General features: G+C 68.0%; 54 protein-coding genes (1 of these 54 running past the window's edge). 33 read left to right on the forward strand and 21 right to left on the reverse strand.

Features of this window, described 5'->3' with window-relative positions:
- On the reverse strand, positions 1–792 hold a 792-nt coding region (locus ACFTWF_RS07195), incomplete at its 3' end, for a crotonase/enoyl-CoA hydratase family protein (RefSeq protein ID WP_378460571.1).
- 110 nt (positions 793–902) lie between these two features.
- Between ACFTWF_RS07195 and ACFTWF_RS07200 the strand changes: the two genes are divergently transcribed.
- From ACFTWF_RS07200 to ACFTWF_RS07215, 4 genes are all read left to right on the forward strand, one after another.
- On the forward strand, positions 903–1517 hold the full coding sequence (locus ACFTWF_RS07200; RefSeq protein WP_378460572.1) for a TetR/AcrR family transcriptional regulator: 615 nt from the start codon (positions 903–905) through the stop codon (positions 1515–1517).
- Positions 1514–2515: a YihY/virulence factor BrkB family protein gene (locus ACFTWF_RS07205; protein ID WP_378460573.1), complete on the forward strand. Its 1002-nt coding sequence runs from the start codon at positions 1514–1516 to the stop codon at positions 2513–2515. The genes ACFTWF_RS07200 and ACFTWF_RS07205 overlap by 4 nt, the downstream gene beginning before the upstream one ends.
- The gene (locus ACFTWF_RS07210) at positions 2512–2874 is read left to right on the forward strand and encodes a PH domain-containing protein (protein WP_378460574.1); all 363 of its coding nucleotides are present in this window, start codon (positions 2512–2514) and stop codon (positions 2872–2874) included. Before ACFTWF_RS07205 ends, ACFTWF_RS07210 begins: the two co-directional genes overlap by 4 nt.
- A gap of 224 nt (positions 2875–3098) precedes the next feature.
- Entirely contained in the window at positions 3099–4355 is a 1257-nt protein-coding gene (locus tag ACFTWF_RS07215) for an MFS transporter (protein ID WP_378460575.1), read from the forward strand.
- Here ACFTWF_RS07215 and ACFTWF_RS07220 read toward each other — a convergent pair.
- Positions 4331–5875 (reverse strand): acyl-CoA synthetase, encoded by a 1545-nt coding sequence (locus ACFTWF_RS07220; protein WP_378460576.1) that lies wholly within the window; start codon positions 5873–5875, stop codon positions 4331–4333. The genes ACFTWF_RS07215 and ACFTWF_RS07220 overlap by 25 nt on opposite strands.
- A 41-nt stretch (positions 5876–5916) precedes the next feature.
- Complete coding sequence (locus ACFTWF_RS07225) at positions 5917–7230, reverse strand: MFS transporter (protein ID WP_378460577.1); 1314 nt, start codon at positions 7228–7230, stop codon at positions 5917–5919.
- A 225-nt stretch (positions 7231–7455) separates the two neighbouring features.
- Between ACFTWF_RS07225 and ACFTWF_RS07230 the strand changes: the two genes are divergently transcribed.
- The 4 genes from ACFTWF_RS07230 to ACFTWF_RS07245 all read left to right on the forward strand — a co-directional run bounded on the left by ACFTWF_RS07230 (position 7456) and on the right by ACFTWF_RS07245 (position 12281).
- Positions 7456–8541 (forward strand): phosphotransferase family protein, encoded by a 1086-nt coding sequence (locus ACFTWF_RS07230; RefSeq protein ID WP_378460578.1) that lies wholly within the window; start codon positions 7456–7458, stop codon positions 8539–8541.
- 35 nt (positions 8542–8576) lie between these two features.
- The gene (locus ACFTWF_RS07235; protein WP_378460579.1) at positions 8577–9806 is read left to right on the forward strand and encodes an acyl-CoA dehydrogenase family protein; all 1230 of its coding nucleotides are present in this window, start codon (positions 8577–8579) and stop codon (positions 9804–9806) included.
- Positions 9803–11377 (forward strand): acyl-CoA synthetase, encoded by a 1575-nt coding sequence (locus ACFTWF_RS07240; RefSeq protein WP_378460580.1) that lies wholly within the window; start codon positions 9803–9805, stop codon positions 11375–11377. Before ACFTWF_RS07235 ends, ACFTWF_RS07240 begins: the two co-directional genes overlap by 4 nt.
- Before the next feature lie 124 nt (positions 11378–11501).
- The gene (locus ACFTWF_RS07245; protein WP_378460581.1) at positions 11502–12281 is read left to right on the forward strand and encodes a response regulator transcription factor; all 780 of its coding nucleotides are present in this window, start codon (positions 11502–11504) and stop codon (positions 12279–12281) included.
- Here ACFTWF_RS07245 and ACFTWF_RS07250 read toward each other — a convergent pair.
- The 8 genes from ACFTWF_RS07250 to ACFTWF_RS07285 form a co-directional block, all read right to left on the reverse strand.
- Positions 12271–12627, reverse strand: a complete 357-nt coding sequence (locus ACFTWF_RS07250; RefSeq protein ID WP_378460582.1) for a hypothetical protein — start codon at positions 12625–12627, stop codon at positions 12271–12273. The genes ACFTWF_RS07245 and ACFTWF_RS07250 overlap by 11 nt on opposite strands.
- Entirely contained in the window at positions 12609–13250 is a 642-nt protein-coding gene (locus ACFTWF_RS07255) for a GTP cyclohydrolase II (RefSeq protein ID WP_378460583.1), read from the reverse strand. Before ACFTWF_RS07255 ends, ACFTWF_RS07250 begins: the two co-directional genes overlap by 19 nt.
- Positions 13247–13777, reverse strand: a complete 531-nt coding sequence (locus ACFTWF_RS07260; protein ID WP_378460584.1) for a flavin reductase family protein — start codon at positions 13775–13777, stop codon at positions 13247–13249. Before ACFTWF_RS07260 ends, ACFTWF_RS07255 begins: the two co-directional genes overlap by 4 nt.
- A 63-nt stretch (positions 13778–13840) precedes the next feature.
- A complete protein-coding gene (locus tag ACFTWF_RS07265; RefSeq protein WP_378460585.1) occupies positions 13841–14266 on the reverse strand; it encodes an SRPBCC family protein in 426 nt (141 codons plus the stop codon).
- Positions 14267–14270: 4 nt separating this feature from the next.
- Positions 14271–15440 carry an LLM class flavin-dependent oxidoreductase gene (locus ACFTWF_RS07270; protein WP_378460586.1) on the reverse strand — a complete coding sequence of 390 codons (1170 nt, stop codon included), beginning with the start codon at positions 15438–15440 and terminating at the stop codon, positions 14271–14273.
- A gap of 101 nt (positions 15441–15541) precedes the next feature.
- Entirely contained in the window at positions 15542–17026 is a 1485-nt protein-coding gene (locus ACFTWF_RS07275; protein WP_378460587.1) for an adenylate/guanylate cyclase domain-containing protein, read from the reverse strand.
- A gap of 55 nt (positions 17027–17081) precedes the next feature.
- Entirely contained in the window at positions 17082–17705 is a 624-nt protein-coding gene (locus tag ACFTWF_RS07280) for a response regulator (protein ID WP_378460588.1), read from the reverse strand.
- A complete protein-coding gene (locus ACFTWF_RS07285; RefSeq protein ID WP_378460589.1) occupies positions 17702–18892 on the reverse strand; it encodes a histidine kinase in 1191 nt (396 codons plus the stop codon). Before ACFTWF_RS07285 ends, ACFTWF_RS07280 begins: the two co-directional genes overlap by 4 nt.
- A gap of 126 nt (positions 18893–19018) precedes the next feature.
- Between ACFTWF_RS07285 and ACFTWF_RS07290 the strand changes: the two genes are divergently transcribed.
- The 13 genes from ACFTWF_RS07290 (at position 19019) to ACFTWF_RS07350 (ending at position 32476) form a co-directional block, all read left to right on the forward strand.
- Positions 19019–20059 (forward strand): ABC transporter permease, encoded by a 1041-nt coding sequence (locus tag ACFTWF_RS07290; protein ID WP_378460590.1) that lies wholly within the window; start codon positions 19019–19021, stop codon positions 20057–20059.
- Positions 20056–20766 carry an ABC transporter ATP-binding protein gene (locus ACFTWF_RS07295; RefSeq protein ID WP_378460591.1) on the forward strand — a complete coding sequence of 237 codons (711 nt, stop codon included), beginning with the start codon at positions 20056–20058 and terminating at the stop codon, positions 20764–20766. Before ACFTWF_RS07290 ends, ACFTWF_RS07295 begins: the two co-directional genes overlap by 4 nt.
- Before the next feature lie 116 nt (positions 20767–20882).
- A complete protein-coding gene (locus ACFTWF_RS07300; protein ID WP_378460592.1) occupies positions 20883–22265 on the forward strand; it encodes an MFS transporter in 1383 nt (460 codons plus the stop codon).
- Complete coding sequence (locus ACFTWF_RS07305) at positions 22262–23770, forward strand: aldehyde dehydrogenase (RefSeq protein ID WP_378460593.1); 1509 nt, start codon at positions 22262–22264, stop codon at positions 23768–23770. The genes ACFTWF_RS07300 and ACFTWF_RS07305 overlap by 4 nt, the downstream gene beginning before the upstream one ends.
- A 200-nt stretch (positions 23771–23970) precedes the next feature.
- A complete protein-coding gene (locus ACFTWF_RS07310) occupies positions 23971–24900 on the forward strand; it encodes a VOC family protein (RefSeq protein WP_378460594.1) in 930 nt (309 codons plus the stop codon).
- Positions 24897–25679: an alpha/beta fold hydrolase gene (locus ACFTWF_RS07315; RefSeq protein ID WP_378460595.1), complete on the forward strand. Its 783-nt coding sequence runs from the start codon at positions 24897–24899 to the stop codon at positions 25677–25679. Before ACFTWF_RS07310 ends, ACFTWF_RS07315 begins: the two co-directional genes overlap by 4 nt.
- A gap of 14 nt (positions 25680–25693) precedes the next feature.
- Positions 25694–26200: a cupin domain-containing protein gene (locus ACFTWF_RS07320; RefSeq protein WP_072949171.1), complete on the forward strand. Its 507-nt coding sequence runs from the start codon at positions 25694–25696 to the stop codon at positions 26198–26200.
- 2 nt (positions 26201–26202) lie between these two features.
- Positions 26203–26952 carry a 3-oxoacyl-ACP reductase family protein gene (locus tag ACFTWF_RS07325; RefSeq protein ID WP_378460596.1) on the forward strand — a complete coding sequence of 250 codons (750 nt, stop codon included), beginning with the start codon at positions 26203–26205 and terminating at the stop codon, positions 26950–26952.
- A 17-nt stretch (positions 26953–26969) separates the two neighbouring features.
- On the forward strand, positions 26970–27752 hold the full coding sequence (locus ACFTWF_RS07330) for an SDR family oxidoreductase (protein WP_378460597.1): 783 nt from the start codon (positions 26970–26972) through the stop codon (positions 27750–27752).
- Positions 27745–29394: a thiamine pyrophosphate-binding protein gene (locus tag ACFTWF_RS07335; protein ID WP_378460598.1), complete on the forward strand. Its 1650-nt coding sequence runs from the start codon at positions 27745–27747 to the stop codon at positions 29392–29394. Before ACFTWF_RS07330 ends, ACFTWF_RS07335 begins: the two co-directional genes overlap by 8 nt.
- Positions 29391–30521 (forward strand): FAD-dependent monooxygenase, encoded by a 1131-nt coding sequence (locus tag ACFTWF_RS07340; RefSeq protein WP_378460599.1) that lies wholly within the window; start codon positions 29391–29393, stop codon positions 30519–30521. The genes ACFTWF_RS07335 and ACFTWF_RS07340 overlap by 4 nt, the downstream gene beginning before the upstream one ends.
- Positions 30522–31670, forward strand: coding sequence for an MBL fold metallo-hydrolase (locus ACFTWF_RS07345; protein WP_378460600.1), 1149 nt, complete (start codon positions 30522–30524; stop codon positions 31668–31670).
- 71 nt (positions 31671–31741) lie between these two features.
- On the forward strand, positions 31742–32476 hold the full coding sequence (locus tag ACFTWF_RS07350) for an MBL fold metallo-hydrolase (RefSeq protein ID WP_378460601.1): 735 nt from the start codon (positions 31742–31744) through the stop codon (positions 32474–32476).
- Between the two features lie 53 nt (positions 32477–32529).
- Here ACFTWF_RS07350 and ACFTWF_RS07355 read toward each other — a convergent pair whose 3' ends face one another.
- On the reverse strand, positions 32530–33570 hold the full coding sequence (locus tag ACFTWF_RS07355; RefSeq protein ID WP_378460602.1) for an XdhC family protein: 1041 nt from the start codon (positions 33568–33570) through the stop codon (positions 32530–32532).
- An 870-nt stretch (positions 33571–34440) separates the two neighbouring features.
- Between ACFTWF_RS07355 and ACFTWF_RS07360 the strand changes: the two genes are divergently transcribed.
- Genes ACFTWF_RS07360 through ACFTWF_RS07370 form a run of 3 tightly spaced genes read left to right on the forward strand, consistent with a single transcriptional unit; the run spans position 34441 to position 38248 of the window.
- Positions 34441–35310: an FAD binding domain-containing protein gene (locus tag ACFTWF_RS07360; RefSeq protein ID WP_378460603.1), complete on the forward strand. Its 870-nt coding sequence runs from the start codon at positions 34441–34443 to the stop codon at positions 35308–35310.
- Positions 35307–35852, forward strand: a complete 546-nt coding sequence (locus ACFTWF_RS07365; protein WP_378460604.1) for a (2Fe-2S)-binding protein — start codon at positions 35307–35309, stop codon at positions 35850–35852. The genes ACFTWF_RS07360 and ACFTWF_RS07365 overlap by 4 nt, the downstream gene beginning before the upstream one ends.
- Positions 35849–38248, forward strand: coding sequence for a xanthine dehydrogenase family protein molybdopterin-binding subunit (locus tag ACFTWF_RS07370; protein ID WP_378460605.1), 2400 nt, complete (start codon positions 35849–35851; stop codon positions 38246–38248). The genes ACFTWF_RS07365 and ACFTWF_RS07370 overlap by 4 nt, the downstream gene beginning before the upstream one ends.
- A 144-nt stretch (positions 38249–38392) precedes the next feature.
- Here the strand turns inward: ACFTWF_RS07370 and ACFTWF_RS07375 are convergent, their stop codons facing one another.
- A complete protein-coding gene (locus ACFTWF_RS07375; protein WP_378460606.1) occupies positions 38393–39415 on the reverse strand; it encodes an Lrp/AsnC family transcriptional regulator in 1023 nt (340 codons plus the stop codon).
- 676 nt (positions 39416–40091) lie between these two features.
- Between ACFTWF_RS07375 and ACFTWF_RS07380 the strand changes: the two genes are divergently transcribed.
- Positions 40092–41447 carry an MFS transporter gene (locus ACFTWF_RS07380; protein WP_378460607.1) on the forward strand — a complete coding sequence of 452 codons (1356 nt, stop codon included), beginning with the start codon at positions 40092–40094 and terminating at the stop codon, positions 41445–41447.
- 79 nt (positions 41448–41526) lie between these two features.
- A complete protein-coding gene (locus ACFTWF_RS07385) occupies positions 41527–42381 on the forward strand; it encodes a TauD/TfdA dioxygenase family protein (protein WP_378460608.1) in 855 nt (284 codons plus the stop codon).
- A gap of 139 nt (positions 42382–42520) precedes the next feature.
- Here the strand turns inward: ACFTWF_RS07385 and ACFTWF_RS07390 are convergent, their stop codons facing one another.
- Positions 42521–45775, reverse strand: coding sequence for a protein kinase (locus ACFTWF_RS07390; protein WP_378460609.1), 3255 nt, complete (start codon positions 45773–45775; stop codon positions 42521–42523).
- Between the two features lie 241 nt (positions 45776–46016).
- On the opposite strand from ACFTWF_RS07390, the gene ACFTWF_RS07395 reads away from it, so the two are divergent.
- From ACFTWF_RS07395 to ACFTWF_RS07410, 4 genes are read left to right on the forward strand one after another with little or no spacing between them, the layout of a single operon-like run.
- Positions 46017–46976, forward strand: coding sequence for a PDR/VanB family oxidoreductase (locus ACFTWF_RS07395; protein ID WP_378460610.1), 960 nt, complete (start codon positions 46017–46019; stop codon positions 46974–46976).
- Positions 46977–46988: 12 nt separating this feature from the next.
- Entirely contained in the window at positions 46989–47201 is a 213-nt protein-coding gene (locus ACFTWF_RS07400; RefSeq protein WP_005248918.1) for a recombinase-like helix-turn-helix domain-containing protein, read from the forward strand.
- Positions 47202–47203: 2 nt separating this feature from the next.
- Positions 47204–48235: a Rieske 2Fe-2S domain-containing protein gene (locus ACFTWF_RS07405; protein WP_378460611.1), complete on the forward strand. Its 1032-nt coding sequence runs from the start codon at positions 47204–47206 to the stop codon at positions 48233–48235.
- Positions 48236–48255: 20 nt separating this feature from the next.
- On the forward strand, positions 48256–48945 hold the full coding sequence (locus tag ACFTWF_RS07410; RefSeq protein WP_378460612.1) for a TetR/AcrR family transcriptional regulator: 690 nt from the start codon (positions 48256–48258) through the stop codon (positions 48943–48945).
- Between the two features lie 9 nt (positions 48946–48954).
- On the opposite strand, the gene ACFTWF_RS07415 is transcribed toward ACFTWF_RS07410, so the two are convergent.
- Together ACFTWF_RS07415 and ACFTWF_RS07420 are read right to left on the reverse strand one after the other, a co-directional pair.
- Positions 48955–49515 carry a MarR family winged helix-turn-helix transcriptional regulator gene (locus ACFTWF_RS07415; RefSeq protein ID WP_378460613.1) on the reverse strand — a complete coding sequence of 187 codons (561 nt, stop codon included), beginning with the start codon at positions 49513–49515 and terminating at the stop codon, positions 48955–48957.
- A 106-nt stretch (positions 49516–49621) separates the two neighbouring features.
- Positions 49622–49987: a RidA family protein gene (locus ACFTWF_RS07420; protein ID WP_378460614.1), complete on the reverse strand. Its 366-nt coding sequence runs from the start codon at positions 49985–49987 to the stop codon at positions 49622–49624.
- 103 nt (positions 49988–50090) lie between these two features.
- Here ACFTWF_RS07420 and ACFTWF_RS07425 point away from each other — a divergent pair, with 103 nt between their 5' ends.
- Together ACFTWF_RS07425 and ACFTWF_RS07430 are read left to right on the forward strand one after the other, a co-directional pair.
- Complete coding sequence (locus tag ACFTWF_RS07425) at positions 50091–50741, forward strand: UdgX family uracil-DNA binding protein (protein ID WP_378460615.1); 651 nt, start codon at positions 50091–50093, stop codon at positions 50739–50741.
- 54 nt (positions 50742–50795) lie between these two features.
- Positions 50796–51737: an NADP-dependent oxidoreductase gene (locus ACFTWF_RS07430; RefSeq protein ID WP_378460616.1), complete on the forward strand. Its 942-nt coding sequence runs from the start codon at positions 50796–50798 to the stop codon at positions 51735–51737.
- Between the two features lie 39 nt (positions 51738–51776).
- Here ACFTWF_RS07430 and ACFTWF_RS07435 read toward each other — a convergent pair whose 3' ends face one another.
- From ACFTWF_RS07435 to ACFTWF_RS07455, 5 genes are read right to left on the reverse strand one after another with little or no spacing between them, the layout of a single operon-like run.
- Positions 51777–52715 (reverse strand): CopD family protein, encoded by a 939-nt coding sequence (locus tag ACFTWF_RS07435; protein ID WP_378460617.1) that lies wholly within the window; start codon positions 52713–52715, stop codon positions 51777–51779.
- A 5-nt stretch (positions 52716–52720) separates the two neighbouring features.
- Positions 52721–53254 (reverse strand): copper resistance protein CopC, encoded by a 534-nt coding sequence (locus ACFTWF_RS07440; protein WP_378460618.1) that lies wholly within the window; start codon positions 53252–53254, stop codon positions 52721–52723.
- Positions 53251–53919: a YcnI family protein gene (locus ACFTWF_RS07445; protein ID WP_378460619.1), complete on the reverse strand. Its 669-nt coding sequence runs from the start codon at positions 53917–53919 to the stop codon at positions 53251–53253. The genes ACFTWF_RS07440 and ACFTWF_RS07445 overlap by 4 nt, the downstream gene beginning before the upstream one ends.
- A gap of 42 nt (positions 53920–53961) precedes the next feature.
- Positions 53962–54480, reverse strand: coding sequence for a hypothetical protein (locus ACFTWF_RS07450; protein ID WP_378460620.1), 519 nt, complete (start codon positions 54478–54480; stop codon positions 53962–53964).
- An 18-nt stretch (positions 54481–54498) separates the two neighbouring features.
- The gene (locus ACFTWF_RS07455) at positions 54499–55152 is read right to left on the reverse strand and encodes a DUF6474 family protein (protein WP_378460621.1); all 654 of its coding nucleotides are present in this window, start codon (positions 55150–55152) and stop codon (positions 54499–54501) included.
- Positions 55153–55314: 162 nt separating this feature from the next.
- Between ACFTWF_RS07455 and ACFTWF_RS07460 the strand changes: the two genes are divergently transcribed.
- On the forward strand, positions 55315–56585 hold the 5' portion of the coding sequence (locus ACFTWF_RS07460) for a TM0106 family RecB-like putative nuclease (RefSeq protein WP_378460622.1). 286 nt of this gene lie beyond the right edge of the window; 1271 of the gene's 1557 nt are visible here — the first part of the coding sequence; it begins with the start codon at positions 55315–55317; the stop codon falls past the right edge of the window.

Here is a 56585-nt window from a genome sequence, read left to right on the forward strand (position 1 = left end):
GGGCCGCTTCTCGAGGAAAGCGGTGATGCCCTCCTTCGCATCGGGACCGATGCCGCGGATGTTGAGCCCTCGGGTCTCGACGCGGTGCGCGATCATCGGGTGCTCGGCGCCGAGCGCCCGCCACATCATCTGCCGGGACAGCGCCACGGAGACGGGGGCGGAGTGTTCGGTCAGGCTGCGGGCCAGGGCGTAGGCCTCGTCGAGCAGGGACCCGCGGGGATACAGCTTGTACACGAGGCCGGCGTCGAGAGCTTCCGTGGCGGGGAACACCCGGCCGGAGTACACCCAGTCGAGGGCGGTCTGGAGCGGGACGAGGCGCGGCAGGAACCAGGTGGAGCAGGATTCGGGGACGATGCCGCGGCGGTTGAAGACGAATCCGATGCGGGCGTCGTCGGCGGCGAGCCGGAAGTCGGCCGCGAGGGTCATCGTGATGCCGACCCCGACGGCAGGCCCGTTGATGGCGGCGATGATCGGTTTGCGGGATTCGAACATGCGGAGCACCACGCGGCCGCCACCGTCGCGCCGGGCGTCGGCGGACTCGTCCTCGCCCTGCCCCTGCTCGTCCTGCCACTGCCCGAACGTGTCGGCGCCCGCGGACAGGTCTGCGCCCGCGCAGAACGCTCGTCCGGCTCCGGTGACGACGATCGCCCGCACGGCGTCGTCGGCGTCGAACCGGTCGTACGCGGCGATCAGCTCGTTCTCCATGGTGGTGGTGAAGGCGTTGAGCTGGTCGGGGCGGTTGAGGGTGATCGTCGCGATGCCGTCGGCGACGTCGAGTTCGATGTGCTCCACCGACCCAGCATGACATTGTTACCGAACGATCGCTAGAGCAGGTTTTGTGACGGGACGCACTACGCTGGGAGCGATCGTGTGACGGGTGGAACGGGGACGGAGACCGAGGGATGTGCGCTGCAAAGGCGGCCGCGGTGGGCACGGGCACCGGGCGGCAGGTGATCCTCGATTCCGCGGTCGCGAACATGAACGAACGCGGCTATCACGGCACGTCCATGCGTGACATCGCCCGCGGCGCCGACATCACCGTCGCGTCGATCTACCACCACTTCGCGTCGAAGCAGGAGATTCTGCAGGACATCATGGTGCGCGCGCTCCACGACGCCATCGCGATGACCCGCGGTGCCCTGCTGCGGTCGGGGGGCGCCCCCGCCGACCAACTGCAGTCGCTGGTGCGGGCCTGGGTCATGTTCCACACCACCCGGCAGCGGGACGCGATGGTCGGTGCCACCGAGATCCGCAGCCTCGACGACGCCGGCCGCCGGCTCGTCGTCGCCCTTCGCGACGAGCAGGAACACCTGTTCCGCGACGTCATCGAGCGGGGCGTCGAGGAGGGCGACTTCGGGACGGAGTACCCGAGGGACGCCGTCCGCGGCATCATCAACATGGGCCAGTCGGTGTGCACGTGGTGGCACGCCGACGGACCGATGACCCCCGAGGAACTGGCCGAGCGCTACGCCGACCTGGCCCTCGCGATGGTGAAACCGGTCGTCCCGGCACCATGAAGTTCGCCTGGCGGCTCGACGCTCTTCAGCAGAAGTATCCGGCGATGGGATTCCCGATCGCCGTCACGTACAAGTTCCTCGACGATCAGGGCGTGTATCTCGCGGCGCTGATCGCGTACTACGGGTTCATCTCGCTGTTTCCCCTGCTGCTCCTGCTGTCCACGGTGCTCGGCTTCGTGCTGTCCGGGCGTCCCGACCTGCAGCAGGACATCATCGACTCGGCGCTGAGCCAGTTCCCGGTGATCGGAGCCGACCTGGCCGACCCGCACCGGATCGGCGGCGGGGTGACGGGCCTGGTGATCGGGCTGGTCGGCGCCATCTACGGCGGACTCGGTGTGGCGCTGGCCTGTCAGAACGCGATGAACACGGCGTGGTCGGTTCCCCGGAACATGCGGCCCGACCCGATCCGCGGCCGGCTGCGGGGCCTGCTGTTGCTCGGCACGATCGGGCTCGCCGTCCTCGGCACGGCCGCCGTCGCCGCGGTCGGCGCCGCGACGCATCTGTCCGGATCGTTCGCAGTGCTCCTGATGCTCGCCGCGATCACGATCAATTCCGCGATCTTCGTCCTCGCGTTCCGGCTCGCGACCGCCCGCCCGTTGTCGCTCGCCGACGTCGCGCCCGGCGCCGTCGCGGCGGCCGTGTTGTGGCAGGTGCTCCAATCGTTCGGTGCGTACTACGTGAGCAAGGTGGTGAGTACGGCGTCGGTGACGAACGGGGTGTTCGCCGTCGTGCTCGGGCTGCTGGCGTTCCTCTTCCTCGCCGCCGCGGTGATCGTGGTGTGCGTGGAGATCAACGTCGTCCGCGTCGACAGGCTGCACCCGCGGGCGCTGCTCGTGCCGTTCACCGACAAGGCCGAACTCGCGGACGGCGACAAGCGGACGTTCACCGACCAGGCGAAGGCGCAACGCGCGGTCCCACACGAGGGAATCCACGTCACGTTCGACGAACTTTCTGGGACGATGGACGAGACCGCACCGACGTCGAAGGAGGAGCCGTGACCGATCCGATCTTCGACAAGTCGGAACAGCTGAAGCAGGTTCAGCAGGGAATTCTTCCCGGTGAGACGATCATCGCCGTGTACGACTGCATCGGCGCGGGCACCGGCTTTCTCGCGATCACGAATCTGCGCGTCGTCATTCAGGACAAGAGCTTCGTCGGCAAGCGCACCGCGATTACGTCCATTCCGTACAAGAACATCCGGTCGGTCTCGTTCCTCAGCAACAAGTCGTGGGCCGGCCAGTTCTTCTCCTCCAGCAGCATCGCCGTCGATGTCGCCCAGACGACGTACGAGGCCGACTTCCGCGGCATGGACAAGGCCCACCACGTCCACACGGTGATCCTCCAGAACATCACGTGACGTAGATCGCTCCGCTCCGGTGCGTCGGCCCACGTCACGGCGAGGCACCGCGCTCGGGTGCCGGTGAGTGGAATCACGCCCGCCTCGATTGTTAATTCACTTGCGGCCTCACCCATACTGGAACCAGCCGGTTTGCCACGATCTCGGCCCGGTATTTCCTCAGGTGAGTCCAACGACCCGTGCTCGCCGAACCTACGATCAGCCCCGATGGGAGTCCTGCTGCCATGACGCCGCCCTCCGTTGCGCTCACCGAACCCGCGGTCGCCACTCGTCCGTCTCTGCGTCCGCGGATCCCGTCACCGAGTCGGCGGGGCGCGATGCTGGCGCTGGCGCTCGGCGGGTTCGGCATCGGCACAACGGAATTCGCGTCCATGGGACTGTTGCCGGCGATGGCGGCGGGCACCGGGGTGTCGGAGCCGGTGGCCGGGCACTTCGTGTCGGCGTACGCGCTCGGCGTCGTCGTCGGTGCGCCCACGATCGCGGCGCTGGCCGCCCGCGTCGAGCGGCGCACACTGCTCATCGCGTTGATGGCGACGTTCGTTCTCGGCAATCTCGCGACGGCCCTCGCACCGGGATACGAGTCGCTGCTGGCGGCCCGGTTCCTCGCCGGGCTGCCGCACGGCGCGTACTTCGGCGTCGCGGCGCTGGTCGCCGCGCACCTCGCCGAGCCGGGAAAGCGTGCCAAGGCGGTCGCGACCGTGATGATGGGCCTGTCGGTCGCGAACGTGGTCGGGGTGCCGGCGACGGCGTTCTTCGGTCAGATCCTCGGCTGGCGGTCCGCGTTCGTGCTGGTCGTGATCATCGGCATCGTGACGCTGGCGGCGCTGGCCCGCCTGGTCCCGCCGCTGGCCGGGGTGCACGTGAGCAACCCGGTGGCCGAACTCGGGGCGCTGAGCCGGGTGCAGGTGTGGATGACGCTGATCTTCGCGACGGTCGGCTTCGGTGGCTCGTTCGCCGTGTACACCTACATCAGCTCGACGCTCACCGAGGTGTCCGGGTTGCCGCAGACGATGGTTCCCGTCGCGTTGATGCTGTTCGGTTCGGGAATGATCCTCGGCAATGTCATCGGCGGGCGGATCGCGGACAACGCGGTGGTCCCCGGGCTGTTCGGGTGCATGATCGCCCTCATCGCGGTCCTGGCGCTGTTCGTCGTCGCCGCCCGCAATCCGGTGACGGCGCTGATCGTGCTGTTCCTCATCGGTGTGGCCGTGACCGCGATCTTCCCGTCCGTCCAGTCGCGGCTGATGGACGCGGCAGGCGACGCGAAGACGCTCGCGTCGACGCTGATCCACGGGGCGTTCAACCTCGCCAACGCCGGCGGTGCCTGGATCGGCGGCGTCGTGATCGCGGCCGGATACGGCTACACCGCCCCGGCCGCGGTCGGCGCACTCCTCGGCGTCGCCGGGCTGATCGTCCTCACCATCGCGATCGTCCTCGACCGCAGGCGGACGACGGCTCAGGCCGTCACACCCGCGGAGTAACGCTCGCGGAGAATGCCCTTGACCAGCTTTCCGGTGGGGGTGCGGGGCAGGTCGTCGCTGAACACGAGATTCCGCGGCACCTTGAAACGGGCGAGCCGTTCCCGGACGTGACCCAGCAGTTCGGCGGCCAGCGCGTCGTCGCCGGCCACGCCGGGAACCGTCTGGACCACGGCGAGCACCGTTTCGCCCATCTCCTCGTCGGGAACCCCGATCACCGCGACGTCGAGGACGGCCGGGTGCTCGGTGAGGGTGTTCTCAATCTCCTGCGGGTAGATGTTGACGCCGCCGGAGATGATCATGAACGACTTCCGGTCGGTGAGGAACAGGTACCCGTCCTCGTCGAGGTATCCGACGTCGCCGGTCGTGGTCCAGGTCGGGTGCTGCGGGTGCTGTGCGTCCCGGGTCTTCTCCGGAGCGTTGTGGTACTCGAACGGCAGGGTGTCCCGCTCGAAGTACAGGGTGCCGACCTCGCCGGGTGCGAGGTCGGCCCCGTCGTCGCCGCAGATGTGCGCGACCCCGAGGGCGGCCCGCCCGACGGTTCCGGGCTTGCGGAGCCACTCGTCCGAGTTCACCAGGGTCATGCCGTTGAGTTCGGTGGAGGAGTAGTACTCCGACAGGATCGGCCCCCACCAGTCGATCATCTGCCGTTTCACCTCCACCGGGCACGGGGCGGCGGCGTGCACGGCGACGCGGAGGCTGGACACGTCGTACTTCTCCCGCGTCTGCGCGGGAAGTTTCAGCATGCGGACGAACATCGTGGGCACCCACTGGCTGTAGGTGACGCGATACGTCTCGATGTGCGCGAGCGCCGTCTCGGCGTCGAAGCGGTCCATCACGACGACGGTGCCGCCCAGCGCCTGCACCGACGCGCAGGTGCGGAGCGGCGCCGCGTGATACAGCGGCGCAGGTGACAGATAGACGGTGTCCGACGTGACACCCCACACCGTCGCGTTCATCCCGGTCATGGTGTCGCCCGGGTCCTGGATCTGCCGTGCCGGCAACTCCGGTTTGATGCCCTTCGGGCGACCGGTGGTGCCGGAGGAGTACAGCATGTCGGCCCCGCGTGGCTGGTCGGGGAGCGGGACGTCGGACTCCGCGGCCGCGGCGTCGTCGAGCGAGGCGTAGCCGGGAATCGTTCCCCCGAACGCGAGCCGATGCTCGGTGCCGGGGGTGAGGGCGGGGAGTTCAGCCGCGACCGCGTCGAGTGCGGCGTCGACGATCACGGCCCGGGCGCCGCAATCCTCGACGATGTAGGCGATCTCGGGCGGTGTGAGATGCCAGTTCACCATCGTGAGGTAGAGCCCGGAACGCATGGCAGCCCAATAGACGTCGAAGATCGCGGGAGTGTTCGTGGCCAGCACCGCGACGTGGTCGCCGCGACGCAGGCCGAGCGCGTTCAGGTGCCGGGCGATGCGGACCGAGCGGGACTCCAGTTCGGCGAAGGTGACCGTCTGCCCGGTGCCGGCCATGATCACGGCGGGCTTGTCGGGGGTGGTGGCAGCATGCGCGCCGGGATACATGGGTACTCCAATTCGTGATGGATCGCGGGTGTTGAATGTCTTCAGCCGAGTTGTTCCTGCGCGACCTTCGATCTCCGGGCCACGCCGGCCACGGCGATCAGTCCGACGACCGCCGCCACGATCACGAAAATGGCGGGGGATTGGACGTTTCCGGTCTTCTCCACGAGCCAGACGGCGACGAAGGGGGCGGTGCCGCCGGCGATGACGACGCCGAGGTTCCAGCCCATGGCCACGCCGGTGAAGCGGACGTCCTTGTCGAACAGTAGCGGCATGAGCGTGTACGAGCCGACCTGGGCGCCGACGGTGTTGACCATGATCAGCAGGTAGGCGATCGCGGCGATCCACAGGCTGTGGTGCATGACGGCCATCGCCGGGTAGGTGACGATCGCGAATCCGGCGAAGCTGATGACGGTGAACCGCAACCGTCCGACGCGGTCGGCGAGCATCCCGCCGAGTGGCATTGCGAGCGCGACGATTCCGATGACGGCGGTCGCGATCCAGTAGACGGGGGTGCGTTCGTAGCCGAGGCTCTTCATGAGGTGGATGCTCATGTAGGTGAGGCCGATGTAGGCGGTTCCGTTGCACGCCAAACTGATTCCGACCGACTGCAGGAGGGCGAGCGGCTGGCGCCGGAAGACGGCGACGACGGGCGTCTGGGCCGATCCGGACTCGGTGTCGTCGCCGTGGGTCTCCTCGACCCGGGTGCGGGCCCACAGGCAGAGCAGGGTCAGCGGCAACGCGAGCAGGAACGGGACCCGCCACCCCCAGCTCTCGAGTTGCGCGTCGGTGGTGAGCGCGGACACGGTACCCGCGACCGCGGCGGCCATCGCGAATCCCATCGTGGAGCCGAGCGGGGTGAATGCACCGTAGGTGGCCTTGAGGTGCCGCGGCGCGGATTCGGAGATGAACGTGGCGGAACCGCCGACCTCACCGCCGGCCGAGAAACCCTGGACCATCCGGACGAAAACGAGGAGCACGGTGGCCCAGATCCCCGCCTGCGTGTGGGTGGGCAGGAATCCCATCGCCATGCTGCCGAGGCCCATGCAGACGAGCGTCGCGAGGAGGGCCTTCTTCCGCCCGAATCGGTCGCCGATGTGCCCGAACACGATGCCGCCGAGCGGACGCATGAGGTAGGCGGTGCCGAACACGGCGAGCGCGGACAGCAGCGCGGTGGCCGGGTCGCTGCTGGGGAAGAACAGTGGGGCCATCACGATCGCGAGGTAGCCGTACAGGCTGAAGTCGTAGTACTCGATCAGGGTGCCGACTCCGCCCGCGACGGCGGCGCGGCGTGCCCGCACGCGGTCTTCGGTCCGCCATTCGGTGGCGGCTGCAGACCCGGTCAACTGGTCCGTCATAGGTGTCCTGACCTTTCGGAGGCGGATGAGACATGCATCACTTCGGATGGATCATGGCAAGCGAACGATCGATTGGCAAGCGGGTCGATCGGCGATTCTCTCGCCGCAGGGTGTCGCCTTGATCTGCACGGTATCGGGTTATTGACTTCGGGTGCCGTTCGTCCGATGATGGGCAGCAGCCGAACGAGCGTTTGGCTGAAATCAGATTTCGAAAGGACGCAGCGGATGACGACGTCCCACGCCGAAGCGGACACCGACGCGGGCCGGGAGGATTCGGCAGGAGTCGACCTCACCGCCCTCGCCGCCTACCTCGACACCGCTCTCGACGGGGGTGTGCAGGGGGAGTTGTCGGCGGGACTGATCAGCGGTGGTCGCTCGAACCCCACGTACCGGGTCGCCGACGCCGCCCGGACGTGGGTCCTGCGGCGCCCCCCGTACGGGCACGTCCTGCCGAGCGCCCACGACATGAAGCGCGAGTTCACCGTGATCCGGGGACTGGCGGGAACCGCCGTTCCGGTGCCCGAGGCGGTGCTGCTGTGCGAGGACGAGGCCGTGCTCGGCGCGCCGTTCTACCTCATGGAACTGGTGGACGGGATGCCTGTCGGGACGGTCGAGCAGGCGTCGGCCCTGACCCCCGCGGACCGTCGCCGGCTCGGACTGGCCCTCGCCGACACCCTCGCGGACTTGCACGGTGTGGATCCGGACGCGGTCGGGCTGGGCTCCTTCGGCCGCCCCGACGGCTACCTCGAACGGCAACTCGACCGCTGGTCCCGGCAATGGGAGGCGTCGCGGACCACCGACCGCCCCGAGGTGGCCGTGCTGCTCGACAAACTGCGCCGGGCGCTGCCCACCTCACACCTGCCAGGCATCGTCCACGGCGACGTCAAACTCGACAACGTGCTCGCCTCCCACGACGACGCCGGGACGATCGTCGCGGTGCTGGACTGGGAGATGGCGACCCTCGGCGACACCCTCGCGGATGTCGGGATCATGCTGAGCTTCTGGGACCAGCCCGGAGCGGTCGACAACCCGGTGACCAAGGGTCTCGCGCGACTCGACGGATTCCCCACCCGCGCCGAACTTCTCGATCGTTACGCCGCGCAGCGCGGCATCGACATCCCCGACATCGACTGGTACACGGTGTTTGCCGACTTCAAGATCGCCGTCATCCTCGAGGGCATCAACGCCCGGCACGCGCAGGGCGGCACCGTCGGCGGCGGTTTCGACGATGTCGGCGACATGGTCGGCCCGCTCTTGCAGCGCGCGCTCGACCTCGCCGCCGCGTCGCCCGTGTCCGAGCTTCGCCGCTGACCGCGGCATCACCGAAACAGATTGGAGCCACGGAAGTGGAATTCGAGTACAGCCCGAAAGTGCTGGAACTGCAGGCGAAGCTGACGAAGTTCATGCAGGAGCGGGTGCTGCCCGCCGAGCAGATCGCCGAGGAACAGCTCGCGTCCAAACCGGACCACTGGGGTGCGCCGCCGATCGTCGCCGACCTCAAGGCCGCCGCGAAACGCGAAGGCCTGTGGAATCTTTTCCTCCCCGCCCGGGAGGGCGCGGGCCTGACCAACCTCGAATACGCGCCGCTCGCCGAACTCACCGGCTGGAGCCCGCTGATCGCACCCGAGGCGGTCAACTGCAACCCGCCGGACACCGGCAACATGGAACTGCTGCATCTCTACGGCACCGACGAGCAGAAGTCGGAATGGCTCGAACCTCTGCTCGCGGGCGAATTCCGGTCGTGTTTCTCGATGACCGAACCGGATGTCGCGAGCTCCGACGCCGGCAACGTCAGCCTCGAGATCGCGGACGACGGCGACCACTGGGTGCTGACCGGCCGCAAGTGGTGGTCCACCGCCGCCCTGCGCGACGACTGCCGGGTGGCCATGGTCATGGGCGTCACCGATCCCGACGCCCCGGTCGGCAACCGGCACAGCATCGTCCTGGTGCCCATGGACACACCGGGCCTGAACATCGTCCGCTCCACCAGGGTGCTCGGATTCACCGACCGCCACGAGGGCGGACACGGCGAGATCGTCTTCGACAAGGTCCGCGTCCCCAAGGCGAATCTGCTCGGACCGCGCGGCAAGGGCTTCGCGGTCGCGCAGGCCCGCCTCGGTCCGGGCCGCATCCACCACTGCATGCGGCTGATCGGCATGGCCGAGCGGGCCATCGCGCTGATGACCGAACGCGCCCGCACCCGTGTCGCGTTCGGCCGGCCCCTCGCCGACGAGGGCGTCGTGCAGGCCACCGTCGCCGATGCGCGCATCCACCTCGACGCCGCCCGGCTGCTGGTGCTCAAGGCCGCCTGGCGCATGGATGTCGAGGGCACCAAGGCGGCCCGCCACGACATCGCCGCCGCCAAGGTGATGGTCCCGCTGACGGTCAAGCAGATCGTCGACGATGCGATGCAGATCTTCGGTGGCGCCGGACTGTCGGAGGACACCATCCTTCCGGTGCTGTACGCGCAGGCCCGGTTCCTGCAGATCGCGGACGGTCCCGACCAGGTGCACCGCCGCTCCCTGGCCCGCGCCGAGTTCGCCGCCACCCCCGTACTGAAAGAAGTGCGCGGGTGAACGAGGACACGACGCGCGCGCGGCAGCAGTGCATCGGCGACATTCCGCGCCGGTCGGCGGCGCGGTTCCCGGACAAGCTCGCCGTCGTGCACCGCGACGTGCGACTGACGTTCGCCGAGTTCGATGCCGTCATCGACCGGGTGGCGGCGGCGCTGCACGCCGAGGGCCTTCGCCCCGGTGACCGGGTCGCGCTGCTGTCGCACAACTGCTGGCAGTACCCGGTGCTGAACTTCGCGACCGCCCGGCTCGGTGTGGTTCTCGTCCCGATCAACTTCATGCTGACCGGCGGGGAGATCGGATACATCCTCGACGACTGCGCGGCCGACGCGTTCGTCGTCGAGGACGCGCTGGTGCCCGTCGCCGAGACGGCGCTCGCGGAATCGAAGGGAACCGTCCGGTTGCGGGCGGCGATCCCGCTGAGCGGCGGCGCGGTTCCGGACGGCTGGCGCTCGGTGGCCGGCTGGACGCACGGCGAATACGATTCGGCACCGGAGGTATTCGTCGCCGACGACGACGTCATCCGCATCATGTACACGTCGGGCACCGAGTCGCGGCCCAAGGGCGCGATGCTCACCAGTCGGTCGCTGATGTGGCAGTACATCAGCTGCATCGTCACAGGCGGTATGAGCAGCGACGACGTGGAGGTGCACGCCCTGCCGCTGTACCACTGCGCCCAGCTCGACAACTTCCTCAGCACCGACATCTATCTCGGCGCGACGAGCATCATCGTCGACGGACCCGACCCGCAGGTGCTGCTCCGCACCATCGCGGCGGAGCAGGTGACCAACCTGTTCTGCCCACCCACGGTGTGGATCTCGCTGCTCCAGTCACCGGACTTCGCAGGCACCGACCTGAGTTCGCTGCGCAAGGGCTACTACGGGGCCTCGCCGCTGCCGGTGGAGATCCTGCGCGACATGAAGCGGGCATTGCCCGGCATCCTGTTGTGGAACTTCTACGGGCAGACGGAAATGGCGTCACTCGCGACCGCGCTCGGACCGGAAGACCAGGAGACGCGGGGCGGTTCGGCGGGGAAGCCGGCGCTGAACGTCGAGACGCGGATCGTCGACGACCGGAACGAGCCGCTGCCGGCCGGCGAGGTCGGCGAGATCGTGCACCGCAGCCCGCACGCCACCGTCGGCTACCTCGGGCAACCCGAGAAGACCGCGGAAGCGTTCGCGGGCGGCTGGTTCCACTCCGGCGACCTCGGCTACCTCGACGACGACGGCTACCTGTGGGTGGTCGACCGCAAGAAGGACATGATCAAGTCCGGCGGGGAGAACGTCGCGACCCGGGAGGTCGAGGAAACGCTGTACGAACTCGACGGCGTCGGTGAGGCCGCCGTGTTCGCGGTACCGCACCCGCGGTGGATCGAAGCGGTGTGCGCAGTGGTGGTCCCCGCCGCCGGAGCCGAACTCGACGAGAAGGACGTGGTGGAGCACTGCCGCGGACGACTCGCCGGCTACAAGGTGCCCAAGTACGTCGTCATCGCCGACTCCCTGCCGAAGAACCCGAGCGGCAAGATCCTCAAGCGAGTTCTCCGAGACACATTCGGTTCCATTGCCCAAGACTGAGCAGGAAACCATCATGCCCATCGATTCCGTCACACGCCGCGGGGGAAAGCCTCGGGCCACGGTGACGTGAGTGGCAATGTGTGTTCGGGCACGCATTGCCACTCACCTGGGATCGGAGGCGAACATGGGTACCGAGTCGTGGAAGGACGTGCTGTCGCGCTCGCAGCTGCACGGGATCCTCGAGGTTCTCGACCTCTGCAGCGACGTCGAGGAGGCCGCCGACTACAAGCGGACCGTCGTGGAATCCATTGCGACGGTGTTCCGGGTCCGCGATGTCACGTTCTTCTTCGGGCCGACGTATTCCGACATCTTCGCCGACCCGGCGCCGCTGCTGACGGGCGCGGCCTCGCCGCTGCTGCACGAGTACCACGCCCGATGGCGGGACAAGGACATCTTCGCGCTCCCCGAGGCACGCCGATCGCTGACCCGCACCGGGTTCATCGCCCTCGACCACTTGCACGCGCTGCCCGGGCCGCAACGCTCGTACGTCGAGGACTATCTGCATCCGCACGGGATGGGAACGGCGTCGGCACTGCATCTTCGGCTCGCCGACGGTGAAGCGCTGGTGGGCATGTTCGACCGTGAACGACGCTGGGATGCAAGTGAAACGATGGCGGTGCAGATTCTCGCCCGGCAACTCCGCGCCCAGAGTCGATCTCTGCGGCTGGCGGAGGCCGGAGACTCCGGAACCCTCGATCCGCTGCACAGCCTGACTCCACGCCAGATGCAGGTGGCCGAATTGGTGAGCGACGGCCTGAGCAACAGCGAGATCGCGGAGATACTCTCGCTGTCCGAATTCACCATCAAGAAGTACATGAGCCGGATCTTCGAGACCACCGGACTCCGGAACCGCGCGTCGCTCACCGCGTGCGTGCTGCGGCGAGGACAGCGACCTACGGCGTGAGCGGCGAGTAGGCGATCACCGTCAATCCGCGGGGCGACCGAAGCACCACACGGCACTCGTGACCGCCGACGGTCCGTTCGCCGACATCCCATCCCGCGTCCCGGGCGAGGGCCGCGGCCGCATCGACGTCGTGCGTCTTCCCCAGCAGACACCATGGCGGCACGTCCGATTCGTCGGAGAGGCACAGCGCGGTCGTGCCGGTCGAGAACGTCGCCCACGCCCGCCCGTCGCTGAACCCGGCGGGTCCGAGGACCTCGGCGAGGTCGTCGAACGTCCCTGCCCAGTGCGGGGTCGAGTACAGAACCGACATCTTCTCGAATACCTGACTCAGGGGCGTGCGGTCCATGGATTCTCCTCCGTGTGAGTAAGACTGTGGCCCAGCCGGTCCCGCTTGGTGGCGAGGTATCGGCTGTTGTGGTCGTTCGGTGGGATCTGGAGGGGTGTGGTGGCGGCGACGGTGATGCCGGCCGCGGTGAGGCCGGCGGCCTTGGCGGGGTTGTTGGTGAGTAGGTCGATGGAGTGGATGCGCAGGTCGTGGAGGATGGCGGCGGCGTCGGTGTAGTCGCGGGCGTCGATGGGCAGCCCGAGGTGCAGGTTGGCGTCGACGGTGTCGAGGCCGAGTTGGTCTTGGAGTTGGTAGGCGGCGATTTTCGCGGCGAGTCCGATGCCGCGGCCTTCGTGGCCGCGCAGGTACAGCAGGACCCCGGCGCCGGTGTCGGCGATGCGCTCGAGTGCGGCGGTGCGTTGGGGGCCGCAGTCGCAACGGCGGGAGCCGAGGACGTCGCCGGTGAGGCATTCGCTGTGGACGCGGGTGAGGGCGGTGGTGCCGGCGGGGTCGCCGTAGACCATGGCGAGGTGTTCGATTCCGGTGGCGCCGCGGTAGGCGATGGCGGTGAAGGGGCCGTGGTCGGTGGGGATGGTGGCGTCGGCGCAGCGGACGATGGACCGGAGTGGGTGGGCGGTGGTCATGCCGGGCTCGTGGGGGTGAGTTGGCGGAAGGTGGAGGTGTAGAACAGCAGGGGGTCGGGGGTGTTGGTGGCGCCGAGTTCGACGATGCGGCCGACGACGAGGTGGTGGTCGCCGACGGGTTGGACGAGGTCGACGTGGCAGTCGATCCAGGCGTGTGCGCCGGTGAGGCGGGGTGATCCGGTGGTGGCGGGGGTCCAGTCGATGCCGGCGAATTTGTCGGTGCCGCTGCGGGCGAAGGCGCGGCCGAGGTGGTGTTGGTCGGCGGCGAGGATGTTGGCGCAGAAGCGGCCGGAGGCGGCGATGGTGGGGAAGGTGGTGGAGGTGTGGGCGACGAAGAAGGCGACAAGGGCGGGGTCGAGGGAGACGGAGCTGAAGGAGCCGACGGTCAGTCCGACGGGGTTTCCGGTGGGATCGAGTGCGGTGACGGCGACGACGCCGGTGCAGAATTTTCCGAGGACGGTGCGGTAGGCGTCGCGGATGTGTTCGGGGGTGGTGGCGGTGAGGTGCGGTTCGGTGGTGGTGCGCATCGGTACCTTCTTCGGGGCTGATCGTTCGGAGTCCGCCGGGCAGCGGCGGACTCCGAACACGGTCTATCCGCGGACGGAGGGGTTCGAGACGAGGCTCGACAACTCGTCGAGCGCGGCGCGATAGATGGATTCGATCGCCGCCGTCAGTTCCGTTTCGACCGCCTCTGAGTCGGCGGAGAACGTCGCGGTCCAGTCCACCGTGGACGCCTCGGACGTCGAGTCGACCACGGAGATGGTGGACCGGTACTGCTTCAACGGAAGCGGACCGTCGACGTACTCGTACGTGTACCGGCGTTCGTCGTCGTTGTGCTCGGTGATCCGCTCACGGGCCGGCTGGCCGTCGGCGAAGACGAGATGACGGATCTTCTGCTCCATCCGGGCGGACGCCACCGACGGAATCCATTCGGCAATGGCCCCCGGGTCGCCGATGCGAGCCCAGACCGTCTCGGCGGCAACGGGAAACTGCTTCTGAATGCTGATCTCGGCCATCGTCCTACACCCGCCCCAGCTCGGCCTCGTACTTCTTCGTCATGTGTTCGACGGCCTTCCGGTGCTCGTCCGCCTGCCCCTCCCGGACGCGGCGGGCCCGCGCGTCGGCGTCGAGCATCGGCTGCGCCTGCCCCTGGAAGAACGGCATGACGTCCTGGGCGAACAGCTCGTACGACCGTGCGGTGGCCTGCGGGTTGGCCCAATCATGGCCCTGCAGAAGGAGAGTGCCGAAGCCACCGGACTGATCGACGAGGCGCTGAACCTGTGCGCGGGCCTCCTCCGCGGTGCCGATGACGCCGATGCCGGAGTTGTTGATGAAGTCGATCATCTCGCGCTTGTTCTCGCCCTCGACCGCCATCTGGGGGAACGCGGCAACGTGCTGCAGGTATTTGAACCAGTGCTCGATGCCGTGCTCGACATCGCGGTAGGCCTGTTCCCGGGTTTCGGCGATGTGGAAGGGGCCCACCAGACGCCACTTCGAGCGGTCGACGTCGTCGCTCCGGCCCGCCAGCGTCGCGAATTCCTCGAGCATTCCCCAGTGGTGTTGCAGGGCGCTGAATCCGTCTGCGGTCAGCGTTGCGGCGATCGAGAGCAGCCCGATTCCGTGGTGGCCCGCCAGGCGCGCTCCCGTCGGCGAGGCGATCGCGGCGACGACCACGTCGAACAGGGGAGAGGAATACGGTGCCATCTGAATACATGCATCGACGAGTGTGTGGGTCCGTGTCTTGGCGCTCACGGTCTCGCCTCGCAGCAGACGCATGATGATGTCGGTGTTCTCGGCGAGCAGTTCACGCGTATCGATCTGGGACAGACCGAGCATCGCGGCGTCGGTGGGCAGCGATCCGGGACCGAGGCCGAACATGGCGCGGCCGTGCGTCAGATGGTCGAGCATCACCATGCGCTCCGCCGCCCACAGTGGATTGTGGTACGACACCGACGTCACGCCCGTACCCAGCTTGATCCGACTGGTCCGCTCCCCGGCGGCGGCGATCATGATCTCGGGCGACGCGTAGATCTCCGAGCCCGCCGAATGGTGTTCCCCGAACCAGGCCTCGTCGTAGCCCAGCTTCTCGAGCAGCTGCACCAACTCCAGGTCACGCTGCAACAGCAGCGTCGGATTCTGTCCCGGTGTGTGGATCGGCGCCAGAAACGTTCCGAACTTCAGCTTGCTCATTGATCACTCCTGTGTGACGGGGGCAACAGTGAGTGAAACGTTATGGCCGGGTGCACACCACGTGTAGTCCTCGAAAGAGGACACTTCGCGCCGAGCGGCGATCAGCGCGACAGTCGTCGCTGCCTCGCGTTGGCGGCGCCGACGAGTGCGCGGAGCGCCTGCGGTGCGCGTTTGGCCGTCCGCAGGATCGCCTGGTCGATCATGCCGAGCTTCGGCGCCCGGTGCGGAAGCGTCCGCGGCGCGTGGTCGGCGTCGGTGAGGGAGTAGAGGGTCCAGCGGTCGGGCACGCCCTTGAGGTCGTGTTCCCCGGCGTCGGCGAACCGCAGTCCCGATCCGACCACCAGATCCCGGACAGTTCTCGACACCAGCACTTCGCCGGCGCCGGCCGTCGCGGCGATGCGGGCGCCGACGTGCACGGTCATCCCGCTGACGTCGGGACCGTTCCGCTCCACCTGCCCGGTGTGGACTCCGGCCCGCACCTCGAGTCCGAGCGCCCCGGCGCCGTCGACGATGCACCGCGCGCAGCGGACGGCGGACGCCGGGCCGTCGAAGATGCTGAACGTGCCGTCCCCGGCGACGTTGAGAACCCGGCCGCCTGCCTTCTCGACCTCATCCCGCACCTGCCACTCGTGCGCCGCGCGGAGGTCGCGGTAGGCGCCGTCGCCGATCCGCGCGAGCACCTCGGTGGATCCGACGACGTCCGTGAACAGTACGGACGCGAGGAACCGGCCGGCGTCGGGCTCCGGGTGCCCTCCGGTGGCCATCTGCTCGACGTGGTCGATGATCGGCTTCCACGCCTCCCCCAGCGACGAACCGGGCGGCGAGGGCGGCAGCAGGTGGAAACTGCCGCGCGGGATGTGGTCGGCGACGTACCGCGCGGCCGGCACCGGCACCGGGCTGCCGGGGACGAGCATTATCCGTGCGGGACACTGGACCGACGACAGCGTGTCGGAAAAGTCGAGCCGGAAGATCCACTCCATGTGCGCCTGCGCGACGGTCGGGGTCGCCGAACTGCGCTCGAGCATCGCCATCAGCCGGCGGTTGAACGGCGAATCCTCTTGGGGATCCCACAGCGGGACCGTCGCCCCCGACCCCCAATTCTGCGCCGCGTCCCGCCACCCCGTGACGAACGCGTCCCGCTCGCCACCGGTCCAGCCTTCCGGGTCGTGGCCACCGCCGAGGAGCCGTTCGGCGAACGGCTGGATGAGGACGAGACCGGCGACTCGGTCGGGTGACCGGGCGGCGACGAGCGCGACAGCGCCGCTCGCGCTCGCCACTCCGACCAGCACGGCCCGCCGCATCCCGACCTCGTCCATGATCGCGACGAGGTCGTCGGCCTGCTCCTCGAGCGTCGGCAGGTGCTCGACGGGGTCGGACAACCCCAGCCCACGCTGCTGGAAATACACCGTGCGCGCGAACGTGCTGCCCCGTTCCATCAGGTAATGAATCTGCGGGTCCGTCCACATCAGGTCGAGGTGCATGTTGATCTCGAACAGCCACACCACGTCCGATGCGCCCGCGCCCACCACCTGATACGCCAGCGCATGCCCGTCCCGCTCCACGTAACGGACGGCCGGTGGGTCCATTTTCCCAGCCTAAACGCATGTGAGCGGCAAAGTGTGGGTCCGGACGCTTTGCCGCTCACCTGGGGATGGAGCCCAGCTCGCGAGCCCGGGCGACAGCGGACGTCCGCGACTTCACGCCGAGCTTGCCGAAGATGTGCACGAGATGAGACTTGACGGTGGTCTCGGACAGGAGGAGGTCCTTGCCGATCTCGCGGTTGGATCGCCCGGCCGCGACGAGCGTCAGCACCTGGATTTCCCGTGGGCTGAGAGTGGTCGCGGGCCGGCGGACCCGTGTCATCAGTTTCGACGCGACAGCCGGGGAGAGGACGCTGTCGCCGGCCGACGCCGCCCGGACGGCGGCGAGCAGTTCGACCGGGGGCGTGTCCTTCAGGAGGTATCCGGCGGCGCCCGCCGCGACCGCGTCGAGGATGTCGGCGTCGGTGTCGTAGTTGGTGACGACCAGTACGTGCGGTGGGTCCGGCTGGGACCGCAGGCTTCGGGTGGCGTCCACGCCGGACGTGCCCGAGCCGAACCGGAGGTCCATGAGCACGAGGTCGACCGGTGTCGTCGCGCAGAACGCCACGGCGGCCTCGGCGGTGGCGGCCTCGCCGATCACCTCGATGTCGTCCTCGTGCTCGAGGAGGGCGCGCAGGCCCGCGCGGACGATCGCGTGGTCGTCGGCGAGCAGCAGTCGGATCATGCGCCGGCCTCGAGTGGGAACGACACCGCGACCGCGGTCAGTCCTGGTTCCGACTCCACCGACATCGTCCCGTCGAGCAGCTCGACGCGACGGCGAATCGAATTCAGCCCGAACGCTTTCGACGGTTCGCGGTCGAGGAGTGCGGTATCGAATCCGGTGCCGTCGTCGACGACGTCCAACCGGACCGCGTCCTCGTAGTACGTGAGGGTGACCGCCATCCGGGACGCGTGCGCGTGGCGGACCACGTTCGACACCGCACCCTGGGCGATCCGCACCAACGCCGCCTCGACGGGCATCGGCAATCGCACCGGATCGCCCACGACGACGGCGATGGTGTCGAAGGTGTCGCTCCGCGCCTGCGTGCAGATCCGCGCGAGTGCGTCCGCGAGGGACTGTCCGTCGAGGACGGCGGGTGTGAGATCGCCGATGAGCTGCCGGGTTTCGGCGAGGCTGTCGGCGGCCGTCTCCCGGGCCAGCCGGATGCGGTCCCGGGCGGGGTGCTCGGGGGCCGCGCGTTCGACGGCGTGGAGCAGCATCTGAATGCTCGACAGGCCCTGCGCGACGGTGTCGTGGATTTCGCGCGCGAGCCGTTCCCGTTCGGCCAGGGAACCCGCCGCCCGTTCCTGTTCGGCGAGTTCGGCTCGGGTGCTGGTCAATTCGTCGATGAGGCGCTGTCGCTCCACCGCCTCCCGGTACAGGGCCCGGTAGCCGAGTCCGATGGCGACCGCGACGCACGCGCCGATCACCGGCCCCACGACCCCGGCGACGCTCCAGCCGCGGTGCATTCCGGTTCCGACCACCGCGACCACGGTCGCGGCCGCGACCGCGAGGACTCCCCAGCGTCGCGGCAACAGATGCAGGTAGAGGAAGAACAGCCCGAACGCGAGATAGGCGGCGTCGGGGGCGAGGACCATCAGCGCCATCCACAGTGCGGTCAGGGCTGCGAGCCACCACGCCCCGCGCAGACGTCGTGTGGCTCCCGCCGCGTACACCGCGAGGAACGCCACCGACAGCACCACGATGGCCGGCGCTTGCGGTGCATCCAGGAGGACGGCGCGCAGAATCACCACTGCAGTGAGCGCCGCGATCAGCGCGTGCAGTCCGAGTTGGAGACCCGCGAACACGGGAGTGAGAGGGGACCGGTGCACCTCGCCCAGCTTATCGAGGTGTGGTGGCCCGGCATCCATCGAAAGTCGGAGCGGGTACCCGACCTTCGACGGCCGGGAAGTCCATCCGACGTGCGATGGAACGGTGCGGCTATCGGGGCACGGTGAGTTCGGAGGCCGCGAGTGCGGTCGTGGAGAGGACTACCTGTGTTCGTCGCATCGAGAGACCTGCGCGCGGCGCGCGGTCGATTCGCGCTGATATCCGTCGTCGTGGTGCTGATTGCGTTACTCGTGACCTTCCTCAGCGGACTCACGTCCGGACTGCGCCACCAGAACGTGTCCGCCGTGGAACTCCTCGGCTCGGAGTCGGTGGTCTTCGCCGATACGGGCGACGGCCCGTCGTTCGACGAGTCCGTGTTGACGGCCGAGCAGGTCGCGGTGTGGCAGGGCAGCGGCGCCGCGGTCGACCCGATCGGCATCGCCCGCGGCACGGCGTCCGTCCCGGGCGGGTCATCGAAGACGGTGGCGTTCGTCGGCGCCGACGGCGGGGTCGGCGACCGCGCACCGGGCACGCCCGGCAGCGTGATCCTCGGCGACGGCGCGGCGCGGTCGCTCGGGGTTTCCGCCGGCGACGAGGTGACGATCGACGGCGGCACGTTCACCGTCGCCGCCGTCCGGGGCGACGACTGGTACAGCCACAGTCCCGTCGTGTGGATGACACTCGCCGACTGGCAGCACGCCAACCCGCGCGGCGGGGTCGCGACCGTGCTGGCCGTGTCGGGCGGGGAGGACGACTCCGACACGGTCGCGGGGACGACCTCCCGAACGGTGGCCGACGCCCTGTCCGCCATCGGCTCCTACACGTCCGAGAACGGGTCGCTTACGTTGATGACGGTGATGCTGTTCGCGATCTCCGCGCTGGTGATCGGCGCGTTCTTCACGGTATGGACCCTGCAGCGCACCCCGGACGTCGCGACGTTGAAGGCGCTCGGCGCGTCGACCGGGTCGCTCGTGCGGGACGCGCTCGGGCAGGCACTCGTCGTCCTGCTCGCCGGTGTGGGTGGCGGCGTCGGGGTGGCGGCGGTGGCCGGGTCGATGATCGGCGACTCAGTCCCGTTCGTGCTCGACGCCTCCACCACCGTCCTGCCCGCCACGGCCCTCGTCGGGCTCGGCCTCCTCGGCGCCGCCGTCGCGCTCCGCTTCCTCGTCACCACCGACCCCCTCACCGCCCTCGGGAGCACACGATGACCACCCCCGCCCTCACCCTCGACGACGTCACCCTCACCTATCCCGACGGCGCGGGACGCGTCACAGCCCTCGACTCGGTATCGCTGACCGTCGACCGCGGACAGATTGCCGCGATCACCGGTCCGTCCGGTTCCGGAAAGTCGACACTCCTCGCGGTCGCGTCGACACTGATCCGCCCCGACTCGGGGTCGGTCCGCCTCGGGACGACGGAACTCACCGCGTTGAGCCGGCGCGACGCGTCGGCCCTGCGCCGGGAACGGATCGGCATCGTGTTCCAGCAGTCCAATCTGGTGTCGTCGCTGACGGCCCTCGAACAGCTCGAGGTGATGACGCACCTCGGGCAGCGGCTGTGGACGCCGCGGCGGGCGGGGCGCGCGAAGGCCCGCGACCTGCTCGACGCGGTCGGGCTGACCGACCACGCGGGGAAACGGCCGGCGCAGCTGTCGGGTGGGCAGCGGCAGCGGGTCAACCTGGCCCGGGCCCTGATGAACGACCCGTCGCTGCTGGTCGTCGACGAGCCGACCAGCGCGCTCGACCGGGAACGGGGCGCCGCGATCATGGATCTGATCCTCGGTGTCGTACGAGAACGCGAGGTCGCGACGCTGCTCGTGACACACGACCGCACGCATCTGTGCAGAATGGATGCAGTCCACCGCGTTGTCGACGGCTCGCTCACCCGTGAGTACTTGTTAACCGCGGGGGGTTGATAAGTACTCACAGTAGTTTTTCGAAGTCAAGGGTTGACGTTTCTCATGTGCGTGAGATTACATCTTAGTGGTAAGCCTTTGAGGGCTTAAGTAAATGCCTCGACCCGACCCTGAGGATGCTCATGACGACGGTATCGCCCGCCATGGCTGCCACAGCTGAGATGATCAGCGCCCGACTCGAACGCCTGCCGATGAGCAGGTGGCACATCAAGGCACGCGTCATCGTCGGCGCCGTCACGTTCTTCGACGGCTTCGACCAGCTGATGATCGCGTACTCGCTCCCCGTCCTCACCCCCAAATGGGGTCTGACCCCCGGCGACATCGCCTGGGTGATCGCCATCGGCGGCATCGGCATGCTCGTCGGCGCACTCGCCGGCGGCTGGTTCGCCGACCGCGTCGGTCGCCTCAACGTCATCATCGCCTCGCTCGCGCTCTACGCGGTCATGAGCCTGGGCATGGCGTTCACCGACAGCCTGATGCTGTTCCTCGTCTTCCGGTTCGTGCAGGGCATCGGCCTCGGCGCCGAGGTCCCGGTCGCGGCGAGTTACATCGGCGAGATCACCAAAGCCCACAAGCGCGGACGATTCGTGCTGCTCTACGAGGTGATCTTTCCGATCGGACTCGTGATGTCGGCGATCGTGTCGGCGTGGATCGTCCCCAACTACGGCTACAAGATCCTCTTCGCGCTCGGCGCGCTGCCCGTCATTCTGCTGCCGATGCTGTGGAAGCTCCCCGAATCCCCACGCTGGCTCGCGTCCCGTGGTCGTCTCGAGGACGCGCACAACGCGATGACCCGCATCGAAACCGAGATCACCGAGAAGTACGGCAAGACGCTCCCGGCTCCGCAGCCGCTGCCCGCCGTCGCCGTCGACGCCCGCCGCGGAACGTTCGCGGAGGCCTTCCGGGGCATCTATCTGCGCCGCACCCTCATGCTTGCGGCCATCTGGGGCTGCGCCTACTTCGTCAACTACGGCATCGCGTCCTGGCTGCCGACGCTGTACCGATCCGCGTTCCACGTCAGCGTCGGCACCGCCCTGCACTACAGCATCGTCACCAGCGTCGCCGGCCTGATCGGCTGCGTCCTCGTCGCCTTCCTCATCGACAACCTCGGTCGTCGCATCTGCATCACCGCGTCGATGGTCCTGTGCTCGTCGCTGCTCTTCCTGCTCGCGGCATCCGGCGCCGACACCGCGACGAAGGTCCTGCTCTGGTCGGCGGGGTCCGCGCTGTTCGTCTTCGCCGTCAACATGGCGCTCTACGTCTACACCGCCGAGCTGTACCCCACCCGGATGCGGGCCATCGGCTGCGCGATCGGCGGAGCGAGCGGACGCCTCGGCATCATCGTCGGGCCCCTCGCCGTCGGCGCCATCCTCGACGGGGGCGGCACGCTCACCGTCGTGTTCGGAATGTTCTCCGCGGTCGCGCTGATCGGCGCCCTCGTCGTCGGTTTCTTCGCCGTCGAGACCCGCGAAAAGACACTCGAGGAGATCTCCCAGTGACCGTTCTCGACACCGCACCCCGGACGCTGCCGTTCGTCCCGGTCGCCGACCGCATCCTCGTCGCCGGCGAGTGGCGGCAGGCGAGCGGCCCCGCCTTCGCCGTCACGGACCCGTCGAACGGCGAGACCCTGCAGGTGATCCACCAGGCCACCGCCGACGACGCCGACGAAGCGGTCCGGAAGGGCCGCGCCGCCGCCGACGACCCGGCGTGGCGGTCGCTGCTCCCGCACCAGCGGGCGAAGTACCTGCACCGCATCGCCGACGCCATCGAGGCGAACAGTTCCCGGCTCGCACTGCTGCAGAGTTACAACACCGGCAAGACCGTCGCCGAGACGACGGCCCTCGTCGGCAGCGCCGCGGGCACGTTCCGCTACTTCGCCGGCGTCCTCGAAACCGCGGACGACGACCTCACCGCCCCGCGCGGCAACTTCCTCACGATGAGCGTCCACGAACCGATCGGCGTCATCGGCGCCATCGCGCCGTGGAACTCCCCGGTCGCGAGCGACGCCCAGAAGATCGCCCCGGCCCTCGCGGCAGGCAACGCCGTCGTCCTCAAGCCCGCCGAGTGGACGCCGCTGGTGTCTCTGGAACTGGCCCGGCTCATCGACGAGTCGGGGCTGCCGAAGGGGCTGTTGTCGGTGCTGCCGGGCAAGGGTTCCGTCGTCGGCGACGCCATCGTCACCCACCCCGACGTCGGGAAGGTGACGTTCACCGGCGGCACCAACACCGGACGGTCCATCGCCCACGCGGCGGCGGAGAAGCTGATGCCCGTGTCGCTGGAACTGGGCGGCAAGTCGCCGACCATCGTCCTCGACGACGCCGACCTCGACGCCGCCGTGAACGGCGTCATGTACGGGATCTTCTCGTCCACCGGGCAGAGCTGCATCGCCGGCTCCCGGCTGTTCGTCGACCGCCGCATCTACACCGAATTCGTCGGGAAACTGGTGGCCAAGACGCAGCGACTGCGCCTCGGACCGGGCCGCGACCCCGACACCCAGATCGGGCCGATGGTCCACCGCAGGCACCGCGACAGCGTCGCCGCGTACGTCGACCTCGCCCGCGAGGAAGGCGGACGCATCCTGTGCGGCGGAGCGATCCCCGACGACGAGCGACTCCGCGACGGCGCGTACTACCTGCCCACCGTCATCGACGGACTGCCCAACAGCTCACGCACCTGCCAGGAGGAAATCTTCGGACCCGTCCTCGTGGTGCTGCCGTTCGACGGCGAAGCGGATCTCATTGCACAGGCCAACGATTCGGTGTTCGGACTCGCATCGGGAGTCTGGACGTCCGACTACCGCCGCGCCTGGAAACTCGCCCGCCGACTCCAGGCAGGCACCGTGTGGATCAACACCTACAAACAGTTCAGCATCTCCACCCCCTTCGGCGGCGTGAAGGAAAGCGGACTCGGCGTCGAAAAAGGTCGCGCAGGCATCGCCGCCTACTCGCGGCAGAAAAGCATCTACTGGGGCCTCGACGAGGAACCCAATCCCTGGGCAGACTGAGCGACCCGCCCGTGGCGTCTCCCAATGTCACACCGGTGCAGTCTGACTGAACCAACGTCACATTGGGCGGCGAAGAGGGCGGCGCACGAGGCCGCACGGAAAGGGGCGCGGTAGCGGGACGGAAAGAAATTTCGATCAGCTCTGTACGACCCAATACTTTAGCGCTAAGATATTGAGATCTAAGCAACTGGAGGCATGCGATGAACCAACCCATAGCCCGGCTGCGGTGCCTGCGCTCCGTCGAACTGCGCACGCAGGCCAGCGTCGAATCCACCGAGTTCTACTCGGACGTGTGGGGGCTGCGCGTGGTCGAGCAGGGGACGGACGGCGCCTGGCTGCGGGGGACCGGTGAGCACCACCATGCGCTGCAGCTCACCCAGGCGGAGCGGAACGGCCTCGGCCGGATCACGTTCGCCGTCGCGACTCCCGCCGAGGTGGACGAGGCGGCCCGCCGGCTCGAACTCCGCGGCGTCCCGATCGTCAGCGGCCCGGGGCCGGTCGACGACCTCGGCGGCGGCTACGGCGTGAGCCTTGTCGACCCCGAGGGCCGCGTCGTCGAACTTCTCGCCGACGCGCTCGCGGTCCCGAAACTCGGCCGCGACGACGCCGTGCCGGTGGGCGTCACGCACGTCGTCCTCAACACCGTCGACATCGACGCAGCGGTGCAGTTCTACTGCGACGTGCTGGGCATGCGGGTCTCCGACTGGTCCGAGCATCAGATGGCGTTCCTGCGCTGCAACACCGACCATCACAGCATCGCGTTCAACCAGGCCGAGTGGACGTCCGTCAATCACGTCGCCTACGAGATGCCCACGGTCGACCACTTCATGCGCGGCATCGGCCGGCTCCGCCACCACGGCACGACGCCGCTGTGGGGTCCGGGCAAGCACGGCCCCGGCGACAACACGTTCTCCTACTTCGCCGACCCGGCCGGGCTCGTGTGCGAGTACACGTCCGGCATCGCGCAGGTCGACGAGGACCGGTGGCTGTGCAAGGTGTGGCGCCGGGTGCCGGAACTGTCCGACCTGTGGGGCACCGCGGGGCCGCCGTCCAAGCAGGTTCGCTACCACATGGCCGGCGTCCCCGACCCGGGTGCGTTCGAGCGGTTCGATCTCAGGCGGGCATCGTGACGCACGTCGTCGAATCCGGTTCCGGCCCAGCGCTGCTCATGCTGCACGGGATCGGCGGCAGCGCCGACAGTTTCGCGCCGCAGTTCGACGAACTGTCGTCGTCGCTGCGTTTGCTGGCCTGGGACGCCCCCGGCTACGGCCGCAGCGAAGACCCCGGCCGTCCGTTCGACCTCGACGACTACGCCGACGCCGCGGCGGACGTCATCCGCGACCGCTGCGGTGACGCCGGCGCCCACGTCCTGGGCATGTCGTGGGGCGGCGTGATCGCCACCCGGCTCGCGCTGCGCCACCCCGGACTCGTGCGGAGCCTCGTGCTCGGCAGTTCCACCGTCGGCTCGGGAGCGGACCGCGAGACCGCCGACCGGATGCGTTCCCGGGCCGCGACGCTCGACCGGGACGGTGCGGAAGCCTTTGCCGCCGAGCGGGCTCCGCGACTGCTGTCCGGCAACGCCGACGACGAGCTGGTGGCCAAGGCCACCGCGATCATGGCCGCATCGATCCGGCTGCCCGGCTACGGGTACGCCGCCGACTCGATGGCCGCGACCGATCACACCGCCGACCTCCCGAAGATCGACATTCCCACACTCGTTCTCAGCGGGGACGAGGACACGGTGACGGGAATCCCGGCGAGTCAGGTTCTCGCAGGGGGCATCCCGGGCGCCGTGTTCGTCACCGTCCGGGGTGCGGGACACCTCGCGAACCAGGAACGACCCGACGCCTTCGACGCCTGGGTCGAATCCTTCATCCACATCACCGAACGCCTGCGCAACCACCTCTAGAGAAGGAGCACGACATGACACTCGAATACGGCACCGCCGACCTGAAGGAATTCACCGACTCGCTCATCCTCACCCGTGGCTCCCGCCACGAGGACTGGGACACCCTGGGCTTCCAGGCCAAGGCCGGCGACCAGTTCAAGCGCGCGCAGATCCGCTACGTCGGATCCGGCGCGACCGGTAACCACGAGAACGACAACCGGACCATCGGTTCGCGCGGATTCACGTTCTCCAACATGCTGCTTCCCCCCGGCGCCGAGGGCCCCGAGCACACCCACCACGACGCCGAGGAAGCCTTCTTCGTCCTCGAGGGCGAGGTGGAGGTCGGCGTCCACCGCGACGGCCAGGTGGAGAAGCGCACCCTCGGCTACCGCGACATGATCGTCGTCCCCGCCGGTGTGCCCCGCAGCCTGAAGAACAACGGCGACAAGGACGCCCTGTTCTGCGTCATCATCGGCGCGCAGAAGCCGCAGATCCCGACGTACCCCGAGACGTCGGCCATGCACGGTGTGACGCGGGACTGATCGTGACTCTCGACGGGAAGAACATCGTCGTCACCGGTGCCGGTCGCGGCCTCGGCCTGGCCATCGCCCGCCGGCTCGGTGCGGACGGGGCCACGCTCTGGCTCGCCGACATCCGGGCCGACTGGGGCGAGCCGGCCGCGGAGAGCCTGCGCGCGGACGGGGTGAAGGCGCAGTTCGTCCACGTCGACCTCCGCGACCCGGGGTCGGTGGACGCCATGGCGGCCACCGTCACCGCGGGCGGACCGCTGTACGGGCTCGTCAACAACGCCGCGCTCGCCGACGGGGTGGGCGGCAAACCGATTCACGAACTCGGCATCGACGAGTGGGACCGCGTGCTGGGCGTCAACCTACGCGGCACGTTCCTCGTGAGCAGGGCACTCGTTCCCGCCATCATCGGGAACGGGGGCGGTCGGGTCGTCACCATCGGCTCCGACGCCGCCCTGTACGGCTCGCCGCGCCTCGCGCACTACATCACATCCAAGGGCGGGGTCGCGGCCCTCACCCGGGCGATGTCGCGGGACCTCGGTCCGCACGGCATCACCGTCAACACCGTGTCGCCCGGGCTGACGGAAAGCGAATCGGCAGAACAGGTTCCGGAGCACCGGCACGAGCTGTACCGGCTGAACCGGGCGCTCGAGCGGCCGCAACGCCCCGACGACCTCGTCGGCGCCGTCGCATTCCTGATGGGGCCCGAGGCGTCGTACATCACCGGCCAGCAACTCGTCGTCAACGGCGGATTCGTCCTGCACTAGAAGAAGGGGACCACGGCGTGGACCTGCAACTGAAAGACCGCACCCACCTGGTGACCGGCGGAAGTTCCGGCGTCGGGCTCGCGACCGTCGCGATGCTGCTCGAGGAGGGTGCCAACGTCGTCACCTGTGCCCGCGACCGCGACCGGCTCGACGCCGTCATCGCGCCGCTGCCGGGCAGCGAGCGGGTCCTCACCGCCTCGTGCGACGTGCGGGACCCTGCCGCGGTCGCCGGTCTCGTCGCCGCGGGCGTCGATCGCTTCGGCGGCCTCGACGGCCTCGTCAACAACGCGGGCAAGTCGCGGATGGTGCCCCGCGGCGAGGCCACCCTCGACGACTGGCGCGACGAACTGGACCTGAAATTCTCCAGCGTCCTCAACACCGTCGACGCCGCCCTGCCCGCGCTGCGGAAGTCGGATGCGGCGGCCATCGTCAACATCTCCGCCGTCCTCGCCCGGCAGCCGGAACCGCGGCTAGTCACCACCAGCGCCGCCCGGGCCGGGCTGCTGAATCTCAGCAAGTCCCTGTCGCTCGAACTCGCCGCCGACGGCATCCGCGTCAACTCGGTGTCGCTCGGACTGGTCGACACCGGCCAGTGGCGGCGCCGCTACGAAGAGTCCGGCACCGACGCCACATTCGCCGACTGGGAGGCGGAGATCGCCCAGGACCGCGGCATCGGCCTCGGCCGGTTCGGCCGCGCCGACGAGGTGGCCGCCATGATCGTGACCCTGCTGTCCCCCCGCTCGTCGTATGTGACGGGCACCAGCCTCGACGTCTGCGGAGGCGTCGCGCGCTATGTCTGAGAGGAACACCATGTCTGTTGGCAACGGCGGCGACCTGCTGGTGCAGGTGCTGCGGGAGGCCGGTGTCGACACCGTCTTCGGAATCGTCAGCGTCCACAATCAGCCCCTCGTCCAGGCGGTCGCCAAGCACCTGCGGTTCGTGCCGGTGCGGCACGAGGCCACCGCGGTCAGCGCTGCCGACGGATACGCCCGGGCCACCGGTGGACTCGGCTGCGCGCTCACCAGCACCGGCACGGGAGCCGGCAACGCTGCGGGGTCGCTGATCGAATCCCTCAGTGCCGGAACGTCGGTACTGCACGTGACCGGTAACGTCGAGAGCCGCTACCTCGGTTCGGGCCGCGGGTTCATCCACGAGACCAAGGACCAACTCGGCATGCTGACGGCGACGTCGAAGCACGCCGCCACCATCCTCGACACCGACAGCGCGGGAAAGGTGTTGCGGGAAGGCGTCGCCGCGGCCCTCGCCGCGCCCGGCGGCCCGTCGAGCATCGAATGGCCGATCGACCTCCAGTACGCGGAGCACGTCATCGACGAGGCCGAGCCGGTCACGGAGGCGCCGCGCACGCCGGACGCCGACGAGTTGGCCGTCGCGTTCGCCCTCCTGCGGTCGGCGGAACGCCCGGTGATCTGGGCCGGCGGCGGCGTCGCGACCGCGGGCGCCGAGCTGACCGCGCTGGTGGAACGGTGGGGAGTCCCGTTGCTCACCAGCAACTCCGGACGCGGTGCCGTATCCGAGGACCACTCGCTGTGCATCGGCAACTATGGCAACACCCCGGCCGGCCGGGAACTCCTGCAGGACGCCGACCTGCTGCTCTCGCTCGGAACGCATTTCCGGTCCAACGAGACCGGCGACTACTCGATGCCCGTCCCGGACGTCCACGTGCAGGTCGACCTCGACACGGCGGCGCTCGGCCGCGTCTACCCCGCGCAGGCCGGAGTGACCGCCGACGTCGCCACGTTCCTGACGAGCCTGTCGGAACTGGCCCCGGTCGACGCGTCGTGGACCGAACGAGCCCGCGCTACGCGGGAACTGGTGCGCAGCAAGCAGCGCGCCGGACTCGGCGACCACGCCGTGCTCTGCGACGCCGTGCGCGCCGCGTTCCCGAACGATTCCGTGATCGCCCGCGACGTCACCATCGCGTCGAGTTCCTGGGGCAACCGGCTGCTGCCGATGTTCGATCCCAAGTCCAACGTGTTCCCCCGCGGCGGCGGCATCGGGCAGGGCCTGGGCATGGCCATCGGCTCCGCACTGGCCGACGAGACCCGCCCCACCCTGGCCCTCGTCGGCGACGGCGGACTGGCCGTCCACTTCGGCGAGATCCTCACCATGGCACAGGAAAAGCCGTGGCTGGTGCTGCTCGTGTTCAACGACGGCGGCTACGGTGTGCTGCGGAACATGCAGAAGGGCAGCGGCGACGACACCTACGCCGTCGACCTCGTCACTCCCGACTTCCCGCTGCTCGCGCAGTCGATCGGCATGCCGTACCTGCGGATCGGTGGTGCCGCGGAGGCCCACGACGTGCTGGCCGATGCCGTGTCGCGGCAGGCGCCGGTGATCGTCGAGGTCGATCTCGCCTCCTACGGCGACATGCCGGCCCCGTTCACCCCGCCCGTGACCGTTCCCGGAAAGGAAACCCGATGACCACCATCGCCGTGTGCGGCGGCGGAATCGGCGGCCTGGCCACAGCCCTCGCGCTGCGGAAGTTCGGCCTCGACGTCACCGTGTACGAGCAGACGCGGCAGTTCGCCCGCGTCGGCGCCGACATCAACCTGACCCCCAACGCCGTCCGGGCGCTCGACGGACTGGGCGTCGGGCCGGCGATCCGCGATTCGGCCGCCCGGCCGCAGTTCCGGATCAGCCGCACGTGGGACACCGGCGTCGAGACGTCGCGGCTGCCGATGGGTGACACCGCGGAACAGCAGTACGGCGCACCGCAGTTGACGTTGCACCGCGGCGACCTCATGACCGCCCTCGAAAACCGGCTGCCGTCGGGGCTTGTCCACATGGGCCGCCGGGTCAGCGGCATCGCGGACGGACGCATCGAATTCGCCGACGGCAGTACGGCTTCCGCGGACGTGATCGTCGGTGCCGACGGCATCCACTCCGCGGTCCGGACCGCGCTCCTCGGCCGGGAACAGCCGACGTTCACCGGGGTCGTCGCGTTCCGCGCGGTGGTCCCCACCGAACGCGTCGGCGACCTGCCGAACCTCGACTGCTTCACCAAGTGGTGGGGACCGAATCCATCGACCCAGATCGTGACGTTCCCCCTCAACCAGGGCAAGGACATCTTCATCTTCGCGACCTGCGCGCAGGACGAGTGGACCGAGGAATCATGGACCACACCCGGTTCCGTCACCGAACTGCGCGACCTCTACCGCGACTTCCACCCCGAGGCCCGCACCCTCCTCGACGCGTGCGACGACGTCCTGAAATCGGCGCTGTACGTGCGTGATCCGCTGGAATCATGGACCGACGGCCGGTCGGTGCTCCTCGGCGACGCCGCGCACCCGATGATGCCGTTCATGGCGCAGGGCGCCGGCATGGCCATCGAAGACGCCGTCGTCCTGTCCCGCTGCCTGAGCCTGTTCGACGACCCCGCCGTCGCCCTGCAGACCTACCAGCACACGCGCCTGGAGCGCACCTCGCGGATCCAGCGCGGGTCGCGGTCCAACGAATGGCTCAAAGTGTCCGGCAACGGCGACTGGGTCTACGAATACGACGCCTGGCAGGTGCCGTTGGAATTGGCCGCGGTCCGAGCGGGCGTGTAGATGGAACCCGTTGGCCGGCAGTCGCTGTCGAGGCGGCGGGCACTGGCCCTGCTGGGTTCGGCCGCCACCGCCGTCGCCGCGACGAGTTGCGCATCGCACACTTCGGAGTCGCAACCGAGCGGCGCGACGCCACCGGACGCTTACGAGCTGTCCGGTGACGTCGACGGCTACGCGACGACGCTGACTCTGCTCGGAACCGCTGCCGGACCCATCGCCGTCCCGGGACGCAGCGGCGCATCCAGCGTGCTGGTCGTCGGGGACAGGCCCTATCTCATCGATGCGGGTCCGTGGTCGAGCCGGAAGCTGATCCAGGCCGGCATCTCCGCGGACTCACTCGGCGGCGTCTTCGTCACCCACATGCACAGCGACCACATCGCCGACCTGGTCAACGTGTTCTGGCTGGTCGGGGGCACGCCGTCGTACACGGCGCGGGGTGTCGTGCCCGTCTACGGCCCCGGTTCGGCGGGCGCCCTGCCGACCCCGCGAGCCGGTAAGACCATCCCGATTCGGAATCCGCTCACCCCCGCTCCCGGGCTGAGTCAACTCTTCACCGGTGTTCTCGACGCATACGCCTACGACACCAACATCCGCAACGCGGAGAAGGGCGCCGGCACCGACTACAACCGCATGTTGTCGCTGCACGACGTGCTGCCGCCGGAGTCGTCGGGCGCGTCGGCCGAGAACACCGCACCGGAGATGGAACCGTTCCCCGTATTCGAGGACGATCGGGTGCGGGTCACCGCGACGCTGGTCCCGCACGGCCCCGTCTACCCGTCGCTGGCCTACCGATTCGACACCGAGGACGGCGCCGTCACGTTCTCCGGCGACACCGCGAAATCGCCCAACGTGGTTCGGCTCGCGCAAGGATCGGACATCCTCGTCCACGAGGTGATCGATGTCGACTTCTACGCCGCGACGTCGGGTCCCGCACTGGTCGAGCACATGATTCAGGCGCACACCACCGCACAGGACGTCGGGCGCGTCGCCACCGACGCGGACGTCCGCCAGGTGGTTCTCTCCCACATCGGACCGGGCGACCCCCGGCAGGTCACCGACGACCAGTGGGAACGAGGCGTGAAGTCCACGTTCGCCGGCGCGGTGACGGTAGGGCACGATCTCGTCCGGATCGGCGTCGGGCAGCGGCGGTAGCAGATCTTGCGCGCCGTCGCTGTCCCGAGAAGGGTGGATCTCACGACCCCGCGACGTGATCGGAGCCAGGGATGGACACCACGATTACCGAGATCGCTCCCGACATCTATCGGCTGTCCACATATCTGGACGAGCCGAATCTGATCATGAACCAGTTCCTCGTCGACGGGGAGGAAGCGCTGCTGTTCCACACCGGTCAGCGTGCGCTGTTCCCGGATGTGTCCGCGGCGGTCGCCCGGCTGATTCCGCTCGCCCGGCTGCGGTGGATCACATTCGGGCACGTCGAGGCCGACGAGTGCGGGGCGATGAACTCGTGGCTGGCGGCAGCGCCGAATGCCGAGGTCGCGCACGGGGCGATGGGGTGCTTCGTGCAGGTCAACGATCTGGCGGATCGCATGCCGCGTCCGCTGCAGCACGGTGACGTGCTGGAGACGGGCACCCGGCGGGTCCGTCACCTCGACACCCCGCACGTTCCCCACGGGTGGGACGCCGGCCTGATGTTCGAGGAGACGACGCAGACGCTGTTCAGCGGCGACCTGTTCACGGCGTTCGGCCATCACCCGCCTTCCACGGAGGAAGAGATCGTCGGCCCCGCCATCGCGGCGGAGGACATGGGCAGCGCGACGTGCCTGACACCGGCCCTCGGGCCCACGATCCGGGACCTCGCCGCTCTGGAACCACTGCTGCTGGCGCCGATGCACGCGCCGGTCTTCGCCGGCGACTGCGGGCAGAGTCTCCACGACCTCGCGGCGGCGTACGAGGATCGGCTGGCGGCCGAGCAGGAAAAGTTCCGCGCCGAGGCCTGATAGAAACGCAACCTGGCGCTCGTCTCGCTCGACGGGGTCCTCGGCTGACCGGACTACGGAGCGATACGCGCGGTTCCTTCGCCATGGAGAGGGAAATCGCACCGATGAGGTTGCCTCGATGGGACCGCGTCGATCGCGCGTCGGGTGATGATTTCGGCGGCGATGGAGATGGCGGTCTCGGCGGGGCCGCGGTTGCCGATGTCAAGGCCGATGGGGCTCGATAGGGCAGCGAGGTGTTCGGGGCGGACACCGGCAGCGGCGAGTTCTCGTCGTCGGTTGGTATCGGCGGTGAGTGACCCCATGGCGCCGATGTAGACGAGGGGTTCTGCCCATTTGGTTGTGTCGAGGCATTCGACGAGGACGGGGATGTCGATCTTGGGATCGTGGGTGAGAACGACAATGACTGTGCGGGAATCGAATCGGCCTTCGTTGCGTTCGCGTGCGATCCAGTCGGACGGCCATTCGCAGACGACCTCATCGACATGGGGAAATCGCTGCGGTGTCGTGAAGGTAGGGCGGGCATCGCAGAGGGTGACCCGGTAGCCCATTCTGGTGCCGAGGTAGCCGGTTTCCGCTGCGAAATCGGTCGAGCCCACGATGATCATCCGTGGCCGGGACGGGAAGCGGCGTATCAGCGTTCCGGTGGAGGTCAGGCCAGTGGGTGCGTCGAGTTCGTGTGCGATGCGGTGGGTACCAGCTTGTGGTCCGATGAGGACCGTCTCGAGGGTGACGGTTTCGTCGCGGAGTACTCGGCTCATCACCCTGCCGAGTTGTGGCATGGTGGCCCGGTCTACTCGTTCCACGAGGACGGTCAGTGATCCGCCGCAGGTCAGTCCGGGTTCGAGGATGTTGCCGGTCGGGCCGTAGTGCTCGATTCGGGGGTGGCCGGTGGTGAGGACGTCGAGGGCAGTCTCATACAGGGCGCCCTCGACGCAGCCGCCCGAGATGCTGCCCACCACGGTTCCGTCCTGATGGACTGTGAGCATGGCGCCGGGATCTCGCGGGGACGACCCGAGCGTGGCGATGACGGTGGCGACCGCGACGGCGCGGTCAGCCTCCCATTCGGTGTAGATGTCGTGGAGAACGGAGTTCACGAATGCCTCGCAGTTCGGTATGCGCATCAGGGTTGGGGCCGCAGATCCGTCGCGGGTGGTGGCGAGATCGTACAATAGTTTTGCGCAAAGATAAGTCTTGATCTGGCAGAGAGTCGGTCGCCGGCAGCGAAACGCTTTGGGCGGCACAGTCGACGTAACGAACCTGGAGTGTGGACTGGAAAGAATGCAGAGTGGTCTCGGCGGAGGCGAACGCCAGGAGCTCGCCGGTCTCCTCGCTGTACTCGAGGGATCTTTGCACGCTGCCGCGTCCGAGGACGCTGCACCGTCGCTCGGGGCGGCTTCAGCGTAGGCGTCGACCCCGACGGTCCCGGCGGCCGGGTTCGGCGAGCGCGCGGTGGCGCAGAGGGGAATTTTCGGCAGAGGCAGTCCCGCCCTTGACCTAGGGTCGTCGAGAACGTAGAACTCTCTTATAGCAAAGATACTTTGCGCTGAGGTTCTTGGTTGGGGCGCCCGCCGTAGTCGTCGAAGGGAAACATCCACATGAAGTGGAGTGGCTTTGCCGGTGTGGCTGTGGAGGACACGGGCACGGTGACTTCCCTGGACTCACATGCCGCCGCGACCGGGGAAGAGGGCCGTGCGAAAGACGGATTCCCCGCGCGGGTACTCGGCCGTCGCGATCATCGCCGGGACCGGAATCGGCGTAAGTTCGACTACACCGGAGTCTGTTCGGGTTTCGTCCTCACCGCGCTCGGTGTCGTCCTCAACGTTCTCTGCGGCCGGCGAACGTCGCGTCCTGGCAGGGCGAAAGGTGATGCAACAAATGACTGATACCGGACTCGCCGTCCCCACGGGCGCCCTCGCCGGTGGTCACGCCGAACTGCGTTGCACATTCGCGCGGGGAGCGTGCTGATGCGCACCCAGGCACTGGGTGCGGGGTTGGTGGCGCAGAGCCAATTCGCGATGGCTCCGTTCCGGCTTCATCGTCCGACCACTATCGAAGACGCCCTCGCGATCCTGTCCGAATATCCGGATGCTGCGATCGCCGCCGGTTGCTCGGATCTTGTTGCCCAGATCCGTGAGGGCCGCGGCCTGGAAACGCTGGTGTCGCTGCAGAAGGTCGATGCGCTGCGCGCCATCGGCCACGAGGCCGGCGTACTCCATATCGGTCCGATGGTGACCCATCACGCCGGTGCGACGGACGACATTGTCGGCACGGTGATCCCGAACCTCGCGGCGGCGTGGGAGTCGATCGCCACGGTTCGGATCCGCTACACCGCGACCGTCGGCGGGAACCTGATGGCGCGACGATACCGCTACGAGATGCCGCTGCTACTCGGAGCCCTCGATGCGGAGCTTGTCTTCGACGCCGGTGCGGCATCCCGTCCGGTCGCGTCGCTGTGGGCGAACACCGCATCTGCTCAGCGAGGTCTGCTGACCGACATCACGATACGAACGGACGACCTCGTCTGGTTCGGATATGAGCGGTCGATGCGTCCGACGGCGACGGTGGCGCTCGCGGTGCGCCGCAACCCCGACGGCACCCTGCGGGTGCGCGCGCACTCGGGATCGGAGTACCGACACGGATTCGCACTCACGGCCGACACCGGCGTAGGCGAAATCGATCCGATGGCGTTGAGTGCGCAGCTTGCCCGGCAGTTACCGAACGAGTGTGCCGATTACACCGGCTCGGCGGAGTACCGCCGGCACCTGGTGCGTGTGCTGACGCGCCGTCTGCTCATCGCGGCGTGTGCGCAACTGAAGGGAACGACAACGAGATGACCGAGTACCCCGATCGCGATCCCGACCGATCCACCGCCGCGGACGGAGAATTCGACACCTGCATCGAGTTCGCTCTGAACGGCGTCAAACAGATCGTGCGTGTCGACGTCAACGCAATTCTGCTCGACGTCCTCCGTAACAACCACGGCTGCAAGGGCGTACGCGCTTCCTGCGAACGCGGGGTCTGTGGGGCGTGCACCGTGCTCGTGGACGATCTGCCGGTCGCCTCCTGTTCGACCTTCGCGTTCAGCGTCGACGGCGCCTCGGTGGAAACGGTCGAGGGGTTGGCCGCGCCCGACGGCACACTGTCCCCGCAACAACGGGCCTTCTCCGAGTGCGGGGGTTTCCAGTGCGGCTTCTGCACCTCGGGGATGTTGATGCTCACCACCGGGCTGTTGCGCCAGGACCCCCAACCCGATCGCGGCACCATTCGCGAATGGATCAGTTCCAACACCTGCCGCTGCACCGGATACGAGATGATCCTCGAATCGGTCGAACGTGCCGCCGAACTGTCCGGCGAGACGAATGGGGAATTCGCGTGAGAGCGACGCCCGAGTCCTTCACCCACGACGTCCACTCCGACGCCGCGAGCGGCGGGTACACCGTGTACTCGCTGCCGACCGCCGCACCGGGCAAGCGGGTCACCGGACGAGATCTGCCGCGCGCGGACGCCACGGCCAAGGTGACAGGCAAAGCGGTCTACAACACCGACATCGTGCGCCCGGGGATGCTGCACGCGAAGGTGCTGCGTAGCCCGCACGCGCATGCTCGTCTCGTGTCGATCGACGCGAGCGCCGCCAGGGCGCTGGACGGCGTCACTGCGGTGCTGACCCGCAATGACACCGTCGGTCTGGCGTGCTACGGCACGATGGTCAAGGACCAGCCGGTAGTCGCGACGGACGCCGTCCGCTATGTCGGCGACATCGTTGCCGCCGTCGCCGCGGTTGACGAGAGCACCGCACTGGCGGCACTGGACCTCATCGAGGTCGAGTACGAGATCCTGCCCGCGGTATTCGACGTCGAGCAGGCCCTCGATCCGTCATCGCCGACAATTCATCCGGTCGAGCCGCGCGGTGGCCTGCCCCCGTACCGCAACGGCGCGTCGGCGTCGCTGCGCAGCGACCACAACGTCAGCTACGAATTCCGGTACAGCACCGGTTCACCGGACGTGTGGGACGAGTGCGACCACATCTTCGAGGACACCTTCTACTTCTCCCGGATGAACCACATGCATCTCGAACCGTTCGTCACGGTCGCGGAGGCAACCGACGACGAAATCGAGGTCTGGACCGCGACGCAGAGCCCGTTCAACCTCCGCCAGGAACTCGGGCACGTGTTCAACCTTCCGGAAAACCGGATCCGGGTACACGTGGCCCTCCTCGGCGGCGCGTTCGGGGCGAAGAACGGCCCGAAGGCCGACCCGGTCGCCATCCGACTGTCCCAGCTCAGCGGCGGCCGGCCGGTGCGATTCTGCATGAGCACCGAGGAGGGCTTCCTCACCGTGTCGCAGCACGCTGCGAAGCTGACCGTCAAGGCCGGTGTGAAGGCGGACGGCACGTTCGTCGCCCGCACATCGACGGTGCTCCTCGACAGCGGGGCCTATGCCGAACACAGTCCGGCGGTGGCGGAGAAGGCCGGTTATCGGATGCCGGGCGCGTATCGCTGGCAGCACATCGACACCGTCTGCAAGGCCGTCACCACGAACACGGTGCCCGCTGGCGCCATGCGCGGCTTCGGCGCCACACAGACGACGTGGGCCGGCGAACGTCAGGTCGACCTCATCGCACAGCGTCTCGGCATGGACCCGTACGAGCTGCGGTTGAAGAACCTCAAGAAGCTCGGCGAAGAGTTCGTGCCCGGGGACGCGGGAATCGACTCGGACCTCGCCGAAGGGATGCGTCTGGTCGCGGACGCCATCGGCTACCACACCAGGGATCGCGGTGGGAACCGCGGCATGGGAGTGTGCGTCGGCCTCAAGGACAGCGGCGGCGGCAACAAGCCCGCGATGGCGCGGGTCAAGGTGACCGCCAATGGCGACGTCTTCCTCAACTGCGCGCTCACCGAGATGGGCCAGGGCGGGCACTCGGCGATGTCCCAGATCGTGGCCGACGTCCTGCGCACCAGCCGGGACCGCGTCGTGTACACCCGCATCGACACCGACCACACCCCCTTCGATCAGGGGACCAACGCCTCATCCGGTGTCGTGGTGATGGGACAAGCCGTGCGCAACGCGGCGGAAAACCTGCGCAGACAAGTGCTCGAGTGGGCCGGTGAGCAGTTTGCGCTCGACCCCGCCACCGCGGTGCTGGACGACTGGACGGTGCGCACCCCCGCGGGCGAGATATATCCGCTCTTCGAACGGATCATGGAGTACTTCGGCCACACCGGGTTCGAGTTCTCGGCGGACGGCTACTACAAGGTCCGGAACGACGCTGACGCGCCGTTGGCCGCCCGGTGTGTCTTCTACGAGATCGGTTGGGCTGCAGTCGAGGTCGAAGTCGACCCGGAGACCGGAAAGGTGACGGTGCTCCAGCTCGCGGTCAGCGGTGACGCGGGCAAGGTGATCAACAAGATCGGCTGCCGCGGGCAGGATGAAGGCGCCGCCGTCCTGGGACTCGCGCAGGCCCTGTTCGAGGAAATGCGGTACGAGAATGGCGAACTCCTCAACGCCGAGGCCCTGCTGTACCGCGTCCCGCTCGCGGAGGACATCCCCGAACGGTTCGTTTCGATCACCCAGGAGCAGGGACACGGCGCCGGCCCGTTCGGCGCAAAAGGCATGGGGGAGGGCGGCATGCTCCCCATCGCCCCGGCCATCGCTCAGGCCGTCGCCGACGCGGTCGGCGCCCAGCTCACCGAATTGCCGATGACCCCGGAGCGTGTCTTTCGTGCCCTCTCGAACGGCGGCGTTCCCGGTTTCCCGCCGTTGTCGCACGCCTGATTGCAACCGGACGTCGTTGGCACCGAGCAGGAGGGTGCCAACAAGGTTGTCGATGGCGATGAACTGCCCTTCCGAGAAGCCGATCGATGACCGGTCACCCCCGAGAGCTCAGGTGTCGGCTGGTTACGGGTTGTTCGGTTCCCGCTAGAAGATGGCCCGTGGGATCAATCCGGTGGTTCGTCCATCCTGATCAAGGACATGTCCTGCCCTCTTGAAGGTGTGGAGGCTGATGAACCGGTCCGAAATGGTGATGGACGGAAGTTCTCGCGTGAGTGCAGCCGCGAATGGCGCGATCTCGGTAACCGTCTGAAACCACATCGTGGCGACGATTGTCGAGGTTCCGGTAATGGCGTTTGCAATTCGGCATTTTGGAATTCGGCTCAACAGGTTGCCGACCGTATCCAACTCGTTCGGCGCGGTCGTGATCATGAAAGTCGTCTCGACGACTGGTCCGACCAGTGTGTTTGCTCCCTCGCACCGCAGGGCCACGCGGCCTCCGTCGATCAGCCTCTCGACGCGGCGTCGCGCGGTCGGTCCGGTCACATCGCAGTGCTCGCCGAGCGCGGTCCATGCTTGACGCCCATCTTTCGCGAGGGCTCCGAGCAGAGAACGATCGAGATCGTCCAGGAATGGAATCGTTTTCCTGCGTGTGGGCGCTGCCTGGGGTGATTGGAGAAGATGGGCCTGTTCCAGGTCTAACACCGGGATGCGCCACCGCGCGCTTTCTGTGTAGTTGGTGAGCACGACCGTCGTTGTCACCGACCTGATTCCTTCGATTACCTCGATGCGGTCGGTGAGTAGACGGGTGAGGTCGGCGATGCTGGACACGAACACGATCACATGGAAGTCCGACGTTCCGGATGTGCTCGATACCGTGTCGACTGCTGGTTCGGCAATCAGGGCTTCTGCAACGTCAGGCTTGCTCTGGGGTCGGCAGGTGATCGCAAGCCATGCGGCACATCCGAATTGCAGGAAGGTCGGGCCCGGAGCCACCGCGATCCATGCTGAGCCGCTCTCGGACAACAGCTTCCATCTTCGGGCGAGTGTCTTCGGCGAGTACTGAAGTGCCTCCGCCAGGTCCGCCCAGTCAGCGCGGGGGTTGAGCTGCAGCGCGCCGATAATTGCAAGGTCCAGTTCTGCGGCAGCCTGAGAGGTCATATTGGACATTATGGCCGTAATAATTTTGGATATCGGCCAAAACCCAGGTCTGGTGAGGTGCGCCACTCAGAGTGGTTGAGCGCGAGTTGCGCAACCGGGACTCCCGGCCCACGAAGTCGAGGTCGATGCATGTGGACACAATCAGTCAGGGGTGAGGAAGGTGCCGTCCAGCGGGCGGGTAGACAGCGGGCGGGCGTTGTGGCGCGTAGTAGGGGGCCGGCGCGCATCCAGGCCGCTGCGGCGGGCCCGCCGCATGCTGGTGAGTGCCGCTGACCATGTTCCGCAAAATAATCCCTCGTGGATTTCTCTTGCTTTTCGCCCGCAAGTAACAATTGTCAACTGTGCACGCGGTCTGTTTATTCGTAGGAGCCGTGCGCGACTGATTCCGCCGAAGTCTGTAGCCGGAGTTCCGGGCCGAGGAATCCATTTCTGCTCTATTGCATCTCTCGTTCGGTGCCGGGATTCTGCGGTCTCGCGGTTCGCGCATAACAGCAGGTTGAGGGCTCAAATTGGAGAAGTGAGACCTTGCGCGCCGACTATCCTCAGCATTAAGATTTTGACCACTTAAGTATTTGGATCGCGTTGCTCGTTATTCCGAAACAGAGGCTCCCTAGAACGCCCTGATTCCCCACGCGGTTCACGCGCCGCGTGATCGCATGTTCGCCAAATAGCCGGGAGGCACAATATGGGTGGTGCAGTCGCACGACCAGCGGGCGCAGGCTCGCCGAAGAAGGTCGCGCTAGCTAGCCTGATCGGCACAACCATCGAGTGGTACGACTTCTTCATCTACAGCACCGCAGCGGTGCTCGTCTTCAACCATCACTTCTTCCCCAGCTTCGACCCGGCCATCGGAACGCTGCTGGCCTTCTCGACCTTCGCCGCCGGCTTCGTCGCCCGCCCGATCGGAGCCATCGTCTTCGGTCACTTCGGGGACAGGGTTGGCCGAAAATCGATGATGGTCGTCACCATCTTGATCATGGGTGTCGCCACCGTGCTGATCGGCCTACTGCCGACCTATGCCACCATCGGCGCCTTCGCTCCGGTGCTGCTGGTGCTGCTCCGGCTGACGCAAGGCTTCGCGCTCGGCGGCGAATGGGGGGGTGCTGCGCTCATGGCGACGGAGCATTCCCCCAATAGCCGACGTGGTTTCTTCGGCAGCTGGCCGCAGGCCGGGGTGGCGGTCGGACTGATCCTGGCGATGACCGTGTACCTACCCCTCGACGCAATGGCCGATGATCACTTCATGGCCTGGGGGTGGCGTGTTCCGTTCCTGCTCAGTGCGGTACTGGTGATCACCGGGCTGATCATCCGGGTACAGGTAGCGGAGAGTCCGGAGTTCGACCGGGTCAAGGATGTGCACGCGGTCGTGCGCCTGCCGATCATCGAAGTTCTTCGCACACATCCGAAGCAGGTGCTCCTGGTCGCCGGCGCCAGCCTGTCGCCGGGCATCTTCTTCTACCTCCTGACGGTGTACAACTTCGTCTACACGCGAGAGGCGGGCGGCCTCAGTCAAAGCGCCATGCTGATTCTGGTGATCGTCACGTCCGCGGTCGGATTCGTGGTCACCCCGATCGCAGGTGCGCTCTCCGACAGGTTCGGCCGGCAACGGCTCTTCCTGCTGGGCCTTGCCCTCATCGGTTCTCTCGCCTTCCCGCTCTACTGGGCGCTCGACTCGGGCTCGTACGGCTTCATCGCCGCCTGCTACGTCGCCGCGACCATCGCCGTATACATTCCCTGGGCGCTGCAGCCGGCATACTTCTCCGAGGCGTTCGACGCACGAGTTCGCTACAGCGGGCTGTCGTTGGCCACGACCCTCGGCAATCTCTTGGGCAGCGCTATCGCGCCTCTCATTGCCGGCACACTACTCAGCGCAACTCATGCGTCCATCTCCATTTCCCTGTATGTCTTCGTCACCGCAGCAATGTCGTTCGTCTGCGTACTGGTGCTCGGACGGACGAACCGGAAAAAAGACAGGCAAGCCGATAGTGGAATCGGCATCGATAACGCGAGCGGGCTCCGCACTCCCACCTACTCGGAGTGATACCCCGCATGTAGGTGCCCCCGCGGCGCAGAATGCGCCCACGCCAGCAGCAGATAACACGCTGAAAGAAGGACAAACTGTGAGCAGCAACGAATGCCGCTACGAAACATTCACCCTCGAACGCGCAACACCGACCATCGGGGCGTTCATCCACGGCCTGGATCTTCGCGACGAGATCACACCGCAGTGCCAGACTGAACTCCGCACAGCCTTCCTGCAACACGAGGTCCTGTTTCTCCGCGATCAGCACCTCGGGCCAGAAGATCAGCTCCGATTCGCGAAGGTGTTCGGCGACCCCCAGGAAGTAAGTGCATTCTTTCCCTCCCTCCCGGGGAACCCGTTCATCGAGGTGCTCGAATCTCGCGGTCGCGCAGCCGGAACCGACGTCTGGCACTCCGATCTGACGTGGCAGGCGACCCCGAATTCCGCGACCTGCCTTCACGCCCAGGACATCCCGCCGTGCGGCGGTGACACCCTGTGGTCCAGCATGACGGCCGCGTATGACGCGTTACCGGAGACGATGAAGAACCTCATCGACGGACTCGAAGCCGTGCACGATTGGGAAAAGGAACTGACCGGTGTTGTCCGCCAGGGGGATGACGGGGAAGCGCGGTACGAGGAAACACGCCGGAAGTATCCGCCGATGACGCACCCCGTCGTGCGCAAGCATCCGGAAACCGGTCGCCGACTCGTCTACGTGAACGAGTTGTTCACCTCACGCATCTCCGGGGTTCCGTCGCAGCTGAGCGACTCGCTACGAAACATGCTCACCGGCCTCGCCAAGACCCCGGAGTATCAGGTCCGATTCCGGTGGGAACCGAACTCCCTGGTGATCTGGGACAACCGGTCGACGCAACACTACGCGGTCGGCGACTATCACCCGCACTACCGGCGCATGCACCGCGTCACCCTCAGCGGCGACCGCCCGGCCTGACACTCGGTGCGGCGTGCTGGGCGACCAGATCACCGGTCGCCCAGCAGCGCTCATTCCCGCCTCGCGTCGTCGGCGCACGGTTGCCGCTACTACACATACGCACGGGCACAATAGAATCGAGGCCACCGCCCCGCATGTGTCATGGTTGCCGACCCTGTTCGACGATCCAGGCGGCGATCTGCGCGCGGGAGGTGAAACCGAGTTTGGTCAGTACATGCTCCACGTGGCCTTGCGCGGTGCGAGGCGATATCACCAGTCGTGCGGCGATCGCCCTGTTGGTCAGGCCCTCGGCGATCAACTCGGCGACCTGCCGTTCACGTTTGGTCAGTTTCACCACCGAATCCCCCGTCGCGTCCGGGAGTCTCTCGCCGAGGGCATAGGCGATGGCGGCGTGAAAGCCCAGGCGCCGTCCCTCGCGACGCGCCGATTCGACGGAGCTCTTACCGAGCGCCTGATAGGCACTCTGCTCGGACTCTTCACGGGCGACGAGAAGATGGGGGAAACCCACGGTGGGGCTGCCCACGGTGCGCCCGAGCTCGTCGGCGGCGGCCATCAGGACGACCGCGCGTTTCGCGTCGCCCGTATCGGCGGCGATCGAGCCCAGTGTCTCGAGGCACGCGACCGCGGTGCGCGGGGTGTTCACCTGCCGGGTCAGCTCCAGTGACTGCTCGAGCAGCCGAACTGCTTGCTCGGTATCACCGTGGCGCCACACCCCGTCGCCCATGGCCCACAGCGCAAATGACTGATACATCGATTCACCCTGCGCCCGCGTGATCGCGAGGATCTGTTCGTAGCAGTCCATTGCCCGCCGGGAGTGACCGAGTTGTTCGTGGGCCATCCCCAGCCGGTGCAGAAGCCCCACGTGTGAAGCGTCGTCCCGGTTGCCGAAGAAGGCGCGAGCGCTTTCGAGCCGCGAGCAGGCGCGCGTGGGATCACCGCTGAAGAGGGCAAGGAGGCCGTCCGCGTACGCGACGTAGGCGTGGCTCATCGCGTCGGTCGTCTGCTCGGCCAGGCTGCTGCCCTCCTCCACCAGGGCTGCCCCCGCGCAGAGGTCGCCCTGCAATTCGGCCAGTACACTGCCCGCATACAACGCCTTGATTCGGTCCACGGTCGACTCCGCCGGGAGGCCGGCAAGGACGCGCCCCAACCAGTACCGCCCCTCGCTGAGCAAGCTGCGAGACAGCCAGAAGGGAAGCAGGCTGGCCCCGATGCGCAGTCCGAGGTCGGGACTGTCGGACACGCAGAACTCCATTGCCTCCCGCAGATTGGCATGTTCTCGCTCGAGGCGTGCGATCCATTCCAGTTGGCGAGAGCTGATCCACTCGGCTTCCGCCTCGGCGGTCAACTGCTGATACCAGTCCCGGTGCCGTCGACGCAGTTCCGCAGATTCCCCGGTGGTGTCGAGCTTTTCACGACCGTACTCGCGCAGCGTCTCGAGCAGTCGAAAGCACACGGCCGAGCCGGATTCCATCCGGATCACGACTGATTTGTCCACCAGGGAGCTCAGGACATCGAGCAGCTCCGACGATGCCAGTCCCGTACCACAGACCTGTTCCACCGCATCGAGTTCACAGCTACCGGCGAACACCGACAGCCGGGACCACAGCTGTTGCTCCTGCGGAGTGCACAGCTCGTAGCTCCAATCGATACACAGTCGAAGGGTCTGCTGACGCGACGGTGCGCCTCGGCTACCGCGAGTCAGCAGCCTGTAACGGTCGGTCAGCCGGACAAGGATCTGCTCGGGCGACATCGCCCGCAACCGCGTCGCCGCCAACTCGATCGGCAGCGGCAATCCGTCCAGCCGATGGCAGATCCCGGCCACTGCGCGGGCGTTGTCCTCGGTGAGCTCGAATCCGGGCACCGCTGCGGCTGCGCGCTCGGCGAACAAGGTCACCGCGTCGTAGCTGGGCAGCCCATGCAGGGAGGGTGCTCGGTCGGGGTCGGGGACACCGAGCGGAGGAACCCGCAGCGTGGATTCCCCGCCGATGTCGAGGGGCTCGCGGCTGGTGGCGATAATCCGCAATCCCGGACATGTCTGCAGCAGCGTCTCGGCCAGACCGGCCACCCCAGCGACGATGTGCTCGCAGTTGTCGAGCAACAGAAGGAGTTCTCGCGGCATCAGAAACTCCGTCAGCACCTCGATCAATGGCCTGGCCGAGTGATCGCCCAACCCGAGGGAGGCGGCGACCATGTCGACGAGTAACAATTCGTCGCGCAGCTCGCCCAGCTCCACAAGCCACACTCCGTCTGCGTAATCTCGGCGCGTGGTGGTTGCGACCCGCAGCGCGAGACGGGTTTTGCCGACGCCGCCGATCCCGGTGAGTGTCACCAACCGGGACCTCGACAACAAGCTCTTGACTTCGGCTACCTCGTTTCGGCGGCCGACGAAGCTGGTCAGTTCCAGGCGAATGTTCGTCTTGGCCTCCCCTACGGTGTGGGCCGTCGTCAGGCGCTGCAGAACAGGGGTTGGCAGTTTCCGCGGCGAGGACCTCGCGTCGCCCTGCAAGGCCATGTCGTCGACGGCGAACCCCTCGTGCAGCTGGATCTCACGGAGGTCGTCGCCGAGCTGGACGGCGGACGGGCGGTCGTGCGGATCCGCCGACATCGCCCGCTCGATCGTGTGCGCCACCCTGTCGGGGATTCCCTGCTCACGGAGATTCGGCACCGGCTGTGTCGTGATCCTCAGGAACTGGGCCACCAGTTGCTCATCGCTACGCCGTTCGAACGCGGCGTGGCCGCTAAGAGCGCAGAACAGCGTGGCCCCGAGGCCGTAGATATCCGCACTGTCGGTCGGCGGATCGCCCGCGAGCACCTCGGGCGCGGTAAATGCCGGCGACCCGGTCACCGTCCCGGTGGCCGTCTCGAATCCGCCGGAGACATGTGCGATACCGAAGTCGGCCAGCGCGGGTTCACCGTAGTCGGAGAGCAAGATGTTCGCCGGCTTCACGTCGCGATGCAAGATGCCGAGAGTGTGCGCGGTTTCCACCGCGCCGGCCAGCTTTACTCCGAGCCGCAGAACGTCGCCCAACGGCAGGGGACCGTGGTCGCGGATCCGCGCTTGCAAGGAGTCCTGCGGGTGATAGGGCATCACGATGTATGGGCGACCGGTGGCGGTGACACCGACCTGGAGGACAGGGACGATGTTCGGGTGACCGGTCAGCCGGCCCATTGCCTTTTGTTCCCGGAAGAACCGTGCCCGGTTCTCCTCGTCCAGGATGGCGGTGAGGACTTTCACGGCCACCGTTCGGTCCAGATCAGTCTGCACGCAGCGGTAGACAACGCCGAAGCCTCCGTGGCCGATTTCCTGGGCGTCTTCGAGCCCGGCGGCTTCTAGTTCGGCTGCGACTGGAGTGTTCACCGCGCGCTGCGTCCGGTAGGGATCGGCGTCGTCCATCGGCTACGACGATTCACCCGATGCGCGACACCTTGGACAATGCGACACGGCGCTCACCTTACGAAAACGTCCTATCAGGTTATCGCTGCAACGCTCGATCCGGGAGACCACCGGTCACGAGCAGGTGGTCGAGGAGGGCGCTCGAGGATTTCCGGCTCCGACTGTGGCGCAGAATACATCTTAGTGCTAAATTATTGAGCACTAAGGAACTATGCCTTCGGGTCGAGCTTGGGAGTGAGCGATGACAACAGACGCGGACACCGTCGCCATGATGGTGCGTCAGATGCGGGTCGAGTCCTCGGGCGTCGTCTCGCTCCGCCTCGAACGGCAGGACGGCGGCGCCGTCGACCGGTGGACGCCCGGCGCCCACCTGGACCTGCACCTGAACCGCGGGACCGTCCGGCAGTACTCGCTCTGCGGAGACCCCGACGACAAGACGGGGTATCGCGTCGCGATCCTCCACGAGGTGACCGGGCGCGGCGGCTCCCGTCACGTCCACGAGACGTTGCGTCCCGGCGACAGCCTGTCGGTGAGCGCGCCCCGCAATAACTTCGAACTGCTGCCGTCGAAGCGCTACGTCTTCATCGCCGGCGGCATCGGCATCACGCCGATCCTCGCGATGATCGGTGAAGCCGAGCGCATGGGCGCCGACTGGGAACTGCACTACGGCGGACGGGCCCGCGCGTCGATGGCGTTCCTCGACGAACTGTCCGGATACGGCGACCGCGTGCACGTCGTCACCGAGGAGACCGACGGCATCCTCGACCTCCCCGCCGTCCTCGGCACCGCCCGCGAGGAGACCCTGGTCTACGCGTGCGGACCCGAGGGTCTGCTCGGCGCGGTCGAGGGGTTCGCCGGTTCCTGGCCGGACGGCGCCATCCGGCTCGAGCGGTTCAAGGCGAAGGAGATTCCCGCCGACACGCTCGCCGGTGACCGTCCCGTCCGTGTGATCTGCGAGCGGTCCGGCATCTCCGCCACCGTCGCCCCCGACCGGACCATCCTCGACACCCTCGAGGATGCCGGAGTGGACGTCCCCAACTCTTGCCGTGAAGGCATCTGCGGAACCTGCGAGACCCGCGTGCTCGCCGGCACCCCCGACCACCGCGACTCCCTGCTCTCCAGCTCCGAGCAGGAGTCCGGCACCACCATCATGATCTGCGTTTCCCGCGCCCGCTCCGACGAGCTCGTGCTGGACCTCTAGAAGGGAAGAACGATGAGCCTGTATCTGCAACCACGCCAGTCCGGCACGGCACCCACCCCGTACGAGCGGAAGCTGGCCGGTGCGATCGAAGAGGTCTTCGGCACCGGTGTGCATCACCTCGAAGGGCTGGTGAAGGGTCTCAACGCCCTCGGCATCCACAGTCCCGGCGGCGACGCCTGGACCACCGACACTTTCACGGACGAGATCCGACGGATGGGGGCCTGACCATGGTGAACCGACTGCACAAGGCGGCACTGACCGGCGACGAGATCTTCGCGACCGGCATGCGCGACCAGTGGCACGCGGTGTGCCCGTCCGACTTCGTGGCGCGCGGCGACATGAAGAAGATTCGCCGCCTCGGCGAGGACTGGCTGCTGTTCCGTCAGTCCGACGGCACCCTCCGCATGCTCGCCGACCGGTGCCCGCACCGCGGCGCCCCGCTGTCGCAGGGGCAGCACCTCGGCGACCGCGTCGCCTGCCAGTACCACGGCGTGCAGGTGGACGGCGACGGCACCGTCGTCTCCGTCCCGGGCATGCCCGGCTGCAACCTCGAGGGCAAGCGGCTGGTCACCAGCCTCCCCGTCCAGGAGGTCGCCGGGGCCGTCCTCGCCTGGTTCGGCACCGACCCGGACGCCGAACCCGCACCCCTCGAACTGCCCGAGCGCCTCACCGACGACGGCATCTCGCACTTCCTCTGCTACGCGGAGTGGAAGGCACCGTGGCGGTTCACGCTGGAGAACCTGCTCGACCCGATGCACGGCGCGTTCCTGCACCGCGAATCGCACTCGATGTTCGGCGGCGAGACGTCCGCGAAGTTCCGGATCCGGGAAACCGATCGCGGGTTCTTCTTCGAGAAGACCGACCAGCGCGGTGTGAACTTCGACTGGGTCGAATTCTGCCGGACCGGCATCGACTGGGTGGACCTCGAGATCCCGTACCCGCCGACCGCGGGTCCGGGCGGGTCCTTCGGCATCGTCGGAATGGGAACGCCGATCGACGCCGAGACCACCGCCGTGTTCTTCTGGCGCTACCGGCGCGTCGAGGGCTGGGAGCGCGACGTCTGGCGGTTCCTGTACCGCACCAAGCTCGAGGAGCGGCACTGGGTGGTGCTCGAGCAGGACCGCACCATGCTCGAGGCGATGGCATTCGACGCGGACCAGGCGGAGAACCTGTACCAGCACGACCTCGGCGTCATCCGGCTGCGCCGGCTGTACCGGGCGCAGGCCGAGGCCCAGGCGAAGGCGCTTCAGGAGGCGTAACGTCGCGCGGGTTGACGTGAATGAAATGTCAACTAAGAATGTGTGACGGCCGACACGTCGGGCGCCGGCCGGGGTACGAGGAGGCGCGTGCGGTGCTTACGAACGGTGACGACCGAGGTCGGCTCGCGTTGGTCGAGGCGGCGGGGCGGTGCTTCGCGGAACTGGGATACGAGCGCACCACCGAGGCGGTCATCGCCGCCGCAGCCGGAGTGTCGCAGGACGAATTCACCGCCCGGTTCGCCTCCCGGGACGACGCCTTCCGGGCCGTCGCCGCCGACGTGTTCGACACGTTCCTCGAGGCGCAACGCATCCCCGTCCCGCCGGACGCCGACCCGCGCAGCATCCTGCGCGCGGCCACGGCGGCGTTCATCGAGACCGTCTACAGCAGCGGTCGCCTGTTCACGATGATCGAGGACCGCGCCGCCGTGGACCCGATCATCGGGGAGCAACTCGAGGCGGCACACAACCGGATCCTCGGCCGGTACATCCGGTTCATCGAACGGCTCAACCAGGCCGGGATCGCGACACCCTGCGCCGAACCCGCCCAGCTCGCCCGCAAACTGGCCGAGGCGCAGTGGACGGGTGCGGCGCGCCTCATCGGTGCGTCGCCCGACGAGCAGAGGCGTTTCATCGTGGAGATGACGGCGGCGTCCGAACGGTTCATCGGTTTCGGCGAGGTCGCCGATCTGACCACCCGCGCCGCCAGCTGAATCCGGGGGTCAGGCGTGGGGGGCCTGGTTCTCGACGATCGAGTGCTCGAGTTTGCGGAGCAGTTCCGCCAGGGCGGCCTGGTCTTCCGTCGACATCCCGCTGAGGATCTGGGATTCGTTGGCGAAATGCGCCTCCGCGACCTTCTCGATCAGCCGCAGGCCCTCGTCGGTGAGTTGCGCATGCACGATGCGCCGGTCCTCGGCGTCGCGTTCGCGCTGCACGAGTCCGGCCTTCTCCAGGCGGTCGACGCGCAGCGTCACACCGCCGGTGGTCACGAGGGCCGACTCCGCCAGCTGTCCGGACGTCATCCGGTACGGCGGACCCGAACGCCGGAGGGCGGCCAGAACGTCGAACGACGCCATGTTGATGCCGTGCTCCTCGAACACGGCGGCCAATGACGTCTGATAGCGCAGATACGAACGGTGCAGGCGGCCCAGCACTTTGAGCGGACTCACGTCCAGGGTGGGCCATTGGTGGGCCCACTGGTCGACGATGTCGTCGACGGCATCGCGAGCTGGAACGGGGCGTTGCGTCACCGGGCGCACCTCCTGAATTCTCGAGGGTCTCATCTGTTTAGTACCAAGATATCGAACGAGCATAGGTGACGGCGACGCGCCGCGGGTCCCCGTCGATTTCTCGGAACGGGGACCCGCGGCGCGGCCGGGCGGTGTGCCGTCAGCGGCCCTCGACTGCCGCGACGGCGTCGATCTCGGCGATCGCGCCGTAGGGGAGGCTGCTGACCTCGAGGAACGTGCGGGCGGGACGGGGCTCGTCGAAGATGCGCTCGAACTGGCGGTTCGCCTCTTCGCGCAGCGACAGGTCGGTGACGTAGTAGGTGAGTTTGACGACGTCCTTCAGCTGTCCGCCGACGGTGGCGAGCCGATCGACCATGCGGTCGACGGCGGCGTCGAGCGCCTCGGTGCGGCCCGGGACTGCGGTGCCGTCGGCGTCGACGGAGAGGGCGCCGGAGACGAACGCGAGTCCGCCCGCGACCACGGCAGGGCTGTAGGGGTGGTGGGCGGTGACGTCGGTGAGGGACATGGAGTCTCGCTTTCTCGGTAGGCTGCTCCGCAATGATATCTTAGCGCTAAACTAATTGACAGTGTCGCGGAATGAAACTTCTGCCCACGGGTACTCGGCCCGCATGCCGAAAGCCGACAAGCCCTCGGCGGCGCCCTTCGTGCCCGACACCGTCGACCTCGACGCGTTGTCCCACGCCGCGAACGGGTGCCATGGCTGCGATCTGTACCGCGACGCCGAGCAGACCGTCTTCGGCGCGGGCAAGCGGTCCGCGCGGATGATGCTCGTCGGCGAACAACCCGGCGACCAGGAGGACCGCGCCGGCGAACCCTTCGTCGGTCCCGCGGGGAAACTCCTGGACAAGGCGCTCGACGCGGCGGGCATCGACCGGGATCTCCTCTACGTCACCAATGCGGTCAAACACTTCAAGTTCGTCCCCGCCGAACGCGGCAAGCGTCGAATCCACAAGAAGCCGAACCGAACCGAAATCGTCGCGTGCCGGCCGTGGCTCATCGCCGAACTGGCGGCGGTGCAACCCGACGTCCTGGTGTGCCTCGGAGCCACCGCCGCGCAGGCGATGCTCGGCCCGTCGTTCCGCCTCACCGAACATCGCGGCGAACTGCTGCACCTCGACGGAGACGTGGACGCCGACGCCGATCCGGAAGTCTTCGCGACGATCCACCCGTCCGCGGTGCTTCGTGGACCCTCGGACCAACGGGACGACGCGTTCGACGGCCTCGTCGCCGACCTGAAAACGGCCGCTGCCGCACTCTGAGATCAACCGGCCGAATGTGTGGCGCGACGGACCGTCGAGGACGAGATTGAACCCATGACGAATTCGAACGCGAACCAAACCATGAAGGCAGTGTCCTACTCGTCCTACGGCGGTCCCGAGGTGCTCGAGACCCACGACGTGCCGGTGCCCGAGCCCACCGGAAACCAGGTGCGTCTCGCGATCCGCGCCGCCGGGGTGAACCCGATCGACTGGAAGCTGCGGTCGGGGTCGATGGCCGAGGTGATGTCGGTGCAGTTCCCGAAGATCCCCGGCAGCGAGGTGGCCGGGGTCGTCGACGCGGTCGGTCCCGACGCGACCGGTGTGGTGGTGGGCGACGAGGTGTTCGGCTGGTCCGACACCGGTGGCTACGCCGAATACGCGCTCGCCTCGATCGTCGTGCCGAAGCCGAAGGGGCTGAGCTGGACGGACGCGGCCACCATTCCCGTCGCCGGCGAGGCCGCCACGCGTGGACTCCGGCTGCTGAAGCTGAAGGCCGGTGAGACGCTCCTGGTGAACGGCGCGTCGGGGGCGGTGGGAACGCTTGCGGCGCAGTTGGCGCGGGACGCGGGGGTCACCGTGATCGGCACGGCGAGCGAAAAACACCACGATGCGTTGCGCGAACTGGGCGTGACCCCCACGACCTACGGCGACGGCCTCGCGGCGCGGGTCCGCGAACTCGCCCCGAACGGCGTCGACGCCGTCCTCGACGCAGGCATCGGCGGGCTGGAGGCGGCAATGGACCTGCGCGGGGGCACCGACCGGATCGTGACGCTGTCGGACGGTGCCGCGTTCGGGCTGGGCATCACCTTCTCGTCCGGCAACGCCGACGACCGGAGCGCCGAGACACTGCGTCGCCTGGGCGACCTCGCCGCGGCCGGCACGCTGGCCCTCCCACCGGCCCGCACGTTCCCGCTGACCGACGCCGCCGACGCTCAGCGCGCCGGCGAGAAGGGCGGCAGTCGCGGGAAGCTCCTCGTATGCGCTCCGCGCCCGTGAGTACTTGTTAACCGCCCGACGTTAATAAGTACTCACGGGTCAGGCGGTGGTGGCCAGCACGGCCGCGAGACCGAACGGGACGGCCATCACCACCACCTCGAAGATCGCGCGGCGCAGCGACGCCTCGGCGCTGATGCGGTGTGCGGCCGCCTGCCCGACCCACGTTCGACGCCACCACCAGCCCAGCCCGAGAAGCGCCGCCAACGCGACCGCCTTGGCGAGCACGATGCGGCCGTAGCCGGTGTCGAACAGCGGTGTCACCCCGCCCAGCCGGACCGCGGCATCGATGACCCCGGTCGCGGTCAGCAGCCACACGCACCGCCACGCGACGCTCGAGTACCGCGGCAGCCACGACGACCAGTCGCCGCGCGAACGGAGCATCAGGCCGAGGGCGGCGAGGAGCCCGAACCAGACGGCGGCGGCCAGTGCGTGGACGACGTCGAGGACCGAGCCGAGAATCTGCTGCGACATGTGTCCGGTGATCGGCCGCGCCACCAGGGCGAGCGCCGCGAGAACCAGCACGGGGACCGGGATGCGGGCCTCGCTGCGACGGAACGCGACCGCCGACCATCCGGTGGCCGCGACGGTGCACGCGAGAACGGCGACGTCGACACGTCCAGCGCTGATCTCGGTGACGTAGACGCCGAACCGCCCGACCGACAGTTCCGACAGCGCCAGGGCGTCGGCCTCGGCCGCCGTCATCGAGAGCAGAACCGCCTCGGCGAGCATCCACGCACCGGCGATCGCGGTCGCCAACCGCCACAGTCGTTCGTCCCGTCCGAGAGGCCGGTTGTCCCCGCGACTCCACCAGCCGAGTGCGGCGAGCCCGAGGACCGCCGAACCGAGTACGAGGCACAGCGCGCGGACGGCGCTCGACGGCGTGGGACTTTCCGGTTGCGCCAACGCCCAACCGCACGCGACGCCGACGAGCGACGTGGGTACGGCGAACAGCAGCCACGACTGCCGCGCCGTACCCACCCCGCTCAGTTCTCGCCGCGAGGCTTGCGGAGCGCGAACCACAGTCCGCCGGCGAACACGACCACACCGGCAACGATGAACGGCCACAGCGGAACTCCGCCGCCGCCGGATTCACCGGAGCTGTCGGCTGCGGCGCCGGGCGTGCCCGACCCCTCCTGGGTGAGGGTGAACGTGCGGGTTCCGCTCACCGGGTGCCCGTCGGCGGAGGTGACGCGAAACGCGATGGTGTACACCCCGGTCGGTCCGAGGTCGCCGAGTTCGGCACTGACGGAAGGCCCCTCGACGACCGGGTCGCCCTTGCTCCACAGGTTGCCGTCGGGTCCGACGACGGTGAGGGACGCGAACGACTCCTGCAGTGCCTCGTTGAACGTGACGCTCACCCGTTCCGGCCCGGACGCGATCTCGGCCCCGTTCTCCGGGGTCGAGCTGATCACGACGGAGTGGGCGAACGCGGTGCCGACGCCGAGCATGCTCCCGAGCATGGTCAGCAGCCCGACCGCGATCACCTTCACCGAGGTGAGGGTGGTGCGTCGTCTCATGATCGACGGCTCCGGACCATCGCGCCGAGACCGAGGGCCGCACCGAGCGCGCCCAGAATCAGACCGATGCCGCCGAGCCAGCGGGCGGTGTCGTCGGTGCCGGAGGCCGTCGTCTCGGTCTCCTCGGACGTCGTGGAGCCGCCGGCGTCGTGGCTGTGGTCTTCACCGCTCGACGCGGCCAGGGTGAGGGAGGGTGCCGGCTTGTCGGGTTCCGCGCCGTCCGGTCCTGCCGCCTGATCCCAGTTCACGACCTCGCCGTCGCTGTACGTCTGGATGGCCGGGAACGACACCTCGTCGCTTTCCGGCAGCGGTCCCGCGGACAGTTCGAACTGCTGGAACTGGCCGGGCGCCACACCGACACCGGGGTCGGCGGTCCACGTCACGGATTTCGCGACCTGCGACGTCGGGTCCTTCTCGACGACGGACGTCCACCCGGGCAGCGGTGTGGTGCGGGCCGATTTCAGGTCGGGAAGGGTGACCGTCAGCTTGGTGGTGGACGCCGTCTCGGATTCGGTGGGCACGCGGAACGTCAGGACGGTGTAGCCGCCCTGTTCGGCGCCGGGGGCGACGACCGTCACGTGGGCGGCGGCTACACCGGCCGCGAGCAGCATGGCGCCACCGGCGGCACCGGCCGTGAAAAGGGCACGGGAAACTAGGGAATTCATCGAAAGGTCCTTTGAAAGGTCTGAAGGGTGAAGGGGTGAGAATCAGACCGGGACCGGTGGGCCGCGACGCGAAATACTCGCGCGCAGCAGGGCGTCCACGGGATTCGCGGGCCGGGCGGGGACGTGCGGCGGCGTCGCCGCCGACACGGGGTGCGGGACGCCGCGGAGAACCACCCGCCAGACGTGGACGAGGGGTCCGTACAGACGTTCCGCGTTCGCGATCAGCAGGGCGCAGACCACGGTGGCGGCGGCGTGCGCGGCCAGCATCGGGATGGCCGGGACCGCCGAGTGCATGTGCGTGGTGAGCGTGAGCGCGAAGTGTGCGGCGACCTGCCCGGCACCGAGGGCACCCATGAGCGCGAGCGGTCCGTGGACGCGGGCGGGTAGTTGCGCGGTGATTGCGCCGACCCCGCTGCACGTGACGAGCAGCAGCGTCAGGGCGGCGGATTCAGGAAGGCCGCCCCCGCCGATGCCGTGCGCCGCGACCGCGAGCCCCGCCACGAGCGCGCCGACCGCCGAGCCCCGAAGGGTGGCGGTCGCAGCGGGGCGGGCGGGGGGCATCGACGTGTTCGGGTGGGTTCAGCGCACGCCGAGGCGGGCGAGGAGATCGGCTTCGACTCCGTCGAGTTCGGACGAGATGGCGTGATGGGCGGCCTTGCGGCGGGCCTGCGGCATCTGCTCGGCCGCACGGACCGCGGTGTTGAGATCGCCGAGGCGGTCGCGGATGGCGGCGGCGAACTTCTGCGTCTCCGCGTCGTCCGGCTTCTGCCCGAGGATCTCGGTGGTGGAGCTTTCGGCGCCGGCGATACGGGCGCTGAGCTTGGCGCCGTGCCCGGTGAAGTTGGCGAGCTGGTCGACGTCGACGCCCATCCGGTCGGCGCGACGGGCATCGATCTGCCCGCGTACTACGGTGGCGGCGCGGTAGGCGATCGGCAGCAGCACCGGCGTCAGCAGTCGTGCGACACCGAGGTACTTGCGGACCGCGGCGACGGTGAAACCCTTCTGGGCGGCGGCCTTCTCCTGGGCCTTGAACGCAGCGATCTGAGCCTTCTCGACCTTCTTCTGCGACTTCAGTTCGGCGGCCTCGAGCTTGCGCCCGGCCTTCGCGGCCTGCTTGTCGCGCTTGCGTTCGTTCCTCGCGCTCAGCCTCGCTTCCACCCCAGCCTTGTGCTTGAGTGCCTTGGCTTCCGCCTTGCGGGTGGCTCGGGACTTACGTTTCTTCAACAACCCCATCGAAAAGACCCCTTTTCCTGGTGTTTCAGCGGAGCCCACGCTACCAACTGCATCCGGTGCTTCGGGATCAGCCTAGGGGAGCACATAATCTTCGTCATCGTGTGTTCCCATATCGGTCAGCAATCAGAACCCGGCACCTCTCCCGGAAAGGTGTCGGGGACGGTGATCGATGCCAGCGCACTGACGCGGTGCCGCCACCGGGTGCACCTCGACGCGGCGTTCCCCGAACAACTCGCGGCCGCTCCCGAGGATCCGGGCGTCCGGCAGCGTCAGGACGCCGCCGCCGCCAAGCGTGAAGACATCCGCCGGACCCTCACCGAGCACGCCCCGGAACGATGGGTGCAGATCGACACCGAGCAGAGCCTGCGTCGCCGCGCCGAGGACACCCTGGCCGCATGCGAGGCGGGCGCGGATCGCATCTGGGGCGCCGTGCTCCCCCTCGACCGCGAGGCGGGACGGAGGGCGCGCTGCGAGATCCTCGTCCGCGACGAGGACCACGGTGGATACATCCCGGTGATCGTCGTCAACCACAAGGTCACCGATCCGGGCCGCGGTGCGGTGACGTCGGGAATGTTCGAGTGGGACCCGCGGGAGGACTCGGCGCGGAAGCCACGCAGTCAGGTCCGCGACCAGATGCGCGTCGCGCAGGTGTACCGGATGCTCGAGCGCCATGGGCACGCGAGCCCGGCGCTGGTGGCCGGCGCCATCGGTTACGGCTCCGACGTCATCTTCGTTCACGACCTCAGCACCATCCTCGACGACTACGACGAACGCTTCGCCGACCGGCTCGCCGTCGCCCGCGGGGAATCGGCGACGGTGCCGTCGAGGATCGGCGAGTGCCGTTCGTGCCCGTGGTGGCCCGGATGCGAGGAGCAGCTGACGCAGACCCACGACGTGAGCCTGGTGGCCACCGGTTCGCGTGCCGACATGCTCCGCGACGCGGGCTGCCACACCATCGACGACCTCGCGGCGTGGGACGGCGAACCGCTCGAGGACTGGCCGCACGGGGCGTTCGAGGACGCCGTCGTCACCGCCAAGGCCTGGCTCGTGGGGGCGCCGCTGGTACGACGCTTCCCGGAGATCCGGGTGACGCGCGCGGACGTCGAGGTCGACGTCGACATGGAGAGCTACCAGGAACACGGCGCCTACCTGTGGGGGACCCTGCTCAACGTCGACGGGGTGTCGGCGTACCGGCCGTTCGTCAGCTGGGACCCGGTGCCCACCCAGGACGAGGCGCGGTCGTTCGCCGAATTCTGGACGTGGCTCATGGCCGAGCGTGCGGCGGCGGCACTGAGTGGCCGAACCTTCGCCGCGTACTGCTATTCGCGGTCCGCGGAGGACAAGTGGCTGCTGGACTCCGCCCGCCGATTCGCCGGGACACCCGGCATCCCCACCGAAGCCGAGATCCGCGAATTCATCGACAGCCCACAATG

The organism is Rhodococcus sp. NPDC056960 (assembly GCF_042674125.1).
In the GTDB taxonomy this organism is placed as follows: Bacteria; Actinomycetota; Actinomycetes; order Mycobacteriales; family Mycobacteriaceae; genus Rhodococcus_F.

What these genes read in the sequence shown, in the direction of transcription:
- ACFTWF_RS07200 (WP_378460572.1), top strand. Translation starts at nt 903, where the DNA reads ATGTGCGCTGCAAAGGCGGCCGCGGTGGGCACGGGCACCGGGCGGCAG.
- ACFTWF_RS07205 (WP_378460573.1), top strand. Translation starts at nt 1,514, where the DNA reads ATGAAGTTCGCCTGGCGGCTCGACGCTCTTCAGCAGAAGTATCCGGCG.
- ACFTWF_RS07215 (WP_378460575.1), top strand. Translation starts at nt 3,099, where the DNA reads ATGACGCCGCCCTCCGTTGCGCTCACCGAACCCGCGGTCGCCACTCGT.
- ACFTWF_RS07220 (WP_378460576.1), bottom strand. Translation starts at nt 5,875, where the DNA reads ATGTATCCCGGCGCGCATGCTGCCACCACCCCCGACAAGCCCGCCGTG.
- ACFTWF_RS07225 (WP_378460577.1), bottom strand. Translation starts at nt 7,230, where the DNA reads ATGACGGACCAGTTGACCGGGTCTGCAGCCGCCACCGAATGGCGGACC.
- ACFTWF_RS07230 (WP_378460578.1), top strand. Translation starts at nt 7,456, where the DNA reads ATGACGACGTCCCACGCCGAAGCGGACACCGACGCGGGCCGGGAGGAT.
- ACFTWF_RS07245 (WP_378460581.1), top strand. Translation starts at nt 11,502, where the DNA reads ATGGGTACCGAGTCGTGGAAGGACGTGCTGTCGCGCTCGCAGCTGCAC.
- ACFTWF_RS07250 (WP_378460582.1), bottom strand. Translation starts at nt 12,627, where the DNA reads ATGGACCGCACGCCCCTGAGTCAGGTATTCGAGAAGATGTCGGTTCTG.
- ACFTWF_RS07255 (WP_378460583.1), bottom strand. Translation starts at nt 13,250, where the DNA reads ATGACCACCGCCCACCCACTCCGGTCCATCGTCCGCTGCGCCGACGCC.
- ACFTWF_RS07260 (WP_378460584.1), bottom strand. Translation starts at nt 13,777, where the DNA reads ATGCGCACCACCACCGAACCGCACCTCACCGCCACCACCCCCGAACAC.
- ACFTWF_RS07265 (WP_378460585.1), bottom strand. Translation starts at nt 14,266, where the DNA reads ATGGCCGAGATCAGCATTCAGAAGCAGTTTCCCGTTGCCGCCGAGACG.
- ACFTWF_RS07270 (WP_378460586.1), bottom strand. Translation starts at nt 15,440, where the DNA reads ATGAGCAAGCTGAAGTTCGGAACGTTTCTGGCGCCGATCCACACACCG.
- ACFTWF_RS07275 (WP_378460587.1), bottom strand. Translation starts at nt 17,026, where the DNA reads ATGGACCCACCGGCCGTCCGTTACGTGGAGCGGGACGGGCATGCGCTG.
- ACFTWF_RS07280 (WP_378460588.1), bottom strand. Translation starts at nt 17,705, where the DNA reads ATGATCCGACTGCTGCTCGCCGACGACCACGCGATCGTCCGCGCGGGC.
- ACFTWF_RS07285 (WP_378460589.1), bottom strand. Translation starts at nt 18,892, where the DNA reads ATGGATGCCGGGCCACCACACCTCGATAAGCTGGGCGAGGTGCACCGG.
- ACFTWF_RS07295 (WP_378460591.1), top strand. Translation starts at nt 20,056, where the DNA reads ATGACCACCCCCGCCCTCACCCTCGACGACGTCACCCTCACCTATCCC.
- ACFTWF_RS07300 (WP_378460592.1), top strand. Translation starts at nt 20,883, where the DNA reads ATGCTCATGACGACGGTATCGCCCGCCATGGCTGCCACAGCTGAGATG.
- ACFTWF_RS07310 (WP_378460594.1), top strand. Translation starts at nt 23,971, where the DNA reads ATGAACCAACCCATAGCCCGGCTGCGGTGCCTGCGCTCCGTCGAACTG.
- ACFTWF_RS07320 (WP_072949171.1), top strand. Translation starts at nt 25,694, where the DNA reads ATGACACTCGAATACGGCACCGCCGACCTGAAGGAATTCACCGACTCG.
- ACFTWF_RS07335 (WP_378460598.1), top strand. Translation starts at nt 27,745, where the DNA reads ATGTCTGAGAGGAACACCATGTCTGTTGGCAACGGCGGCGACCTGCTG.
- ACFTWF_RS07340 (WP_378460599.1), top strand. Translation starts at nt 29,391, where the DNA reads ATGACCACCATCGCCGTGTGCGGCGGCGGAATCGGCGGCCTGGCCACA.
- ACFTWF_RS07345 (WP_378460600.1), top strand. Translation starts at nt 30,522, where the DNA reads ATGGAACCCGTTGGCCGGCAGTCGCTGTCGAGGCGGCGGGCACTGGCC.
- ACFTWF_RS07350 (WP_378460601.1), top strand. Translation starts at nt 31,742, where the DNA reads ATGGACACCACGATTACCGAGATCGCTCCCGACATCTATCGGCTGTCC.
- ACFTWF_RS07360 (WP_378460603.1), top strand. Translation starts at nt 34,441, where the DNA reads ATGCGCACCCAGGCACTGGGTGCGGGGTTGGTGGCGCAGAGCCAATTC.
- ACFTWF_RS07365 (WP_378460604.1), top strand. Translation starts at nt 35,307, where the DNA reads ATGACCGAGTACCCCGATCGCGATCCCGACCGATCCACCGCCGCGGAC.
- ACFTWF_RS07375 (WP_378460606.1), bottom strand. Translation starts at nt 39,415, where the DNA reads ATGTCCAATATGACCTCTCAGGCTGCCGCAGAACTGGACCTTGCAATT.
- ACFTWF_RS07380 (WP_378460607.1), top strand. Translation starts at nt 40,092, where the DNA reads ATGGGTGGTGCAGTCGCACGACCAGCGGGCGCAGGCTCGCCGAAGAAG.
- ACFTWF_RS07390 (WP_378460609.1), bottom strand. Translation starts at nt 45,775, where the DNA reads ATGGACGACGCCGATCCCTACCGGACGCAGCGCGCGGTGAACACTCCA.
- ACFTWF_RS07395 (WP_378460610.1), top strand. Translation starts at nt 46,017, where the DNA reads ATGACAACAGACGCGGACACCGTCGCCATGATGGTGCGTCAGATGCGG.
- ACFTWF_RS07400 (WP_005248918.1), top strand. Translation starts at nt 46,989, where the DNA reads ATGAGCCTGTATCTGCAACCACGCCAGTCCGGCACGGCACCCACCCCG.
- ACFTWF_RS07405 (WP_378460611.1), top strand. Translation starts at nt 47,204, where the DNA reads ATGGTGAACCGACTGCACAAGGCGGCACTGACCGGCGACGAGATCTTC.
- ACFTWF_RS07410 (WP_378460612.1), top strand. Translation starts at nt 48,256, where the DNA reads ATGAAATGTCAACTAAGAATGTGTGACGGCCGACACGTCGGGCGCCGG.
- ACFTWF_RS07415 (WP_378460613.1), bottom strand. Translation starts at nt 49,515, where the DNA reads ATGAGACCCTCGAGAATTCAGGAGGTGCGCCCGGTGACGCAACGCCCC.
- ACFTWF_RS07420 (WP_378460614.1), bottom strand. Translation starts at nt 49,987, where the DNA reads ATGTCCCTCACCGACGTCACCGCCCACCACCCCTACAGCCCTGCCGTG.
- ACFTWF_RS07425 (WP_378460615.1), top strand. Translation starts at nt 50,091, where the DNA reads ATGCCGAAAGCCGACAAGCCCTCGGCGGCGCCCTTCGTGCCCGACACC.
- ACFTWF_RS07430 (WP_378460616.1), top strand. Translation starts at nt 50,796, where the DNA reads ATGACGAATTCGAACGCGAACCAAACCATGAAGGCAGTGTCCTACTCG.
- ACFTWF_RS07440 (WP_378460618.1), bottom strand. Translation starts at nt 53,254, where the DNA reads ATGAGACGACGCACCACCCTCACCTCGGTGAAGGTGATCGCGGTCGGG.
- ACFTWF_RS07445 (WP_378460619.1), bottom strand. Translation starts at nt 53,919, where the DNA reads ATGAATTCCCTAGTTTCCCGTGCCCTTTTCACGGCCGGTGCCGCCGGT.
- ACFTWF_RS07450 (WP_378460620.1), bottom strand. Translation starts at nt 54,480, where the DNA reads ATGCCCCCCGCCCGCCCCGCTGCGACCGCCACCCTTCGGGGCTCGGCG.
- ACFTWF_RS07455 (WP_378460621.1), bottom strand. Translation starts at nt 55,152, where the DNA reads ATGGGGTTGTTGAAGAAACGTAAGTCCCGAGCCACCCGCAAGGCGGAA.